We start from the raw sequence: 57,671 nt of genomic DNA on the forward strand, positions 1-57,671 counted from the left end.
CGCCGCGCCGCGAGGAGACGTGGCTCGCGCGCACGCTGAAGGCGCTGGGGCTCGACCACGAGCACGTGGCGCTTAAGCCGCTCGCGCTGCAGGAGCCGCACGCGGGGCAGCTTGTCCGCCAAGCGGCGGCCGATCTAACGCAGCCTGCACTGGCGGCGGCACAGCCGGAAGCGTCGGCGGACGGCGCCAAATCGGCGGCATCACAGCAGCAGGACTCGCTCAAGGGACTGCTGCTTACGATCGCGCAATCGGACGATATCCCTCCGGCGATCAAAGAAAGCGCGGGACAGCTCGTCCAGCAGATTACGGGGCAGCAGCTGCTGTTGACGCCCGATCGGGGCTCCATGTTTACGCACGTTACGATGTTCATTCCGCTGCTGAACAAGGACGGCGAGCAGACGGCGGCGATTCATATCCAGTCGCGCAAAGGGAAACGCGGCGAATTGGATGCGGACAACTGCCGCCTCTTGTTCGACCTGCGGATGAGCTCGCTCGGCGATACGATCGTCGACGTGCAGGTCGTGAGCAAAATCGTGAGCCTGAAGGTGCATAACGACCATCCGGCCATTGCGGCGCTGCTCGAGCAAGGCAGGGAGCAAGTGACGGCGGCACTCGAGACGTTAGGCTATCAGTTCCTATCGATGAAGGCCGTTCCGCTGCCGGACAGGCTGTCGTCGATCGACGATTCGGCATCCTCCTCCGCTCTAACCGGCGTTCAGTCCAGCGCGTCGTCCCTGTATGCCGCAAAGCCCTACAAAGGGGTGGATTTGCGGGTATGAAAGAGGCCAAAACATCAACGATCAAAAAAGCGGTTGCGCTCCGTTATTCAGCGGAAAGCGAAGAAGCGCCTACCGTCGTCGCCAAAGGCAAAGGGCTTGTCGCCGACTCGATTATGCGCAAGGCCCAGGAGCACGGCGTTCCGGTCCAAGAGGACGCATCGCTTGTCGAGGTGTTGTCCAAGCTCGATCTGAACCAAGAAATTCCGCCGGAGCTGTATCAGCTTGTCGCCGAAGTATTGACGTTCGTCTATCAAACCGACAAGCGGGTAAATGTGGGGGGATCTACGTAATGCGGGCCTCCGGCAAAAGCAACCGCAAAGCGACAGGGCGCGAAGCGGAGCAGCTGGCCCAGTCCTATTTGCGAGAGCTGGGGATGCGGATCGTGAGCTTGAACTGGCGCTGCCGCTCCGGCGAAATCGATATTGTCGCCGAACAAGACGGCATCCTGCGATTTGTCGAGGTGCGCAGCCGTTCGACGGAAGGTCGTTACGGCACGGCCGCGCAATCGGTTGATGCCCGCAAGCAGCGGCAAGTACGCGAAACGGCGCAGGTGTATTTGTATCAGACGAAGCAATTCGAGCGCAAAGTGCAGTTTGACGTCATCGCGATTCGACTGGATCGCGAAGGACAGCTGCTGGAGCTTCAACATATTGAACATGCGTTTTAATCCATGGAATTGATCAAGGCGGCATGCCGGGAGTCCCGGTTTGCCGCCTTTTTGGAATGCGTACGATGCAGTGCCGGCGGTACCGTTCGACTATAGCAAGAACATCGCAACAATCGTCGTAACGATGAGACCGAATACGACCGGCTTCAAATTGCGCCTTGCCAATTCAAACGGATCAACGCCGCAGATGGCCGCGGCCGGAATGAGCGCCCATGGAACAAGCGTGCCTCCGCCGACCCAGATGGCGGCGATTTGACCAAGTGCAGTCAACGTCGCAATTCCGGCGCCGATGGCGGTCGCGAACAGCTTCGCGATCGAACCGGCCAGCGAAATGCCGGAGAAGCCGGAGCCGTCGAGACCGGTGATGGCTCCGACCGTGGTCAGGGTGACGGCGCCGACGCCTTTATTCAGCGGTACGCTGTTCGCCAGCGCAACGCCGAGGTCGTTGACGATGCCGTGGGAGCCTTCCGGCAGCACTTTGCCGAACAAATCGACGAACGCGGAGTCGCCCAGATAGAAGAAAGCAGCAATCGGGATGACGGGGCCGAATACTTTGAATCCGAACTGGAAGCCGTCCAGCAAGTAAGACGTGATTTTCGACAACCCTTCTTTTTTGTGAGACAACATCGTCACTAGACACATGATGAAAATACACGTGCCGCCGACAAGGGCAGTGGCGTCTCCTCCTTGCAGCTTGAACGCGACCATCGCCGCGACGTCCAGGGCGAGCAGGATCGGAACGAGTACGGCGAAGAAAGATTTCATCCCGGAGCTTAAGCCGGCATAATCCGGTCCGGCATTCGTCATTTCATTGAATACGGAAGATATTTTCACTTCGCCGCCGGCTGCTTGGGGCACACCCTTCTTCATATCTTTGCGCAGCAGCCAAAATGCAGTCGCCGTCGTGACGGCACCCATGACGATGACAAGCGGAACGGAAGCCGAGATGACGTCGCCGATCGGAATTCCCGCCGCCTCGGAGGTCAATTTGGGCGCGCCTTGGATAATATAATCTCCCGATAACGCGATGCCGTGGCCGAATAGATTCATCGCCATCGCGACGCCGAGTGCGGGAAGTCCGACCCGAACGGCGACCGGCAAAAGTACGGCGCCGATCAAGGCGACCGCCGGCGATGGCCAGAAAAACCATGAAATGATCATCATCACGATCCCGATAATCCAGAACGCCCATCCGGGCGACCGAATCAACCGCGTGACCGGCGCAATCATCCTTTCATTCACGCCCATGATCGTCAATACCCGGCTCATTGCGACGATCAGGGAGATGACAAGGATGGTGCCAAGCAATTCCTTAATGGCATAAATAAATGAATTGAACACGCCGCTGACCGATGAAGTTAGAGATTCCGTCGCCATCAGTCCAAGCGCAAAAATCCCGGCCACGCAAACAAGCGTCGTATCCTTGCGCATGACCATAAATCCGATGATGAGCAGGATGAACAGCAGGTACACCCAATGCAAACCCATGAGCTCAATCCCCATACGTACCCCTCCGTGAAAAGGCTTTCGCCTGTTGTGATACAGGTTATGCACCCAGCGGCAAAAGGTGCCGGAGCTCATTTTTGGTCTACAAAGGCACGGAGCGGAACCGAAGGAACGGCGAAGATCGAGTATACGCTCAATCGCACGAAGTGGACGCTGCGACCCGATTATTTGAACGATTTCATCGATGTAACGATCATCAAAGGTATTATATAGACAAAAAATCGAAGCTGAACGCGGCTTTAAGTTTGCTGTTTAAAGAGGTTAGTGCTGGGAAGCAATAAGCGGACGGGATTGCAAAAAAAACGAAATAATCCGGGCAGGAAACTTCTGAGTGGCGGCGAATACTTACTAGGCCATAAGAAGTAGTCAACGACGTCCATTCTGAAATAAAGGATAGGCAGTACCTTCGCCGTTGCCGTAGGACAGCGGTCTGCGTCTACGGGGGGCTGCCGGGTGCTCAAATGCCTGTCATCGTGTTTAAAACGGTCGTCGACGCGCCGATCGAACGCTGCTTTGATGTATCGCGCGATATCGGTATCCATACCCAAACCGTCTGGAAGCATACGCGGGAGAAGGCGGTATCAGGTGTAACAACCGGTTTGATCGTAGCGGGCCAAACCGTGACCTTCGAGGCGACTCATTTTGGTGTCAGACAGCGTTTGACCTCCAAAATCGTCGAATACGACCGCCCGTTTTATTTTGTCGACGAAATGCAGAAGGGAGCGTTTCACTCTTTGCGCCATGAGCATATATTCGTCGAGCAGCCTGACGGGACGCTAATAACCGATATTATGGACTACAAATCCCCGCTTGGCTTCCTTGGCCGGATCTTCGATTATTTCGTGCTGGAGCGTTATATGTATCGTTTTATCCGTCACCGGAGCCTGGAATTGAAAAAATTGCTGGAGCAAGATCACCGATTAGGCAACGGATACACCGATCCGGTGATCAAGGCTCAAGATTGAAACGAAGTTGTCCCGAAAGTCGTCTATAAGTACGAAAGTATAGAGTATAAGGACCGCGAAGGAGGATACGGCATGGACAGCAAACAAAGATTTTCGAATCGGGTCGACAATTATACGAAATACCGGCCAAGCTACCCGAAGGAAGCGATCGATTATTTGTACGGCGAGCTCGGCTTCCGTGAAGCCTCGACGATTGCCGATATCGGGGCCGGCACGGGGATTTTTACGAAGCTGTTATTGGACCGGGGAAGCCGTGTGCTGGCCGTCGAACCGAACCCCGAGATGCGGGCGGCGGCGGAGCAGTCGCTTGGGGATTATGCGTCGTTTGTTCCGGTGGACGGATCGGCGGAGCGTACGCAGCTTGATGACCAATCCGTCGACTTTATCGTATCGGCGCAAGCGTTTCACTGGTTTGACTTGCCGCTCAGCAAGGAGGAATTCCATCGCATTTTGAAGCCCGGGGGCAAAGCGGTATTGATCTGGAATCGGCGGACGACATCGGGCAGTCCGTTTTATGCCGAATATGACGATTTGCTCCGTAAATATGGACGGGACTATGAGACAGTGAATCATATGAATTTGCAGGACGACGATTTCGCCCGATTTTTCGCAGAGAGCGGTTATGCCCGATTGACATTCGCCAATCAGCAAACGTTCGATTATGAAGGGTTGCGCGGCAGAGTGCTGTCCGCCTCCTACATTCCGCTGCCCGGCGAAGAAGGGCATGAACCGCTGATGGCGGAGCTCCGTGATTATTTTGACCGGTATGAGACCGAAGGGAAAATTGTCTTTCATTATACAACCGAGCTGTATGTCGGTGAGGTCTAGGAAGGTAACGAGTCGATGAAGGAGTACATGCGAGAGATGCGGGAGTTGGTCGGACGGAAGCCTTTGATTCAATGCGGAGCCAGTGTCATCGTGTACGATCCGGCAGGGCGCGTGCTCATGCTGAAACGGACGGATAACGGTAGCTGGTGTTTTCCCGGCGGCGCAATGGAGCTGGGCGAGCACCTTGAAGCAACGGCGAAGCGGGAGCTGCGGGAGGAAGCGGGTCTTACAGCGGTGAATCTGACGTTGTTCGGCGTGTTTTCCGGCGAGGAGCTTCATTACACCTATCCGAATGGGGATGAAGTGTATAACGTCGATACCGTGTTTACGGCGACGGAGTTTGAAGGCGAGCTAAGGCTGGATCAAGAAAGCCGGGAAGCCCGTTTTTTTGAAATCGGCGAAATTCCGGCGGAGATTAGTCCTCCGGTTGTTCCGGTTGTGGAAGAGCTGAAACGGCGGCATGTTGGGGGACGACTTTCCGGAGTGAAATGACGTATAACCTGTGTCAATAGGCAAAAGCGATTTTACTAGCGTCGATACAGCCCTTCACGGCTACATCAATAAAAAAGGCTTGTATATGGAAGCCTAGCCGTTAACGAAAAATGCTGGCGACGAAAGTCAAAGCGACCTTAAGAGGTCGCTTTTTTATTGCCTTTATCCATCAACATCTTATTAAAATATACTGAACGTACGAAAAGACCGTACTTTAGTACCGGGTCAAGATCAGGATAATTATTTTATAATAGATTAAATACATCATGTGACATAGTTTGACATTATCTCAGAATAGGTGACGAAAATCGATGTTTTCTCCTTTCCTTAAGAAGAAGAATGGAAATGAAAAAAAGCTGGATCAGGACCTTGGTGTTCGAGCAATCCCTGAAGTTCCGCAAGAGGATTTACCGGTGGATTCGGGTGATGCCGAGGCCGGGGACGAGCGTACAAGCTCCATGATTGAGAATAAGGTTCATATGGACAAAAAATCGCTTGATCTCGTATTCGCCGTCGAGCAGATCATTCAGGCGAAGCAGCAAGTCGAGATCAGCCATTATGAAGTGCAGGATCGATTAAATCATGCGAACGGGCACATCGAGCGATTGAGCAGGGACTTGAAAAACTTGAACAAGGTGATCGAGGAGCGCGAGAAGAGCATCCTTGAGCTGGAACACAAGATGACCGAGAAGAACCTTAAGGTTGACCAGATAATGGAAGACTACCGGGAGCTTCAGTCAGCCTTGTCGGGCGAAATTGAGGACTTGAAAGGCGTTATCGAGATCGAACGGCAGAAATATGCGAGCTTGCTTCAGAAGCATAATGAGACGCAGAACGAGAAGAACAAGCGAATCAGCGATCTGGAGGAGAAGATCGGCAAGCTCGAAATCGAAAATTCGCATACGAAGATGAAGTTCGAAGCGCTTCGCGAGGAGAAAACGTATCTCGTTAATATGGTCAATGACTTTACTACTCGCATGACGTCTCCTTTTGCATCGAATGGGAGCGGGCGCGACGGGGGTTCATCGGATTAAGGTCTAGAAGCAAGCAAATGGGAAGAGAAGGTCGAGGATTGGAATGGAAACGTACAGCACACAGGTGATGGAGCTGCTGTCGCTTGAGAAAGTGCCGGATGGTAGTTTCCAAATCAAGGTTGGCGTCACCCATCACGAAAGACAAGCTTCATATGTGATCGAAATCGATGAATTTACGTATATTCATCTCGATTCATTGCAGCCATTGAATGGGGACCGGGTTCGACTTTCGCCTTACCCCAAGTGGGATCCGTATCGCAACACCTATTATGGCGTCATGGTCAGAACAAGCGGCGTCTCTCGCGAAACGTTGTATTTTGCATGCAGCGAAGAGTTTGCAGGGCAGCTGCGGAAGATCAGGGAAATGGAGTATCCTTCCATTCCAAGTGACAAGGACGCCCGGCAGGATTCGGTAGAGAATGATTCGGAGGACGCAGTGCAACCTCGAACACGCCGGTTCAAGGCGGGCGCAGCGTGGATAGCCGTATGGCTTCTGATTGTCGGCGGCATGATTGCATTTTTGCCTATTCGTTTCGAAGACTTGTATTTGGCGGGGCGCGCCGAAAGCCTGGACGGGCCAATCCGCACGGCGAAGGCTGCGATGAACGATATTAAAGCTGAAGCGGAGGCAGTCGCGCCTGTCCAGACACGTCCCCTGCAGGGCTCGACTCATTCCGCGGTTAATCCAAAAGACTACGAAGTGGTTGAGATCGATGGGGAAAAAAGTTTCTTCGGGCTGCCGAAGGATTATGTTGCCTTAACGTTCGATGACGGTCCATCCCCGTTTACGAAGAAGATCGTGGATATTTTGACCGAACGGCATGTGGCGGCGACGTTTCTATTTGTGGGCAAAAATGTGGCTCGCCATTCGGATGCGGTCACCTATGCGAACAAGCATGGCATGTCGATCGGGAATCATTCCTGGGATCACAGCGTGCTGACGAAGGCAAATGCTGCGGATCAGGCCAAAAATTTAGCGAAGGCTTCCATTGTTCTGCAATCGCTGACTCACGCCCCTGTTACGTTGTTTCGCCCCCCATATGGCGCCATAAACGACGATCTCGCCGCCGGAGCGAAGAGCCAGCATATGAAGATTCTCATGTGGAATCGCGACCCGGAGGATTGGCACGCCAAAACGGCGGAGGATATTGTCCGGTATTTCCGGAATAAAGAAACGTCCGGAGGGGTCTATGTACTGCATGAAAACAAGAAGACGGTCGAAGCGCTTCCGGAGATTATCGAATATTTGAAAAAGGAAAAATTGAAATTCGCCACGTTCAAGTAATCATGTACATCAATCCTTGGCGATTCCATTGACCAAGAAAAGCCTGCAAGTCCGATAGCAATCAGACGGATTTTGCAGGCTTTCTCCGTTAAGATGCAGAGACTTAGACAGTAGGTTGAAGCGCGAAAGTCCTCGCTCATTACTTCAAGTCCAGGCTGCGCCATCCTTCGGATTTGGCGCTTTTTTGTTTGTTCAGCACGATCGTGATGACGCCCTCCTTAAGATCGACGGACGACGGCTTCGGCACAACATCGTACGGCAGAGCAACCGATTTGACGAATTGGCTTGAAGCAGCCTGCTTGACGGAAGATCCGGTATCGCTGCGGACCGTTTGTTCGAAATCCGTTATTCCGCGCAGATGCGCCGTTCGGCCGTTGACTTGGATCGCCCATTGCTTGAGCTGGCTTTTATTCATGCCGGGCGCTTCGACGACAAGCGCCACCGAATCGCCCTGATCCCGGACGGAGATCATGGGGCCTTTCGGCTCCCAATCTTCGAAGATGCGGGCTAATTCCCGGTTGACACGGGAAAATTTCCTCAATAAGTTTTCCATTTCCTCAAACATCCGCGACGTTCACCCCGCATATGCTAGTTCTGAACGATTTTTTTGTTCATTTACTGCTACTTTATGTCCCTGATATCGAAAATGTGTTCCGCCAAAAGCCGAAAATCCAATGAAAAAAATGGTTGCCAGATGGCAACGAACTGTTAAAATGAGAATAGAATAAATATTCGCAATATTCGATATAGTCTAATCTTTCGAAGGGAGCAGTGGAATGGTTACGTTACCCAAAGTGAACGAGCTCGGGTTCTTCGAAATTCGCCTGGAATCGATCGGCGGACTCGGGGCCAACCTGGCAGGCAAAATGATCGCGGAAGCAGGGGTTATGGGCGTTGGTTTGAATGGGGTCAGCTTTTCCTCATACGGATCGGAGAAAAAGGGATCGCCCGTCAAAGCGCATATTCGTTTTTGCGATATGGATACGAACATTCGCGCAACGTCGCCGGTCGAGCGGCCGCACGTTGTCGGCATATTCCACGAAGCGTTGTCCAAAACGGTGAACGTCATCAGCGGCATTTATGAAGACAGTACCGTGCTGGTCAACTCCACGAGATCACCCGAGCAGTTGAAGGAGAAGATGAAGCTGGTCGGCGGCACGATTGCCGTTATCGATGCGACCGGCATTGCGCTGGAGGAGAAGAACCGCGTCAATATGGCGATGCTGGGCGCATTGTTCCGGCTGTGCGATTTCCTCGATCCCGAAGCGATGAAAGTCGTTATTCGCAAGTCGCTCGAGAAAAAATATCCGCAAGCGGTTCAACCGGCACTCCGCACCTTTGAAAGGGGTTACGCGGAAGTATCCTTCCAGACGTTCGCTTTGCCCGAAGGACTGCAGATGCCGGATTACGTTCGGCAAGATACGCCGGTGCTCGGATATGCCACGCAGCCGATGGGCGGCGCCATTACGAACCCGGGCAACAGCATTTTGAAGGACTTAAGCATCTCCCGCGCCGGCATGATGCCGCATTTCGAAGACGAGAAGTGCATCCACTGCGCAGCGTGCGACAACGTTTGCCCCGACTTTTGCTTCGTATGGGACGAATTGCCGGACAAGAAGGGGCGCCCGCAAATGTTCCTCCAGGGGATTGACTATCAATATTGCAAAGGCTGTCTGAAATGCGTCCAAGCTTGCCCGACCGAAGCGTTGTCCAGCGAACGGGAAGCCGACGGCTATGCCGAGCAGCACCGTGTGCCTCATCGATTTAACCTCGCGGTTCACGCGTAATCGATAAAACAAATTTGACATGGAGAGGGTGGAATCCCAAGTGGCTGTCGATTTGCAGAAGGAACTCGGAAAGGCGAAAGTAGAGCAGCGGATCGTTTATGAATCGGGCAATGAAATGGCGGCATACGCCGCGCACCAAATCAATTATCATATTATGGGATATTTTCCGATTTCGCCGTCAACGGAGGTCGCGCAATTCCTCGATCTCATGAAGGCGAACGGTCAACACGACGTCGTGCTGATTCCGGCGGACGGAGAGCACGGATCCGCGGGGATTTGTTACGGAGCATCGACTGCGGGCGGCCGTGTCTTTAATGCGACAAGCGCCAACGGTTATTTATATATGATCGAACAAATGCCGGTGCAGTCCGGAACACGGTTCCCGATGGTGCTTAACCTCGTCTGCCGTTCCGTATCGGGACCTCTGAACATTCACGGCGACCATTCCGACCTTTATTATGCGCTAAACACCGGCTGGCCGATCTTGATGTGCCGCGATCCGCAAGCGGTGTACGACATGAACATCATGGCGATCAAGCTGGCCGAGGACGCCGAAGTGCGTCTGCCGGTCGTCGTTGCGTTCGACGGCTACTTCACCTCCCACCAGAAACGCCGGGTGCAGACGTTTGCCCATCGCGACGATGTACACAAGTTCATCGGCGAGCAGCCGCCGCGTGGTTACCCGGATACGCTGGACCGGAACAATCCGATTACGGTCGGCCCATACATGAACGAACCGGATTATATCAACAACTGCTACCAGCAATCGGTAGCGATGTACAACGCGGAGCATGTGTACGACCGCATTCGCAAGGAGTATGCGGATCTAACCGGCCGAGACTACCCGATTCTCGATCTATACCGGATGGAGGACGCGGAAGTTGCCGTCTTCCTGCTCAATTCCGCCGCGGAAATCATTAAGGATGTCGTCGACCAGCTGCGCTCGCAAGGGATCAAGGCGGGATCGATTTCGCCGAACATGATCCGCCCGTTCCCGCAGAAAGCGATCGCCGAAGCGCTCAAGAACGTCAAAGCGGTAACCGTGGGCGACCGTGCCGACTCGTACGGCGGGCACGGCGGCAATATGGTGAACGAGGTGAAGGCGGCGCTGTTTACGTACGGCAACCGCGATACGATGGTATTGAGCCGCATTTACGGTTTGGGCGGCAAAGACTTCTATGCCGAGGATGGGCTCAGCTTGTTCCAGTTCGCCATTGAAGCGGTGCAGAAAAATAAGGTCGAGGTTCCGTTCGACTATTACGGCCATACGCCGGGCGACCCGGCCAAAGCGCCGAAGCGCGTGCTGCTGCCGATGAAATACGAGGACTTAAAAACCGGGCTCATCACGGTGACGCCGGATGAGACGACAAAGAAGCTGAACGTGCGCATCCCGCCGCTTAGGTCGCTTACGAAGAAGCCGAAACGGATCGCGCCGGGACACGGCGCATGTCCGGGCTGCGGTATTTTCTCCGGTCTGGAGCTGTTCTTCAAGGGCATCGAAGGCGATATCGTCGCCTTGTTCCATACCGGCTGCGCGATGGTCGTAACGACCGGTTATCCGTATTCCGCGCACAAAGCGACGTATATCCACAACTTGTTCCAGAACGGAGCGGCGACGCTGTCCGGCGTCGTGGAAATGTTCTGGGAGCGCAAGCGCCGGGGAGAGCTCGATCATCTCAACCTGCCGGACGACTTCACGTTCGTCATGATCACGGGCGACGGCGGCATGGACATCGGCATGGGGCCGGCGATCGGAGCCGCATTGCGGAACCATCGGATGATTATTTTGGAATACGATAACGAAGGTTATATGAACACCGGTGCGCAGCTGTCGTATTCGACGCCGATCGGGCATCGGACGTCGACGTCCAACGTTGGATCGTATCAAGGCGGCAAGCTGTTCCATCACAAGGATACGGCGCAAATTATGGCCGCGACCCATATTCCGTACGTGTTTACCGGTTCGGAGGCGTTCCCGCAGGATTTGGTGAAGAAGGCGGCGAAGGCGCAATGGTATGCGCAAAACGTCGGCATGGTGTACGGCAAAATTCTCATTGCCTGCCCGCTTAACTGGTTGTCGGAGGATCAGGAGGGCTCGAATATCGTCGGCGCGGCGGTTGATTCTTGCTTCTTCCCGCTGTATGAAGTCGAACGCGGCGTGACGACGATTACGTACAACCCGGAGGAGAAGAATAAGAAGGTCACCGTCTCCGAATGGCTGAAGACGATGGGCAAGACGAAACATCTGACGAAGCCGGAGCATGCCGAAGCGCTGCAATCGTTCGCGGATGAAGTGGAACGCCGCTGGAATATTTTGAAGGCGAAGCACGACAGCCCTTATTTATAATATCAGAAAGTATAAATTTTCAGCGGAGCTGAACCTTTCTGATATTTCAAGAAAAGCTTCCTCTTACGCAGGGTCATTCATCGTGGAGAGGGCTTCGAATAGAAGCTTTTCTTAACAATATAGAAAGTTTAAGTTCGCTAAAGCATGAAAGCGAAAGAGAACTTTCTATACCAAGAATAAACTTCCGCTATAACGCGGTCGCTCATCCTTGAAGGACTTCGATAGAAGTTTTTCTTATCATCATCAAGTAGCTTCTGCTAATGATTATCTCAAAACGTTAAGATGAAGGAAGGCACTTTCTCGCCGAGACGGTGCCTTTCTTTTTGGAGGATAAGCGTTAGGATCGATGCCTAGGAGGACTAATGATGCCATTTGTATTGAAACATGCGGAAACGGGCCAAATTTATACGTGTATGCTCGTCAATCGTTATGAGCTGGCGTATTATGGGACGAAATTTTGGGATTCCAAGGAAGCTGCTGAAGAGCAGATGAGCTTGTTTCTGCAAGAGCAGTCCATGCAGCAAACGGAATCGTGGGAGGTAATGGAGGTTAGCGAGCAGCAGATGAAAGTGTATAACGTGAAGCTGCGGAATGATTCTCGTAATCGGTTGTTTGTTGGCGACGACGGTTCGATGAGAATCGAGAAGAGCGAGGCGCCCTAGGGTATTCGAGTGAGGCCATGTATTTTGATAAAAAATGACATAAAAATATTGCGAGGCGCTGTTATACTGATGTTAGAAAACCCGGCCAATCGAGAAGGAGTTGGTTCATCTGGAACAGCGTGTATTACATACGGAAAGCTATAGGCCCCACAAACTGCCGCACGCGCTTAAGCTTATTCATGGGAAACGGTATGGCACGGAATTAGGCGAGCAATCGGTTCAGACGGAGGGGACGGTTGCAACAATGGACGGTTTTAAGGCCGCGGGCATTCGATGCGTCGGTTTGCAGCAATTCGGCGAGCGGATTCCGGAAGCCGTGGAGCAGCTGCTAGGCAAGCTAGGGCAAATTCCGAACCGGATTCACCCGGAGCTTCATTTCGGTCTTGCGCCTTGTACGCAAGCTCAAGACAACGCGGATACCCATACGTACTTCATTGCCGTCGAAGTGAGCAGCTTCGACGATTTGCCGGAGGGCGTCGAGCCGATTACGGTATCGGACCAAGCTTGCGCAATCGTTCGGAAGAAAGAGCGGGACCAGGTCGGGGACATTTATGGAATCGTCTTTGGTTACATGGAAGAAAACGACTTGCGACGGGTAATGGATGAAGATGAAGTTCGCTACCAGGTGGAGGTCTTCTATGAAAGCTTGGAGACATATGGGCTGCGGATGACCGGACAAGCCGAGGATTCGTTTGTCATGGATTTATGCATTCCTGTGGCGAGTAAAACCTAAACGATCGAGCGCTTAAGTAGCTGGATTTCTTCGAAATCGGAGAGTCCGGCTTTTTTTTGTTTTAACAAAAATGGGAATTGCCGAACAGGAATTGACCGTTGTATGATTGTGTAATGGAAATAGGGAAATGTGGGGGACCGGATGAAAATTTTTCGAGATTTATTATGGTTTTTTAAGCTGGAGAAGCGAAGCTATTTGATCGGCGTTCTCTTCTTGATGCTTGTTTCGGCCGTAAATTTGCTGCCTCCTTGGGTAATCGGCAACGTCGTTGATGAAATCGAAACAAGCTCGCTTACGCGCGGTTCGCTGATGCAGTGGGGACTTCTGATTTTGGGCGTGGCGTTGTCTTCCTATGTGTTCCGCTATATATGGCGCCTTCTTATTTTCGGATCGTCGTACCGGCTAAGCAAGCTGCTGCGCAACCGGTTGTATGAGCATTTCACGCGGATGTCGCCGCAATTTTTCCATAAGCGGCGTATCGGGGACATGATGGCCCATGCGACGAACGACGTGCAGGCGGTGGAGGCGACGGCGGGCGAAGGCGTGCTGACGCTGGTCGACTCGCTGACGATGGGCGGACTTGTCGTCGTGACGATGATGTTCATCGATTGGAAGCTGACGATCATTACGCTGCTGCCGATGCCGATCATGGCTTGGGCGACGAGCCGGTACGGCAATTGGCTGCACGAACGGTTTCATGCGGCGCAGGCGGCGTTCTCCGACTTGAACGACAAGGTGCAAGAAAATGTAACCGGAGTGCGCGTCATCAAGGCGTTCGGCCAAGAGGAAGCGGAGAAAGAGCGGTTTCGCGATTTATCCGCCGATGTCGTACGGAAAAATATTGCCGTCGCCAAAATCGACGCCTTGTTCGATCCGACCATCTCGCTGATCGTCGGCATATCGTTCCTGCTTGCGGTTGGCTTCGGCGGTTGGTTCGTAGCCCGCGGCGACTTGACACTCGGCGGACTCACGGCATTTACGATGTATCTCGGCCATCTCATCTGGCCGATGCTGGCGTTCGGCTGGTTGTTCAACATCATGGAACGCGGCCGGGCGTCTTACGACCGGATTCAAACACTCCTCGGCGTAAAGCCGGACATTCAGGACCTGGAAGGCGCAGCAGACACGGTTCCAACAGGAGCAATTACGTATGACATTGCGGCGTACGCTTATCCGGAGACGAAAGAGACTGCTTTGCAGGAGGTTACGTTTACGGTTCGTGAAGGCGAGACGCTGGGCATCGTGGGCAAAACGGGCAGCGGCAAAACAACGATGCTTAAGCTGCTGTTGCGGGAGTTCGATTTGCAGTCGGGATCGCCCGTCGGTCACAACGACATCTGCATTGGCGAATCGTCGATTTACGATGTGAAGCTGGATGCACTGCGCCAGGCGATCGGTTACGTGCCGCAGGATCATTTCTTGTTCTCGACGACGATTGCGGAGAATATCGCGTTCGGCAATCCGAATGCCTCGATGGATGAAATACGCGCTGCGGCCAAAGCGGCCTGCATTCACGAGGATATTCTGCAGTTCCCTGACGGGTACGGCACGATCGTCGGCGAACGAGGCGTCACGTTGTCCGGCGGTCAGAAGCAGCGGATCTCCATCGCGCGTGCTTTTCTGATGGGGACGAACATTTTGATGCTCGACGATGCGTTGTCCGCGGTAGACGCCAAGACGGAAGCGGCGATTTTGCATGAGCTGCAGCAAAACCGCAAGAACAAAACAACGTTAATCACTGCGCATCGCTTAAGTGCGATCGAACACGCCGACTTGATCGTTGTTCTGGAGGATGGACGTATTGCCGAGCGCGGCAAGCACGACCAATTGATGGCCCAAGACGGCTGGTATGCGTCGATGTACCGCAGGCAGCAGCTGGAGTCGAGCGTAGAGGAAGCGGAGGTGAAGGACGATGAGCGAATCGAATACGCATAAAGAGACGGCATCTGCGGCGCCGATGGAGAAGCTGTCGCGGCAGCGGACGCTGCGCAGGCTTTTCGCTTATATGATGCCGCATAAAAAGGCGCTCACGCTTGCCTTCATCACGCTGGCGCTGGCGACGGCAGCCAATGTAGCCGGTCCGAAAATCGTCCAAATTTTCATCGACGATTATTTGAAACCGCGAAACTTCGATTGGCCGGTTTTGTGGACGCTCGGCGGCATTTATTTGTTCCTGCACATTGTTTCCGTTGTGCTGACCTATTATCAGCTTGTCAGCTTCAATAAGATTGCGTTATGGATTATTCAACAAATCCGGGTCGACGTATTCGGCATGGTGCAGCGGCTCGGACTGAGGTTTTTTGACCGGACACCTGCCGGAAGCCTCGTCTCCCGCATCACCAACGATACGGAATCGATCAAACAAATGTATGTAAGCGTACTGGCGACCTTCGTGCAAAATATCGTAATGCTGCTTGGCATCTTTGTCGGGATGTTTTTCCTCGATGCGCGGCTCGCGATGTATTGCCTCGTTTTCCTGCCGGTCATCATCGCATTGATGCAAGCGTATCGCAAGCTCAGCTCGAAAATTTTCCACATCTCTCGTGAAAAAATGAGCCAGCTTAACGCCAAGCTGAACGAATCGCTGCAAGGCATGCACATTATTCAGGCGATGCGCCAGGAGAAGCGGTTCCGGGAAAGCTTCGACAAAACGGCTCATGATTATTACACGGCGGGCATATCGCAGATTAAGCTGAACGGATTGCTCGTCCGGCCTGCGGTTGATCTTCTTTATATGATCGCGATTATGCTGGTGTTGTTCTTCTTCGGCTTCGAATCGTTCGACGGAATTGTGGAAGTGGGCGTACTGTACGCCTTCATTAATTACTTGGACCGATTCTTCGAGCCGATCAACATGATGATGTTCCGGCTGTCGGAATTTCAACAGGCGATCGTTGCGGCGGAGCGGGTATTCGGACTGATGGACGACGACGAATATGCGCCGATGAAGCAAGGCACAGAGGCGCCGAAGATTCAGGAAGGGCGGATCGAATTTCGCAATGTCAGCTTTTCGTACGACGGCAAAGTCGACGTATTAAAGAACATCTCGTTCACCGCATTGCCGGGGCAAACGGTTGCTTTAGTCGGGCATACGGGAAGCGGCAAAAGCTCGATCATCAACTTGCAAATGCGCTTTTATGCGGTGGAACGCGGTCAAATCTTGATCGACAACGTACCGCTTCAAGCTTACGACGACGAGGAGCTCCGCCGCGGCATCGGGCTAGTGCTTCAAGATCCGTTTCTGTTCGCGGGTGATGTGAAGCATAACATCAGGCTCCATACGCCGGGCATCTCGGACGAGGCGATCGAGGATGCGGCGAAGTTCGTGCAAGCCGACGGCTTTATTCGCAAGCTGCCGCACGGCTATGACGCGCCGGTCGGGGAGCGGGGGGCAACATTCTCCAGCGGCCAACGGCAGCTGCTGTCGTTCGCCCGGACGATCGCCCGCAATCCGAAAATATTAGTGCTGGACGAGGCGACGGCAAGCGTCGATACGGAGACGGAGGAAGCTATTCAAGAAGCGCTGGATAAAATGCGCAAAGGGCGGACGACGATTGCAATCGCTCACCGCCTGTCGACGATCCAGGATGCCGATCTGATCCTGGTACTGCATAAAGGCGAAATCGTCGAGCGCGGCACGCATCAAGAGCTGCTGTCGCAGCGCGGCTTATATTACAAGATGTACTTGCTCCAGCAAGGAGCCGTATCCTAGAAATTGTCGGTTTCTTCAAGATAAAATATACAAACATCCTCGTCTTAGTTAGACGAGGATGTTTACGTTTAAAGGGCATACCTTGGTTATTCCTTGTTCGCCGATTCCGATCGCCGGTAGCAGCGGATGATTTCATCGGCTGTTTGATCAATGACTTTAAATCCAAGCGATTCATACAGTGTGGCTGCAATCGTATTGTTAGGACGATGTCCCAATATAAGCTTATCGCAGCCGTGCTTCTCGATCATATGCCGCATCAGCTGCTGCATGGCGAGACGACCGTAGCCTTTGCCCTGATGCTGCTTATCGATCAATAAGGCCATAATCCAATAGCTTCCGTCATCCGGATCTTGCGCGTATACCGTAAAACCGACCAATTCGTCGCCTGCATAAACGGCAAGCGGATGGAAATCGCAATACGCCGATTCCGCCAACCAATAAACGACGGGAACGGGAAAAATCTCTTTTTGCTGTTCGCTGGCTTCCAGCTGGGTGCAGTCGTACCAATTGTGTTTGTCCACGGGCTTTAATTGTATCATCGCACAGCTCCTAACTCTCGTTTCAATAAGATCAGCCTATCGGTTTATGTGCCGCGGCTCAAGGGGAAAATCGTTTAAAATCGATCATTCCAGCCGATTTTGAACGTTTAACGAAAAATTAGTTAGCATGTACCTGCTTTTTCGCAATACATATAGTACTGGGTACGGAGACTCAGTCTGCCTGCGGAGGTGATGATCATGACGGAAACGATCCTCGGCATTATTTTAATTGTCGTAACCTGTCTCGTTGCCATTGGCATCGGTGCGGTAGCGAACAAAAACGTGAAGCAGTACGATGAAAAAAATCACGAAAGCTTCTTGGGCTAATCGATTGACGAAAACTGCAAAGGAGGAGAAAAGATGGCTAAAGTAACCGACAAGCAGCTGATGCTCGACAAAAAAGATTTGAACCGCTTCGGCTATGCGCAGGAGCTGATGCGCAGCATGGGCGGATTTTCGAACTTTGCGATTTCGTTTTCGATTATTTCCATTTTGACAGGCGCCGTGTCGCTATACGGTCACGGCTTGACCTACGGCGGGCCGGGGATGATGGGCTTCGGCTGGCCGATCGTCGCTTTGTTCGTTATTCTGATCGCGGCAGCGATGGCTGAGCTGGCTTCGGCGATTCCGACTGCGGGAGCGTTATACCACTGGGCGGCTATCTTGGGCAGCAAGCGGTGGGGATGGTATACGGCGTGGATCAACCTGATCGGTCAAATCGGGATCGTCGCCGGCATCGATTATTCGGTGGCCACGTTCGCCGACCCGCTGCTCGCCAACTTGTTCGGCTATACGACGAGCGATACGACTACGCTGATCGTTTTTGCCGTCGTGCTGCTGACGCACGGCATTATGAACCATATCGGAATCAAGGTCGTTGCGCGGCTGAACGATTTTTCGGCGTGGTATCATATCGCGATCGTGCTTGTGCTTGTCGTCAGCATCGCCTTCTTCAGCAAAAACGGGCTGCAGCCGGCTGAATATTTGTTCCAAGTGGGCACGACGTTTTCCGATAAACCCTATTTCTTCGCTTTCTTGATCGGTTTGCTGCAATCGCAATGGACGTTCACAGGCTACGACGCATCGGCGCATACGATCGAAGAAACGGTCAATCCGCGCATACGCGCGCCTTGGGGGATATTTACATCGGTAGCGTATTCGTTCGTGTTCGGCTTCATCATGCTGGCGATTGTGACGTTGTCGATCACCGACGCCGGGGAAGCTGTAAAGGCTGACAACGCTTTTATACATATTATTGAGGTTGCGCTTGGCGGTACGTTCGGAACGGTTGTGCTGTGGCTGATTACGTTCGCGATGTGGTTCTGCGGGTTATCGTCCGTCACTTCGTTTTCCCGGATGATGTACGCGTTCTCGCGCGACAAAGGGATGCCGTTTAGCAAGCATTGGGCCGAAATATCCGCGAAATTCCGCACGCCGGCCAAAGCGATTTGGCTTACCGTCATTTTATCGTTTGTTCTGGCATTGATCGACTACATCATCAAATTGATCAACCCCGATGCGTCTTATGGCACGATTGTCTTCTTGACCGCGGTGAGCGTCGTTGGGCTGTATGTGGCGTACGGCATTCCGATTTTGCTGAAGCTGATTGCCAAGGCGCAGGGCAAATTCCAGGACAAACATCTCGGGCCATGGAACTTAGGCAAATGGAGCAACCTGATTGCCGTACTGTCGCTGCTCTGGATCGTGTTCATCAGCGTGATCATGGTCATTCCGCCGAATGAAAATGCGGGTTACGCATTGATCGGGATGTTCGTGCTGCTGATCCTGATGGATTTGTTGTACTACCGGAAGCATTTTGAAGGTCCGCAAGCCGCGCTGCGTACTTCGGTGGAGGATATTTTGAAGAAGGAACGGGCATTAGAGAAAAAATAACGGAGTGGTTTCGAATACGAGGAATGTCGGAGAGCACGATCATGGCGAACATGGTCGTGCTTTTTGCTTGGATGAAAGGGGAAATAGCTTATCGCAGCATGCGGATACAGTTTTTTCTTAGGAAGAGAAATGCTACGAACCGGTGGATCAATTTGCCGCTATGTTATAATGTTTTGAGATGAGGTCAACGGTTTATCGAGTAGCGGTTCGAGAATCATGAAGGGTGAGAGACATCGTGAACAAATACATTTTATGGGACTTCGACGGCACGTTAGGCGGCCGTTACGACGGACTTCATGGACGAGCTTGGAGCATGTCCATGCTTGAGGCCGTTCAGCAGCTTGCGCCTACGCGACATTTGACATTGGATATGATCGCTCCTCACTTGCGGGAAGGATTCCCGTGGCATGAGCCGGAAAAGCCGCATCTTCAATTGCATACCGCCGAGTTGTGGTGGGCGCATATTCGCGGCGTTTTTGCTTCGATCTTTCGGAAGCTGCATCTTCCGGATGACGAGGCGCAGGCATTGGCGGAGCTGTCGCAGCAGCGGTTTCTCGATTTGGACCGATGGGTGCTGTACGACGATTCCATCCCGGTATTGGATCAATTGATGCAGCAAGGATGGCAGCATATCATCGTGTCGAACCATGTGCCGGAGCTGCCGGAGATTGTCCGCCACTTGGGATTGATGCCTTATGTCAACGACATCGTCAACTCTGCCAATATCGGGTACGAAAAGCCGAACCCTAAAATATTCGATGCAGCCTTAGCTAAAACGAAGCAGGCAAGCGAAATCTGGATGATCGGGGATAATCCGTTTGCCGACGTATGGGGGGCGGAACAAGCGGGAATTCAAGCGATTCTCGTACGGAATTCGGATGCCGATGCGGCGGCGGAGACGAAGGGCAAGGCAAAGGCTGATGCTGAGGAGAAGGAAAAGACCAAGGCCGTGGTGAAGGAGAAGATCAGCTTCGCAGATTTGTACGGCGTGGGGCGATTTTTGGCGAGGTAAGTTCTAGGATTCAAATCGAGCGCGAATAAATGGAGAAGATGTATTTAATTCTGGATATGAGACGAGGTTCGGAGTTAATAACTGGATTTTACGTATCTAATTTGAGTCGATATCGATCTAAGATCCAAAATTAACATGATAAATACATGAAATCCAGTTATTTTCTCTAAAAATCGGATAGTAGATGAGAATAAATGCATATTTTCCAGTTGTTCTACGATGTAGAAGGGGGGCTTATATGGCAATCAAACGACAGTTTCAAGCGGAGCTATTAAGGCCGGATGCGGCAGGAACGTGGACCTATCTTATCGTCCCGTTTAATGTGGAAGAAGCTTACGGCAGCAAGGCGCAGGTCAAGGTGAAGGGTACGGTGAACGGAGTGCCGTACCGGAGTTCGGTCATGCCGAACGGCGACGGGACGCACAGCATGGTCGTCAACGGCACGATACGCGAAGCGGCCGGCGTAACGGCGGGCGATACGGTGATTGTAACGATGGAGCCGGATACGGCGCCTCGCGAGGTAGAGGTCCCGGGCGATTTGGCGGAGGTGCTGGAACAGCATCAAGCGGCGAAGGAAGCGTTCGATTCGATGTCGTATTCGCATAAAAAGGAATACGTCGACTGGATCGTCAGCGCCAAAAAAGCGGAGACGCGCGCCGGTCGAATCGATAAAGCGATGGGCATGCTGATGGAGAAAAAGAAGTTGAAGTAGTATGCTGCCTGATAGGTGAGATGTGTAAAAGCGGAGAATTAGTGCAGGAGCTAGAGTGAGTAGGAGCAAGGGCAGGAGAAAAAGCAGGAGCAAAAGCGGCGTAAACGAAAGCAAAGGCAGTTATGCCGAGAGCAAGCGCAGCGGAGAGTAAGGGCGGCATTGACGAGTGCAAGTGCAGGGTGAACAAAAGAAAAAACACGAACAAAACAAAGGGAACTGATATGTATCAGCTCCCTTTGTTTTGCATTCCGCGCAGTTCCGCCGTCAGCAGCGGAACGATCTCGAACAAATCGCCGACGATGCCGTAATCGGCAACTTTGAAAATCGGCGCCTCCGGATCCTTGTTGATCGCGACGATGACTCGCGACTGGCTCATCCCGGCGAGATGCTGGATCGCGCCGCTGATGCCGCAGGCGATGTACAACTCCGGCGTCACGACTTTGCCGGTTTGCCCGATTTGCAGCGCATAATCGCAATAGCCGGCATCGCAGGCGCCCCGTGAAGCGCCGACCGCTCCCCCGAGCGCCTCGGCGAGTTCTTCGAGCGGTTTGAACCCTTCCGCGCTGCGTACGCCTCGTCCGCCGGAAACGACGATTTTGGCTTCGGTTAGGTCGATTTTCCCGGATAGATTACGAACGACCTGTTGAATTACAGTTCGCAGATTGGAGGCTTGAAACGGCATCTCGACGATGGTAAACGATGCGGAAATCGCGATGGCAGGGTCTCCGGATGCTTCGTCCTCAATCGCAGCGCCGAGTTGATAACCCGGTTCGGCAGGTTTCAGGTTGTTTGGACGTACGGTGAGCACCCATGGCGTTTCGGTGAACCGCTTTTCTTCGAACGCTTTGCCGGCATACAACGGGCGGATGAACCGAATATATTCGCCACTTCCGATGATCGCCGTGACGTCGGAAATTTGTCCGCAGTCAAGCGAGGCGGCGACTAACGGAGCAAGATCGCGGCCCATCGCAGTATGGCCAAAAATAACGGCCCCCGGGGAGCAAGCATCGACGATGCTGCGCAAAGCGCCAAACCAGCCGTCCGGCGTATAGTTCGCGAGCTCGGCGTCATCCGCGACATAAACGGATCCGACGCCGTAGCTCGCAAGCCCGTCGGCCAATGGCCGAACGTTCGTGCCGATCAGGGCAACGGCTATTCGGTCATTCGGACCGGCTATCGTTTTGGCTGCGCCGATCAGTTCGTAAGTTAACCGGCGAAAGATGCCGTCTTTATGCTCGGCAACGATTAAAAAGGTTTTGCTCAACTGGAGCAGCCTCCTTCAGAATGGAATAAAGCCGTGCAACGTGCTACAGCTGAAGTTTCGCTTCGTCTTGCAGCAAGCGGATCAGCTCGGTCGTTTGCTGCAACGGATCACCTTTGATCAGCTTGCCTGCATTGCGCGCCGGCGGCAGAAAAAGGCGGATAGTCTCCGTTTTTGCCGCGACATCGTCTTCCGATAAGCCGAGATCGTCCATCGTCAACTGCCGATACGGCTTTTTCTTCGCTTTCATAATGCCTTGCAGCGTCGGGTAACGAGGCTCGTTCAGCCCTTGCTGCGCAGTGATCAAGGCAGGCAGCGGCAGCGCGATCACTTCGACGTCTCCTTCGGCATCGCGGCGGACGAGCGCTTGGCCTTGGTCGATTTCAAGCTGCGTCACCGCCGCGGCATGAGGCAAATCGAGCAGCTTCGCAAGACGAATCGCAACTTGCCCCGCACCCTGATCGACCGAAAAAAATCCGCCAAGGATAAGGTCGTATGATTCCTCCACAAGCCAAGCGGCTAAAGCACGCGATACGGACCAAGCATCTTGTGGCAGCCGTTCGTCGCATAGGTGCACGGCTTCGTCCGCTCCTATAGCAAGCGCGGTCCGCAGCGCTTCGGCACTCCGGGCAGGACCTGCTGTGACGACGGTCACTTTGCCGCCGAATTGCTCGCGCAGCTGTATCGCCTGTTCAACGGCATATTCGTCGTAAGGGTTGATGACGAACTTCGCCCCATCCTCCGAAACTTCCCCGTTTAAGAGCGTTATTTTTTCCTCGGTATCGAACGTTTGCTTCATCAATACAATTGTATTCAATCGGTTCACGACTCCTTTCCGATTCCATGAATCATAAAATCGACCGTGCCCTCGGCCTGATGGACGAGCGAATATTTACGGCCTGAAATCAGCCATGACGTAACGGCTTCATCCATCGCGCCGAACAGCAGCTGCCGGACCAGCTTGACGTTCAGATCCGGACGAAACACTTGCTGTTTAATGCCTTGCTGCAGAAGATGCTCGATCAACTCGATGTAGGGCTTGAACGCGCTGCCGATCTCTTTGCGCAGCTCCAGCGAATGCTGCCTAAGCTCGATTTGCGTCACGTAAGCAAGATCCACATTGCGCTCCAGCTCGGTGTAATGAAGCTCGCACAGTCTTCGCAAGGCGTCGCGGGCGTCGGTCGTCGCCTCCAGACTCGCTTGAAACTTACAGACAAGCTCGCCCAGCTTTTCCCGGAACAAACAAATCAGGATGTCTTCCTTGCGTTTGAAGTACAAATAGATCGTCCCGCTTGCAACGCCTGCAGCCTTGGCGATTTTCGAAACTTGCGCGCGATGGAAGCCGTGCTCGGCGAACGTTTTGAGCGCCCCGTCGAGGATCAGCCGGTATTTATCGTTTTTGCCGCCGGACGCATAGGTTTGCACGGTGATTCCCTCCGAAGGGAAGCGGATTTTAAAAAATAAAAAGCTCTCAATAAACGAATACGCCGATTAGGACAACGCTGGACGTTATCTTGAACTGAATGAGTATTCATTCATGTTCTAATGCCAGCATATGATAGCAGGGAAGGGATCAGAACCGCTTTCCTTCCGCTTGCGAAAGCGTTTCCGGTTATCGGGCGGCGGCAGGATAACCTTATGTCAGCACAGGAAGAAGCGGGATCAATCCGTGGGGGAGGTAGAGAGGATGGCGGGAGCGCTCGCGCAAATCATCTGTTTTCTCGCGGCAGTCGGCTGTGCCATATCGATGTTTGCGCTCGCGGTGTATCGCAGGTACCGTTACGTCAGGCTGGGTCAGCCGCATGATTGGCCGAAATGGAACGAGCGGTTGAGAGAGTTTGCCGTCCAGACATTCGGGCAAACGAAACTGCTGAAGGACGTTCGAAGTGGCATGATGCACATTGTTCTATTTTACGGCTTCATCGTGCTTCAATTCGGTGCGCTCGATTTGATTGTGAAGGGACTGTTCGGCAAAGGACTGCCGCTGCCCGGCTATGAGGCGTTCGGTTTCGTACAGGAGGCAACCGTCGCTCTCGTCATATTGGCGATCCTATACGCGGCGTTTCGCAGGTATGTGGAGAAGCTCGTCCGGTTGAAAAAAGGATGGAAGCCAAGTGCCGTCGTGTTCTTTATTTCCGGGCTGATGGCTTCGGTGCTGTTCACGCTTGCATTTGATCGCCTGCGGGAAGGAGTGCAACGTTCTGCCTACGCACCGATATCTTCCTGGCTCGCCGAGCTGCTTCGAGGGGTGTCGGATCAAGGTGCGGACATCGGCTACCACATCGCGTGGTGGGTGCATTTGCTCATATTGCTCGCGTTTCTTGTGTACGTGCCGCAATCCAAACATTTTCACATCATTGTTGCCCCGATCAATTTGCTGCTCGGCCGGACATCTCCGCCGGGAAAGCTCGGCAAGCTGGATCTGGAGGATGAAAACGCCGAATCGTTCGGAGTCGGCGCCGTGGAACAATTGTCGCAGAAGCAGCTAATCGATCTGTATGCCTGCGTCGAATGCGGCCGCTGCACGAACGTGTGCCCTGCATCGAATACGGGCAAGCTGCTGTCTCCGATGCACCTGATCACGAAGCTGAGAGACCATCTGACGGAGAAAGGCGCCGCGGTAACGTCGAAGTCGCCTTGGGTGCCGGCGTTTATCGTTTCCGGCCAAGTTGGCGCGCATGCGATGTCCTCGGATGCTGCTCTGATGGAAAGCCCTGCCGGTTACGGCATCCAATCGACGATGGTTGCGCAAAAAGCATCATGGTCGAAGGTCGACAAAGGTGCGGATGAAATCGAGCTGATCGGCGACGTCCTCACGGAGGAAGAGTTATGGGCTTGCACAACGTGCCGCAACTGCGAGGACCAATGCCCGGTAGGCAACGAGCATGTAGACAAAATTATCGACATGCGGCGGTATCTTGTATTGACGCGAGGGGAACTGCCGACGGACGGGCAGCGGGCGATGCAAAATATCGAGCGCCAAGGCAACCCGTGGGGCATCAGCCGCGCCGACCGAGCGAAATGGCTGAAGGAAATCGATCCGGATCGGACGTTGAACGTGTCGACGGTGAAAGAAAATCCGAATTTCGACTACTTGCTGTTCGTCGGTTCGATGGGCTCGTACGATAACCGCAGCAAAAAAATAACCCGTGCTCTCGTGCGGCTCTTGATCGAAGCTGACGTCAACTTCGCCGTGCTTGGCAACGAGGAGAAAAATTCCGGCGACACGCCGCGCCGTATGGGCAACGAGTTTCTGTTCCAGCAGCTGTGCGAGGAAAATATTCGGACCTTCCATAAGTATAACGTGAAAAAGATCATAACCGCCTGCCCGCACACGTACAATACGTTGAAAAATGAATACCCCGACTTCGGCCTGGAAGCAGAGATCGTGCATCATACCGAGCTATTGGCCGAACTCGTCCGTACAGGCAAGCTGTCGCCGAAGCAAGCGCTCGAGGAAACGGTCGTGTACCATGATTCGTGTTATCTCGGCCGTTACAACGGCGTATACGAGCCGCCGCGCGATCTTGTCCGTTCGATTCCCGGTGTGCGGCTCGTCGAGATGAGCAGGTCCCGCGAAAACGGAATGTGCTGCGGCGCAGGCGGAGGACGCATGTGGATGGAAGAAACGGCGGGACAGCGAGTAAACGTCGCCCGCACCGAGCAAGCGCTTGCCGTCAGTCCGACGACGATCGCTTCCGCATGTCCTTATTGCTTGACGATGATGGAGGACGGCGTCAAACAGGAGGAAGTGGAAGATTCGGTCAAAGCAAGGGATGTCGCGGAGCTGCTCGCCGCATCGGTGTTTGGCGAGCCGTTATAACAGGTGTAGAGGCGTATTGCGGTCATGAATTCGATAAAGGAGGGACACGAATGGATCGAACGATACGAAGCGCAGCAGTCATCGGCTCGGGCGTGATGGGCGCCGGCATTGCGGCGCACCTTGCGAATGCGGGCATCTCCTGTCTGCTGCTCGATGTCGTGCCGGAGGCGCCGCTGCCGCAGGAATCGACTGCAGGGCTTGGGCTCGAGCATCCGAAGGTGCGCAACCGGCTTGCGTCAGCCGCAGTTGAGCGGCTGAAGACGTCGAATCCGGCGCCGTTGTACAGCGAGTCATTTGCCGCTCGGATCAAGCCGGGTAATGTTATCGACCATTGGCATGAACTTACGAAGGTCGATTGGATCATCGAAGCGGTGACCGAAAGGCTGGACGTGAAAAAGCAAATATTCGCGAACATCGAACGCGTATGGAAACCGGGAACGATCGTGAGCTCGAATACGTCGGGCATTTCGATTGCAGCTATGACGGAAGACTGCGGCTTAGAGCTGCAGCGGCATACGCTTGGGACGCATTTTTTCAATCCGCCGCGATATATGAAGCTGCTCGAGCTCATACCCGGACCTAACACTTCGCCGGAAATCGTAAACTACATGGCGCGTTTCTGCGACAAGAGGCTCGGCAAAGGCGTCGTGGTTGCCAAGGATACGCCCAACTTTATCGCGAACCGGATCGGTACGTACGGCTTGCTGGTCACACTGCGCGAGATGGCGGAGAAAGGCTACACGGTCGACGAGATCGACGCGGTAACCGGACCCGCGATGGGCAGGCCCAAAAGCGCGACGTTCCGTACGCTCGATCTTGTTGGATTGGATACGTTCGTCCATGTCACGCACAATGTGCACGACAATATCCGGGATGAGAAGGAGAAAGCGGTGTTCACCGTACCGGCCTTGATGCAGGAGCTTGTCGCGCGAGGGTGGATCGGGGAGAAGCAAGGCCAAGGATTCTACAAAAAAGTGAAAAGCGGCGATTCAAAACAAATTTTGGCGCTGAACGCCGCGACGATGGAATACGAACCTACCCGGAAAGTCACTTCGTCGTCGCTCGAGGCGGCAAAGGCAGCCAAAGGAGGAGCGCGCGCGAAGCTGCAAGCTCTGCTGGGTACGCCGGATCGTTACTCCGGGATCGCTTGGGATACGCTCAAGCACACGCTTGTATATGCCGCGGAAATGGTCGGCGAAATCGCCGATTCCATCGCCGATATCGACAATGCGATGAAATGGGGCTTCAATTGGGAGCTCGGCCCGTTCGAGACATGGGATGCGCTAGGCTTGCAAGCAACGGTCGAGCGCCTCGAGCGGGATGAGCTGACGGTCCCGGCTTGGGTAAAAGAATGGATTGCGGCAGGCCATGACCGTTTTTACCGGCAGGAGGACGGCCATACGTTTCATTATTGGCGCAATGCGTTCAAGGCAATGGAGGCTCCGCCGGAATGGATATCGCTTGCGGCGTTGAAGGAGCGGAACCGGACGATCCGCTCCAACTCGGGTGCAAGCCTGATCGATATCGGCGACGGAGTGGCGTGTCTGGAGTTTCATTCGCCGAACAACGCGATCGGCGCTGACATTCTGACGATGATCCAGCAGAGCGTCGAGGAGGTTCGCCGCAATTGGAGGGGCCTTGTCATCGCGAATGACGGCAAAAACTTCTGCGTCGGCGCCAATCTGATGCTGCTGCTCATGGAGGCGCAAGACGAGTCGTGGGATGAGGTCGACAGCATTATCCGGTTGTTCCAGAACACCATGATGCAGCTTCGCAGACTGGATAAACCGGTCGTTGCGGCTCCGCATCGCATGACGCTTGGCGGAGGCGTCGAAGTCTGCTTGCCTGCCGACCGCATCTGCTTCTCGGCTGAAACTTATTTCGGCCTTGTCGAGACGGGTGTGGGTCTCATCCCGGCCGGCGGGGGCTGCAAAGCGGTTGCGGAGCGTTTGAGCCTTTCCGCGCCTGACGCGGAAACGGATTTGCAGCCGAAGCTGAACAAAATGTTCGAAACGATCGCAATGGGCAAAGTGTCGACGAGCGGCCACGATACGAGGACGCTTGGGTATATGCGGGACGCCGATTCCGTCGCCATGAATCACGACCATCGGATCTTTGAAGCAAAGCAGGCGGTGCTGGGCATGGATGCGGCAGGTTATACGCCCGAACCGGAGTCGCCGATCCGCGTCGCAGGTCGCGACGGCAAAGCGGTAATGCAGCTCGGCGTGTATACGATGCGGCAGGGCGGCTACATCAGCGATCACGACGCCTTGATCGCAAACAAGCTGGCGCACGTGCTGGCGGGCGGCGATGTCCCTGCGGGAACCTACGTAACCGGACAATATTTGCTCGATTTGGAGCGTGAAGCGTTTCTAAGCTTGTGCGGCGAGCGGAAAACGCAGGAACGGATGCAATATATGCTGTTCAAAGGGAAGCCGCTCAGAAATTGACGGAATAAGGAAGAGGAAAGAGGAAAGAGGAAAGAGGAAAGAGGAAAGAGGAAAGAGGTGAGGACGATGCAAGAAGCTGTCATCGTTTCGGCGGTGCGAACGGCAGTCGGGCGCGGGAAAAAAGGCGCGCTGACGCAAACCCGCGCCGAGGATCTGGGACGCGCGGTACTTCAAGCGGCTGTCGAACGCGTACCCGGGATAACCGCCGCCGACGTGGAGGATTGCATCATCGGCTGTGCAATGCCGGAGGGCGAGCAGGGGTTAAACGTCGCCCGAATCCTATCGCTGTATGCCGGATTTCCCGCATCCGTGCCCGCGCTGACGGTCAATCGATTCTGCGCCTCCGGGCTGCAGGCGATCGCCTTCGCCGCTGAGCGCGTTATGCTCGGCCATGCGGACGTCGTCATCGCCGGCGGCGTCGAGAGCATGAGCCATGTGCCGATGGGCGGCTTCAAACCGGCGCCGCACCCCGGCATTATCGCGGAGACGCCGCAGGTATACATGAGCATGGGGCATACGGCGGAAACGGTCGCTGCCCGATATGGCGTTAGCCGGGAGGATCAGGACCGGTTTGCGTTGGAAAGCCACCGCAAAGCCGCCGCGGCTATTCAAGCCGGGAAGTTCAAAGACGAAATCGTAGCCGTCGCAGGGAACACAATCGGCGTAGACGAAACCGGCAAGCACTGGAGCAAGCCGTTCGTATTCGACACGGACGAATGCGTCCGTCCCGATACGACGATGGAAGCGCTGGCGAAGTTGAAGCCTTCCTTCTCGAGGGGCGGCACCGTCACTGCGGGCAACTCGTCCCCGATCAGCGACGGAGCGGCGGCCGTCGTCGTCATGAGCCGCGCGAAAGCCGACTCGCTGGGGCTGAAGCCGCTTGCCGCTTTCCGCGCTTTTGCCGTGGCTGGCATCGAGCCTGAGGTGATGGGCCTCGGCCCAATCGAGGCAATTCCGAAAGCGCTGAATCAGGCCGGTTTGACGAAGGAGCAAATTGATTTGTTCGAGATCAATGAAGCGTTCGCGGCGCAATGCGTGCAGGTCATTCGTCATTTGGAACTGGACGAAAGCAAAGTGAACGTAAACGGCGGCGCGATTGCGCTAGGGCATCCGCTTGGAGCGACCGGCGCCAAGCTGACGACAAGCCTGATTCATGAACTGAAGCGCCGCGGCGGCGGGATGGGCATCGTATCGATGTGCATCGGCGGAGGCATGGGCGCAGCCGGGGTCATCGAAGTATTCGCGTAACGCTTAGGCTCGAAAGCTAGCATAAAATTAACCGCATCTTTTCCCGTTATTTTCGGAAGAGTCGGGGTTTTGAAATTTATCTGCTGCGTGAGTTCCATAATGTTGGGAATGTGCGCGGTTATAGTTTGTCTTTTTAGGAGGGTACCTAATGTCGAACCAAAATATCGTCGGCGGCAGCTTCATCCTTGACGAGGCGGACTTCCGCGACGTGATGACACCTGAGGATTTTACCGAGGAGCAGCGAATGATCGCGGACACGACCCGCGAATATGTCGAGAAAGAAGTTTTGCCCCATGACGAGGAAGTGGAGGCGCTGAATTACGAGCTGACCGTTAAGCTGATGCGCAAAGCCGGCGAGCTCGGCTTGCTCGGTCCGGACGTGCCGGAGGATTTCGGCGGGCTCGGCCTCGACAAGATCAGCTCCACGCTGATCGGCGAGACGCTCGCGAAAGCTTCGTCGCTCGCCCTTTCCATCGGAGCGCACGTTGGCATCGGGACGCTGCCGATCGTGTTTTTCGGCACGCCGGAGCAGAAGCGCAAATATTTGCCCGAGCTTGCGACCGGGGAGAAAATCGCCGCGTATTGCTTGACCGAGCCGACGTCAGGATCGGACGCGCTCGGCGCAAGGACGACGGCGCGGCTGTCGGACGACGGCAGCCGGTATATCCTGAACGGCTCCAAGCAGTTTATTACGAACGCGGGCTTTGCGGACGTGTTCATCGTGTACGCGAAGGTGGACGGCCAGCATTTCAGCGCGTTTATCGTGGATCGGGAAACGCCGGGCTTCACGATTGGTCCGGAAGAGAAGAAGATGGGCATTAAAGGTTCGTCGACTTGCCCGATTTTCTTCGAAGATGCCTCCATACCGGCAGATAACTTGCTGGGCGAAGTCGGCAAGGGCCATTTGATCGCTTTTAATATTTTGAATATCGGGCGGTTTAAGCTTGGAGCGGGTTGCGTCGGCGGCGCGAAGGAATCGATCGAGCTGGCAGCCGCATACGCTAATGCACGGACCCAATTCGGGCAGCGTATCTCAACATTCCCGCTCATCGGCAAAAAGCTGGCCGAGATGAACATCGTAACTTATGCGCTGGAAAGCATGGTATACCGGACGGCAGGGTTGATCGACCGTATCTTAAGCGGCCTTGATCACTCCAGTCCCGATGCGGGCAAAGTTTCCGCCAAAGGCATTGCCGAATATGCGATCGAGTGCTCGATCAACAAGGTGTTCGGGACAGAGGCGCTTGATTTCGTGGCTGACGAGGGTGTGCAAATCCATGGCGGTTACGGCTTCATTCGCGAATACAAGATTGAGCGGATTTATCGCGATAACCGGATCAACCGTATTTTTGAAGGGACGAATGAGATCAACCGCTTGCTTATCCCGGGTACGTTGCTCAAAAAAGCGCTGAAGGGCGACCTTGCTCTTTTCCAAAAAGCGCAGGCACTTCAAAACGAGCTGCTCTCGCTTGTGCCGGGGCAAACGTTCGATGGCGTGCTGGAACAAGAAGCCCATCTGCTGAAGATGGCCAAAACGATCTTTTTGTTCGCGGGAGGACTAGCGGTTCAGAAGTATGGAACGAATATTGAGAAAGAGCAGGAAGTGCTTGCGGATATGGCCGATTTGATGATTTCCGTTTATGCGATGGAAAGCACGCTCCTTCGTACGCACAAGCTGTTGGCCTCGCAAGGCGAAGACAAGTCGCGCCATGCCGTCGGCATGACCCAGGTGTTCGTGCATGAATCGTTCGATAAGGTGGAGGCGAAAGCGAAGTCCGTTCTTTCCGCGATGGAAACCGGCGACGTGCTTCGCACTCAGCTGTCTATTCTGAAGAAGCTGACCCGAGTTCAACCAGTGGATATCGTATCGATCAAACGACAAATTGCCGCACGCGTCATAGCCGCCGAAAAATATTGCGTATAGTCAGCGTCTTCCTGAAAAGGAGATTCGAATATGCGTACCGAAAAGCCATGGCTTGCGCATTACCCGCCGGAAGTGGCCCCGACGAGCGAATATCCGAAACAAAATGTCGCCCAGTTTTTTCTTGACGCTGCACAACGTTTCCCGGAACGGCCGGCGATTTATTTTATGGGCAAAACGACAACCTATGGCAGGCTGCTCTCTTCGGTATACCGATTTTCCAATGCGCTTCGTACGTTAGGGGTCAAAAAAGGCGACCGCGTCGCCATCATGCTTCCCAACTGCCCGCAGCTCGTGATCGCTTATTTGGGCACGTTGCTGCTCGGCGGGGTTGTGGTGATGACGAATCCGCTGTATATGGAAGGCGAGTTAAAGCATCAGCTCATCGACAGCGGCGCGGTAGCCATTGTCGGACTGGATTTGCTCAGCACCCGGATCGCCAAAGTGAAGCGGGATACGCATCTTCAACATGTCATCATCACTTCGATTAAGGATGCGCTTCCATTTCCGAAAAATATTTTGTATCCGATCAAAGCGAAAAAAGACGGATTAAATTTGAACGTCGTATATGGTCCCGGGGTACATTCGTTCACCGGCCTGCTTAGCATCGCTTCCGACGAACCGGTTCATGTCGAGTTGAATCCGGAAAAAGACTTGGCTGTCCTACAGTATACGGGCGGTACGACCGGCGTTGCCAAAGGCGTTATGCTGACGCATTCCAATCTTGTCGCCAATACGCTGCAGACGGTGCACTGGTTTTACCGGGCGGAGATGGGCAAGGAACGGCTGCTCGCGGCATTGCCGTGTTTCCATGTGTTCGGCTTGACAGTATTGCTTAACCAAGCGATGGTTATGGCCGGCATGCTGCTGCTCATTCCGAAATTTGACGTCGGTTTGATTTTGAAGACGATCGACCGGATGAAACCGACGATTTTTCCCGGCGCCCCAACGATGTATATCGGTTTGATTCATCATCCCGATCTTAAACGGTACGACTTGTCTTCGATCAAAGCGTGCATTAGCGGCTCGGCGGCGCTCCCGGTGGATGTACAGGACCGTTTCGAGGAGTTGTCCGGCGGAAGGCTCGTGGAAGGATACGGCTTGACGGAAGCATCTCCGGTCACGCACGCAAACAACGTATGGGGCAAACGAAAAATCGGCACGATCGGCATCCCGTTTCCGGATACGGATGCCAAAATCGTAGACTCCGAGACGGGAGAGGAGCTGCCGATCGGCGAAATCGGCGAACTTGTCGTGAAAGGGCCGCAGGTGATGCAGGGCTATTGGAACCGGCCTGACGATACGGCGGCTGCGCTGAAAAATGGATGGCTCTATACCGGCGATATGGGCTCGATGGATGAAGACGGTTATTTTACGATTGTCGATCGGAAAAAAGATCTGATCAATGCCAGCGGCTTCAAAGTGTATCCGCGCGAGGTGGAGGAAGTGCTGTTCGAGCATCCCGGCGTAAAGGAAGCGACCGTCGCCGGCGTACCCGACGAATATCGCGGGGAAACGGTGAAGGCGTTCATTGTCCTGAAGGAAGACACGCAATTGTCCGAACAGCAGCTTGACGTCTGGTGCCGGGAACGTCTTGCGGCGTTCAAAGTGCCGCGTTTGTATGAATTCCGCGATACGCTGCCCAAAACGATCGTCGGGAAGGTGCTCCGCCGGAAGCTGATGGAGGAAGAGCTGGCCAAGTGGCAGGATCCGAAATGACTATAACCAGGTACAGGAGCATGACGTATGAGCGAGCGGGAAACGAATGAATTGTTGCAGAGGCAAGCGGTTGGCAAGCATGGAGACCTGGAACAGCATGGTCAGAGGCAATGGCAGAAGGAAGATTTGGATGATGCCGAAGCGATGGAGCTCATTATGCGAAGAGCCGAGATGGCGGAGAGCACTTTTTGGGGTTATCTCGGCTGCAAGCTGGAGAAGCTGGAACAGGGCAAAGTGGAGATTAGTTTGGATGCAGGGAAACGACATTTGAATCCGATCGGCCTCGTGCACGGAGGTGTGTTGGCCTCCCTGCTGGACAATGCGATGGGCATAGCCGTAATGCTGGTTCGGCCTAATGACAAAACGGTAACGACGAATCTTAATATTCATTATGTGTCGACGTTATACGAAGGCAAGCTTCGCGTGACGGCGGAGGTCTTGCACCAGTCGCGCAAAATGCTGACCACGACGGGCACAGTGTGGGATGCGGAAGGGAAAATCGCGACAATCGGGACAGGGACGTTTCGCGTGACGAGTTGAAGGTTGATCTACCAGGATCCGAAGCATCTAGCGGCGGTTGGGGTTGTTGTGGGCATTAACGAGAGTTGATAGGAAACGAAAGGCAACCGCCGATGCTGATCGCTTGGTTGCCTTTTTGTTTTGTTTGACTCTGCGTATGTGGACATCGTTTTTAGCGTTCCGCGCCTGTCGGCACAAGACGAATGATCTGATCGTCATGCAGACGAGGCTTGCCGCGTCCATCGCGGTTATTGGTCATCACGTAGATCGAACCGTCCGGTCCCTCATAGACATCGCGGATGCGACCGAACTGTCCTGCAAACATCGGAATGACTTTGGAAACGCGAGGTTGTCCGTTTTGCTCGCCGATAACGAACCGAAGTACTTGGGAGCCGCGCAAGTTCGCCATGAGTAAATTGCCTTTCCATGGCCCTTGCGTGACGAAAGCGATGCCTGAAGGCGCCCATGTCGTTTCGCCGCTCTGAGCTAACGGCGGCTTCATGCCGTCCGCCGTCTCGTCTCCCTCGATAGCCGGCCAGCCATAGTTAGCCCCCGCTTCGATGACGTTGAACTCATCATGCGCCGATTGGCCGTGCTCGGAGGAAAACAGCTTGCCCGATCCGGGCTGCCAAGCAAGACCTTGCGGGTTGCGGTGTCCGAGGCTATATATAGGCGAGCCGGGAAACGGGTTATCATCCGGAATGGAGCCGTCGGTTCGGATTCGCAATATTTTGCCGCCGATACTATCCTTCGATTGAGCGAGCGGAGGCTCGTATTTGTCGCCGGCCGTAATGTACAGATACCCGTCGGGACCAAACTTGATTCTTCCTCCATTGTGGTTCGTGCTTCCTGGAATGTTGTCAATCAACACCTTATCGATCTTCGCTTTATTATTGTGCTCGACGAGGCGGAGGACGCGGTTTTTCATTTCGCCGTTCTCTTCATAAGTATGATATACGTAGATGTAATGATTGCCTGCGAAGTGCGGATCCAGCGCCAGTCCAAGCAATCCTCCCTCGCCCTGGCCGGCGAAGGGAGCTTCTAATGACAGTACGGGTTCTTTCAACAATTGGCCCTTGATCATGACGCGGATCGTGCCCGGACGTTCCGTCAGAAATGCGCGCCCGTCCTTGGCGAAATCGATAGCCCAAGGCACATTGAGATCCTTCGCGAAGATTTCCTGCCGGTAAGGCATGTCGGTACTCTCGTTAACGGGTCCCGTTGAAGCTTTGGGCTTCTCGAACACATCGCAGCCGACGAGCGCCATACATGCGATGATGAAATGCAGCGCCAGCTTTTTTCCCATATCTTGGATCACCTCTTTCGTCTATTATAGCACGAACTTTCGATCCAAATTTCGGTATTGGATAGCTTCAGCCAAATGTTCGGTCAAGATGCGCTCGCTCGTTTCCAGATCGGCAATCGTCCGTGCGAGCTTCAATATACGGTCATGTGCGCGAAAGCTGAGTCCGAGCGCTTCATAGGACATTTTCAGCAATTGGTCCGCCTCCGGCTCCAAGATGCAATATTTGCGCAGCAGCTTGCCGGACAGCTCATGATTGTAGCGTATTCCGTCTTTCCTGTAACGCTCCGCTTGAAGACGCTGAGCAGCACCAACGGCGGCGCGCATATCGGAGGAGGACAAGCCGGCTTGCCCTTCCGTATATTGATTGGCTCGGGGCACTTCCACGTGGAGGTCGATCCGATCGAGCAGCGGGCCCGATATTTTCCCTCGGTAATGCGAGATTCTCGACGAGCTGCAAGTGCAGCGATTCGCTTCCGTTTCGCCTCCGAAATATCCGCAAGGACAGGGGTTCATCGAACAAGCCAGCATCACGTCAGAAGGAAAACGAAGAACCGCCCTGGCCCGGCCGATCGTTACGCTGCGCTCCTCGAGCGGCTGACGCAGCACCTCCAGCACCGTCCGGGAAAATTCGGGCAGCTCGTCGAGAAATAATATGCCTTTGTGAGCAAGGCTGATTTCACCTGGCTTCGGAATTGTGCCCCCGCCGATAAGTCCGCCTGCCGAGATCGTATGATGCGGACTGCGAAACGGGCGGTTGCGAATCAGAGCGGTTTTTCCGTCCAGCTTGCCTGACACGCTGTAAATTTTGGTCACTTCGAGCGCTTCGCTGTCGGTGAGCGGCGGAAGAATGGTAGGAAGGCGGCGGATCAGCATCGTTTTGCCGGTGCCGGGAGGACCGATCAGCATAATATTGTGCATCCCGGCCGCAGCAATCAGTAGAGCTCGTTTGGCTTGATGCTGTCCGACGACATCGGCGTAATCCTCGATTGGCTGTGAAGGAGGTCGTTCCGTTTCCGGTTTGTCGTCTATTTTATGGGGTAGAAAATTTATGCCATTAATAATCGTGCCGGTGTCTTTGTATGATGGTTCCTTCATGCAAATTTCATTGAGATGCGCAGCTGCATATACGTCGATCCCATCGATTAAAGCCGCTTCAGCTCCATTTTCTTTTGGCAGCAGTACTCTCTTGAAGCCTAGCTGAAGCGCATGATGTACCATGGAGAGTACGCCCGGAACGGGTCGCAGCTGTCCGTTTAAAGCCAGTTCCCCAATGACGAGCGTATCCTCCAATCCGGGGATCGCCGCTTGTCCGCTTGTCGTCAATATTCCGACCGCGATCGCGAGATCGAAGGATGAGCCTTCCTTGCGCAGGTCTGCTGGCGCCAGGTTGACGGTGATCCGTTCCATCGGAAACGCGAATCCGCAATTTTTAATGGCGGCCCGTACCCGTTCCATCGATTCGCGAATGGCCGAATCCGGCAAGCCGACGATGGCCATCTGCGGCAGGCCGTTTACGATATCGATTTCGACTTCGATCAATTGTCCGTCAACGCCGTGGACGCACGCGCTGTATAATTTTCCGTACATAACAAATAAGCACCTCGTTCCGGGAATGTGATGCAGTTCAGCCGACAGGGCAGAAACAACAGCAAATTCGGATAAAGGTGCTTCCTTATGATCCGTTTATCGTGGATTTTGAAATAAGTTGTTTTCATTGTAGTCCGATATTAAATCAGTGTCAATTGGGGATAATACAGGCAGAGGTGATAACATGGAGGAAAAACCGTATTTTTGCCCAAACTGCCGTTCCAACCGGGTCAAATTCAGCGTCATCACTGCCGCTTCCCAGCGATTCATCAAAGACGCGATGACGGGAGCGATCTCGGAAGTCGCTGATATGCAGCCAATCAACGAAGGCGAGCCGAACATTCAATGCATGGTTTGTTATTTCACGGGCAACGAGCAAAGGTTTATCAAACAAGCGGAACGCGAGCCTCGCGTCATGACGCCGACGCATTCGGCATATTAGCCCATAGGCGTTGAAAACAGGCGCATTTCTTTCAAGGGAAGAAGTGCGCCGTTATTTGTTTCGCTTATATTGAATCCCATGATTTTATGCGGCAGCTCCTTTTATTTGGATCAGATCCGGCCTTTAAACGCTTTCTTATCGCAAAAAGAGATGATACTTATGCGCGAAAAGTATCGAAAAACAATGGATATTTTATGAAAATGATAAGGAAACGGCTCAAAAAAAGTGATACAATAGAAAAGGTTTGTACAAAAACAGCGTTTTTCAAATGCGCATACCCCATCTGTTCGGGTGGTGTCCGAGCGGTTACGTTCAATAGTAAGACTTTGCGTCTTATGCTTGGAACCGCCGATTTGCGCGCGCTGTCATGAACGGGAACGCTTGTCCTGCGGCGTTTCTTCAAAACTAGGCATTGTTCTCGAAAAACTTTAAGGAGGATTCAGGGATGAATATCCATGAGTATCAAGGGAAAGAAGTCCTGCGGCAATATGGTGTCGCCGTTCCGCAAGGAAAAGTTGCTTTTACACCGGAAGAAGCGGTTGAAGCGGCGAAGGAGCTCGGCACATCGGTTGTCGTTGTCAAAGCGCAAATTCATGCTGGCGGACGCGGTAAAGCCGGCGGCGTTAAAGTGGCGAAAAACTTGGACGAAGTCCGCGCTTATGCGACGGAAATTCTCGGCAAAGTGCTCGTCACGCATCAAACGGGTCCTGAAGGCAAAGAAGTTAAGCGCCTGCTGATCGAGCAAGGCTGCGATATTAAAAAAGAATATTATGTAGGCGTCGTATTGGATCGCGCTACGGGCCGCGTTACGATGATGGCTTCCGAAGAAGGGGGCACCGAAATCGAAGAAGTTGCCGAGCATTCTCCTGAGAAAATCATCAAAGAAACGATTGATCCAGCTGTAGGCATGCAAGCATACCAAGCTCGCAAGCTTGCTTATGCGATCAACATTCCGGCTGAGCTTGTTGGCAAAGCGGTACAATTCATGCTTGCGCTGTACACGGCGTTCGTTGAAAAAGACTGCTCCATCGCCGAAATTAATCCGCTTGTCGTTACCGGCGACGGACAAGTTATGGCGCTTGACGCCAAATTGAACTTCGATTCCAACGCGCTGTTCCGCCACAAAGACATTCAAGCGCTGCGCGATCTGGATGAAGAAGATGCCAAAGAAATCGAAGCGTCCAAATTCGACCTCAGCTACATCGCGCTTGACGGCAACATCGGTTGCATGGTTAACGGCGCGGGTCTTGCGATGGCGACGATGGACATTATCAAATATTATGGCGGCGATCCTGCGAACTTCCTCGACGTAGGGGGCGGCGCAACGAAAGAGAAAGTAACCGAAGCGTTCAAAATCATTTTGTCCGACAAGCAGGTTAAAGGCATTTTCGTCAACATCTTCGGCGGCATTATGCGTTGCGACATTATCGCTGACGGCGTAATCGCGGCAGCCAAAGAACTGGGTCTGGATCGTCCGCTCGTTGTTCGTCTGGAAGGCACGAACGTAGACCTCGGCAAAAAAATGTTGAACGAATCCGGCTTAAACATCGTTGCGGCCGACTCGATGGCCGACGGCGCGCAAAAAATCGTATCGCTTGTCAAATAATGACCGTTTAAAACTATGTTTTGATTTCATACAAAGGGTGTGAGTGTTCGATGAGTATTTTAGTAAACAAAAATACACGCGTCATTACGCAAAATATGACCGGCAAAACAGGGATGTTCCACACAAAAGGCGGTCTCGACTACGGCACGCAAATGGTAGCAGGCGCAACGCCGGGCAAAGGCGGCACGACGGTTGACTTCGCGCTGGAAAACGGCAGCACGGTCACGCTTCCTGTGTACAACACCGTTCTTGAGGCAAAAGAAGCTACGGATGCGAACGCATCGGTTATCTACGTTCCGCCTGCAGCTGCAGCGGATGCGATCATGGAAGCCGTTGACGCAGGTCTTGAGCTTGTTATTTGTATCACGGAAGGCATTCCGGTTCTTGACATGGTCAAAGTAAAACGGTACATGGAAGGCAAAAACACGCGCCTGATCGGACCGAACTGCCCTGGCGTCATTACGCCGGGCGAATGCAAAATCGGCATCATGCCGGGATACATCCATACGCCGGGCCATGTCGGCGTCGTTTCCCGCAGCGGAACGCTGACATATGAAGCGGTTCACCAACTGACGACTCGCGGCATCGGCCAATCGTCCGCGGTAGGCATCGGCGGCGACCCGGTGAAAGGCTCGGAGTTTATCGACATTCTTCACCTGTTCAACGAAGATCCGGACACGTATGCCGTCATCATGATCGGCGAAATCGGCGGTACGGCGGAAGAAGAAGCGGCTGAGTGGATCAAAGCGAACATGAAAAAGCCGGTTATCGGCTTCATCGGCGGCGCAACTGCTCCTCCAGGGAAGCGTATGGGTCACGCGGGCGCGATCATTTCCGGCGGCAAAGGTACGGCGGCTGAAAAAATCGCTAAGCTCGAAGAGTGCGGCGTACGCGTTGCACCAACGCCTTCCGAAATGGGCTCCACGCTGGTCAGCGTGCTTGAAGAAAAAGGTCTGCTCGAGAAGTGCATCACAAAGAAATAAGGTCGAAGGTAAGCAACCTTCCAACTCCCGACAGGGGGCTGGAAGGTTTTTTTTTGAAATTATACATCGTAAAGGGGCGTTGGACAGTCGATGAATGACCGCACGATTCTGTTTGCATTGCATGAAATGGAAGGGATCGGGTGGAATAGTATTTCGCGTTTGGTCAGTCAGCCAATTCCGCTATCCGAATGGATGAACGCAAGTATCGAAGATTTGGAGCGCATCGGAATCGTTACGAGCAAAGCGGTTTTGATTCGGCAGATGCTATCGGAGTCTTATATTGAAAATCGGTTAGCGCTGTATGCAAAGGAGGGAATTGATTATATAACGCGGCTTGATCCGGCATATCCGCAGCTGCTCGCGGAAACGGGACGCCCTCCTTGGGTGTTGTATTATCGCGGCCATCTGGACATGCTGAACAAACCGTTAATCGGCATAGTCGGAACGAGAGTACCTACCGCATATGGCAAAAGAGCCGCAGAGAAGCTCTCCGACCAGCTGTCGCAAGTCGGTTGGGGCGTCGTAAGCGGCATGGCCAAAGGCATTGACAGCGTATCGCACGAAGCGGCATTACGCAGCTCGGGGAGCACGATTGCCGTTTTAGGTACTGCGATTAACGTCATTTATCCGCCGGAAAACCGCTCGCTTCACGCAGAAATTGTCGAAAAAGGTCTAATCCTTTCGGAGTATCCGATAGGCACGAAGTCTCATCCGGGACTTTTTCCCCAAAGAAATCGTGTTATCGCAGGACTAAGTTTAGGCGTTCTTGTCGTTGAAGCAGCCGAACGAAGCGGCTCGCTCATCACCGCGGACCATGCGCTCGAAGCATCTCGGGACGTGTTTGCCGTGCCGGGTCCGATTTCATCGCCGAAGAGCGAAGGGGCGAACCGGTTAATCAAGCAAGGGGCTAAGCTCGTATCCTCCGCGCAAGATATATTGGAGGAATATCGACATATGATAGCAGTAGAACCGGTTTCAGCACGTCTGGATGCTCCGTCACCGTCCAAACTCACCGAGCATGAACGGCTTGTTTATCGAATTTTATCGCACGAGCCTACGACGATCGACCAATTATTGGAGAAAAGCAAGTATACATTTGGACATTTGCATTCAGTTCTGTTATCCTTGCTTATGAAAAAACTCATTGATCAACTACCAGGTTCTGCATATATCATTCGTTAAGAACAATTAGGGGAGGACGAACCATTGGCGGATTCACTAGTCATCGTCGAATCACCGGCTAAAGCGAAAACGATCGGCAAATATTTGGGCAGCAAATTTATTGTCAAAGCTTCCATGGGTCATATTCGTGATTTGCCAAAAAGCCAAATCGGGGTAGAAGTCGAAAACAGCTTTAACCCGAAGTATATTACGATTCGCGGCAAAGGGTCGGTATTGAAAGAACTGAAGGACGCGAGCAAACGCGTCAAAAAAGTATATCTCGCGGCCGACCCCGACCGCGAAGGAGAAGCGATCGCTTGGCATTTGGCGCATTATTTGGATTTGAACGATACGGAAGAATGCCGCGTCGTCTTCAACGAAATTACGAAGCAAGCGGTCAAGGAAGCGTTTAAGACGCCCCGCAAAATCAACTTGGATCTCGTAAACGCGCAGCAGGCACGCCGAATCTTGGACCGGCTCGTCGGCTACAAAATTAGCCCCCTATTATGGAAGAAAGTCAAAAAAGGGCTTTCCGCAGGCAGGGTCCAATCCGTTGCCGTCAAAATCGTCATCGACCGCGAAAACGAAATCGACGCATTCGTTCCGGAAGAATATTGGTCGATTACGGCTCGCCTAGCGACCGGCAAATCGGAGTTCGAAGCGAAATTTTACGGAATGAACGGCGAGAAAAAGGAGCTCGGCAGCGAGCAAGAAGTACAGGAGATACTGAAAGCGATCGGCAAATCGGATTATAAGGTGGGCGAGGTCAAGGAACGCGAACGTTTGCGGAACCCGTCTCCTCCTTTTATCACAAGTTCGCTTCAGCAAGAGGCTGCACGCAAGCTGAACTTCCGCGCCGCCAAAACGATGTCCGTCGCCCAGCAGCTCTACGAGGGCGTCGATCTCGGCAAAGAAGGAACGGTCGGTTTGATCACGTATATGCGTACGGACTCCACCCGGATTTCACCCGTTGCGCAGGAAGAAGCAAAGCAGTTTATAATGGAGAAATACGGCGCCGCCTACGTGCCGGAAACGCCGCGTGTCTATACGAAGAAAAACGCGAACGCGCAAGATGCGCATGAAGCGATCCGCCCTACATCCGTTATGCGAGAGCCGGATGAAATCAAAGAATTCATGAGCCGCGACCAGCTTCGGTTATATAAGCTCATCTGGGAGCGATTTATCGCAAGCCAAATGGCGTCCGCGGTATTGGATACGATGACTGTCGATATTCATACAGGTCCTGCGATTTTCCGGGCGGTTGGATCGAAGGTTCGTTTTCCGGGCTTCATGAAGGTTTATGTGGAAGGTAACGACGACGGAACGACGGAAGACGACAAGTTTTTGCCTCCATTAAAAGAAGGCGATCAAGTAAAACAGCAGTCGATCGAACCGAAGCAGCACTTTACGCAGCCGCCGCCGCGTTATACGGAGGCACGCCTCGTTCGTACGCTGGAGGAGCTTGGCATCGGGCGTCCAAGTACGTACGCGCCGACGCTGGAAACGATTCAGAAGCGAGGATATGTCGCGCTCGAGGAGAAAAAATTCGTTCCGACCGAGCTTGGTACCTTGATCATTCAGCTGATGGAGGAGTTTTTCCCGGAAATTCTCGATGCCGAATTTACGGCGAGAATGGAAGGCGATCTCGACCATGTCGAGGAAGGCAGCGAGGATTGGGTGAAGGTGCTTCAATCTTTCTATGAATCGTTCGAAAAGCGTCTTGAAGTGGCCGAAGAGGAAATGAAGGAAATCGAAATTCAGGACGAGGTATCCGATGAGATTTGCGAGAAGTGCGGCAAGCATTTTGTTTACAAAATGGGCCGCTTCGGCAAGTTTCTCGCCTGCTCGGGCTTCCCGGACTGCCGCAATACGAAGCCGATCGTCAAGGACATCGGCGTCACCTGCCCGAAGTGCAAAACCGGCAAAATGATCGAACGCCGCAGCAAAAAAGGCCGGATTTTTTACGGGTGCGACCAATATCCTACTTGCGATCACGTTTCATGGGATAAGCCGGTCAGCAAGCCGTGCCCGAAATGCGAATCCATGCTGGTAGAGAAGCGGAATAAAAGCGGCGGGAAAATCCAGTGCGTGCAGTGCGATTATAATGAAGAAATCGTTGATTAAAGTTCAGATTATGCTTACGAAGTAGCTTTCCTTCGGAAAGCTTTTAGGAGGGTCAACACCATTGTCACAACCAACGAGGGTTAACGTCATCGGAGCGGGGCTGGCCGGCAGCGAAGCGGCTTGGCAAATCGCGAGCCAAGGCGTGCCCGTTACTTTATACGAAATGCGTCCGGTCAAACGGACGCCGGCTCACCATACGGACAAATTCGCCGAGCTCGTATGCAGCAACTCGCTGCGTGCGAATGGGCTGACGAACGCCGTAGGCGTGCTGAAAGAAGAAATGCGCATCTTGGATTCGCTGATCATGAGCAGCGCCGACAATAACGCGGTACCGGCAGGCGGAGCGCTAGCGGTCGACCGTGACGGCTTTTCCGGCGAAATTACGTGGAGACTGCGCGAGCACCCGCTGATCGAGGTGCGGAATGAAGAGATGAGCGAAATCCCAAGCGGCATTACGGTTATCGCGACAGGTCCCCTTACTTCTCCGGAATTGTCGGCCAATATCCAGAAGCTGATGGGCGAAGAATATTTTTATTTCTACGACGCCGCAGCGCCGATCATTGAAAAAGACTCCATCGATATGAACAAAGTATACTTGGCGTCGCGCTACGATAAAGGAGAAGCCGCATACTTGAACTGCCCGATGGACGAAGAGCAGTTCCGCGCTTTCCATGAGGCGCTTATTACGGCGGAAACCGCTCAACTGAAAGATTTTGAGAAAGAAGTTTATTTTGAAGGCTGCATGCCGATCGAAATAATGGCACGTCGCGGCATCCAGACCGTGTTGTTCGGACCGATGAAGCCGGTTGGGCTTATCAATCCGCATACAGGCAAGCTGCCATATGCCGTCGTGCAGCTGCGTCAGGACAACGCGGCCGGTACATTGTATAACATGGTAGGCTTCCAGACCCATCTTAAGTGGGGAGAGCAAAAACGAGTGTTTTCCATGATTCCGGGCCTGGAAAATGCCGAAATCGTTCGTTATGGCGTTATGCACCGGAATACGTTCATCAATTCGCCGAAGCTGCTCAAACCGACTTACCAATTCAAGGAACGGGACGACTTGTTTTTTGCCGGTCAGATGACGGGCGTGGAAGGATACGTCGAATCGGCTGCTTCCGGCCTCATCGCCGGGATCAATGCCGGCAGGCTCGCCAAGGGCGAGGAGTGCCTCGTGCTGCCGAAGGAAACGACGCTTGGCAGCATGGCGCACTATATTACGACTGCGGATTTTAAACATTTTCAACCGATGAACGCGAATTTCGGCTTGTTCCCGCCGCTTGCGGAAAAAATCCGCAACAAGAAGGATAAAAACGATTCACTTGCGAACCGCGCGTTGGACGGAATTCGTGCTTTTGCGCAGCAGATCCGTTAACAGAATAATGAAGTTCGGGGATTACATTTTTGGAAGGAGGATCTCTCAATGAGCGGACAATTTCATGCGACGACGATTTTTGCGGTGCGTCACAACGGCAAAGGAGCGATTGCCGGCGACGGCCAAGTGACCTTCGGCAACAGCATGGTGATGAAGAATACGGCCAAGAAGGTTCGTCGCTTGTACCGTGGCAAAGTCGTAGCGGGCTTCGCCGGTTCGGTCGCGGATGCGATTACTTTGTTCGAGAAGTTCGAGGGCAAGCTGGAGGAGCATCACGGCAATCTGCAAAGGGCTGCGGTGGAGCTTGCGAAGGATTGGCGCAGCGACCGCGTGCTTAGACGATTGGAAGCGATGATGATCGTCATGGACGGAAGCGGCTTGCTGCTTATTTCCGGTAACGGTGAAATTATCGAGCCGGATGACGGTATTCTTGCAATCGGCTCCGGAGGCAGCTTCGCACTAGCCGCGGGAAGAGCGCTCAAACGCCATGCGCCGCACATGGAAGCGAAGAATATTGCACGCGCGGCATTGCAAACGGCCTCGGAAATTTGCGTTTTTACAAACGAGAACATTATCGTCGAGGAAATCGAATAAACGTGGTATAAAGATTTAGCTTATTTGCTAAGAAGTATTGCCGTGCAAAACTAGGAGGAGGGCTGTACGATGAAAAACACGTCTCTTACTCCCCGGCAGATCGTCGCGGAGCTGGATAAATATATTGTCGGTCAGAAAAATGCCAAAAAATCGGTTGCCGTCGCCTTAAGGAACCGGTATCGCCGCAGCTTGCTGGACGAATCGGTGCGGGACGAAATCGTGCCGAAAAATATTTTGATGATCGGGCCAACCGGCGTAGGCAAAACGGAAATTGCGAGAAGACTCGCAAAGCTCGTCGGCGCTCCGTTCGTCAAATTGGAAGCGACCAAGTTCACCGAGGTCGGTTATGTCGGCCGTGACGTCGAGTCGATGGTCCGCGACCTGGTCGAGACGTCGATTCGTATGGTGAAGGCGGAGAAAACGGAGCAAGTCAAGGATAAAGCGGAGAAAATGGCGAATGATCGCATCGTTGCCATTCTTGCGCCATCCCCCTCCAAGCCGAGAAACCAGCGGAACCCGCTGGAGATGATTTTTGGCGGCAATGCTTCGGCGCCATCGACGGATGAAGTGGAAGTCGATTCGAGCCTGCAGGAAAAGCGTGATCAAATCAAGCAGCGTCTGCTCGCCGGCGGCATGGAAAACGAAATCATCGAGATCGAGGTGGAGGATAATACCCCTTCGATGCTGGATATGCTTGCAGGCCAAGGCAATAACGAGCAGATGGGCATGAACATGCAGGAGCTGTTCGGCAATATGCTGCCGAAGCGCTCCAAGAAACGGAAGCTGCCGATCAAAGAGGCGCGCAAGGTGCTCATTCAGGAAGAAGCGAACAAGCTGATCGACATGGACGATGCCATACAGGAATCGATCCGCCGCGCGGAGCAATCCGGCATTATTTTTATCGACGAGATCGATAAAATCGCCAGCTCCGGCCGCGGAGGCGGCCCGGACGTATCCCGTGAAGGCGTACAGCGGGACATTCTGCCGATTGTCGAAGGCTCGACCGTCATGACCAAATACGGGCCGGTGAAAACGGACTACGTCTTGTTTATCGCCGCGGGCGCCTTCCATATCGCCAAACCGTCGGATTTGATCCCCGAGCTGCAGGGGCGGTTCCCGATTCGCGTAGAGCTGTCGAATTTGTCCGAGGACGATTTCGTCTCCATTCTGACCGAACCGAAGAACGCCCTCACGAAGCAATATGTCGCTTTGCTCGAGACCGAGGGAATCCGGGTCGAATTTTCGGACGCGGCCATTCGGGAATTGGCTCGCATCGCCGCCCAGGTGAATCAGAACACGGAAAATATCGGCGCGCGCCGTTTGCATACGATTTTGGAGAAACTGCTGGAGGACTTAAGCTTCGAGGCTCCGGAAATAACGCTCGAACATATGGTGATTACTCCGGAGTACGTTCGTGATAAAATTAGCGACATCGCCAAAAATCGCGATTTGAGTCAATATATATTGTAATCGATCAAGTGTGATCAGGAAGGCTGGGAGGCAGTACGGCATGACTTTATTGGCAAAGACAAGAACATTGAACAAGCTTTTGCAGAAAGCGGCAGGCAAGGCCGTTAATTTTACAGAGATGGCGGAGGTACTCCGCGACACGATTCACGCCAACGTGTACGTCGTCAGTCGCAAAGGCAAAATATTAGGTTTCGCCACAGCGGGAAGCGTGGATGTTATCGATTCCCAGCCGTCGAAGAGCGAGCTGCGATTTCCCGCGGATGCGAACAACATTTTGCTAAAGATTGACGAGACGACATCGAATCTCGATACGGAGAGTCCGTATTTAAGGTTCTCGGAGCAAATTACGGCGGTGTTTACCGATAAACTTGTCACTGTCGTCCCCATTAACGGGGGAGGCGACCGTTTAGGCACGCTTGTCATTTCTCGCAATGCGGATGATTTCATCGAAGACGATCTGATTTTGGCGGAATACGGCTCAACCATCATCGGCATGGAAATTTTGCGCGGACGGGCTGACGAAATCGAGCTGGAGATGCGCAGCAAAACGGCCGTGTCGATTGCGATAGGTTCGTTGTCGTTTAGCGAGCTTGAAGCGGTCGAACACATTTTCGAGGAGTTAAACGGCAAGGAAGGTTTGCTCGTTGCCAGCAAAATCGCCGATCGTGTCGGCATTACCCGGTCGGTAATCGTAAATGCGCTGCGCAAGCTCGAAAGCGCGGGCGTTATCGAAACCCGTTCCCTCGGCATGAAGGGGACTTATATCAAAATATTGAACGATCAGCTCGTGAACGAGTTGGAGAACATCAAAATTTAGCGAAATATAGCGCAATATATTGTGATCCTGTTCTAGAAAAAGCACTGTCTTTAGCAAATTAAAGATAGTGCTTTTTGCGTATTGTTTTATTCTGGAAAGTCATAGAATATTATTGATGTCGCGTGATCGGCATTCTTTGACAAACACTTCACACAAATAAAAGAAAACTTTGTCGAAGAAAGAAGGAAAAGCGAAGCGAGATGTTGAATATATTATGTCAATCAGAGCTGGAAGGTGGGAAATTGCGTGTTTAACTTCATTGGCGCGTCCATGAACGGGTTGGAGCGCGCTTTAGATGCGGCGACGCTGCGGCAGAAAGTGGTCGCAAGCAACATTGCGAATGCCGAAGTGCCTTATTTCAAGCGTTCCGAGGTTCGGTTCGAAGAGTATTTGAACAACTCGCTAGATTCTGGAAATTTATCGCCTTTTGTCGGCAATAGGACGGATTCCAGACATTTTTTTATCGGGAGGGCGTCTTCATTTCCTCAGCCCGAAATCGTAACGGATGAGTCAACGGTCATGAACAACAATCTGAACAATGTGGATATCGATCGGGAAATGACGTTCCAAGCCGAAAACCAGCTGCGCTACAACGTGTTCGTTCAGCAGGTCAACCATGAGATGCGGCAACTCCGCACGGCGATTGAAGGGAGAAGGTAACGATGAAGCTGTCGAACGGATTTGATATTAGCGCTTCCGCGCTGACGGCCCAGAGATTGCGGATGGATGTCATTTCGTCCAACGTGGCGAATGCGGAGACGACGCGGGGCAAATACGTAAACGGCAAGTTTGAGCCATACCGACGCAAATTGGTCGTTATGGAACCGATGAAGCAGCGCTCTTTTGCCGATACGCTGGAACAGCAAATGAACGGAACTTCCGCTAGCCAAGGCGTTAAAGTGACGAAAATCATTGAGGATCAGAGCCAATTCAAGCAAGTGTATAATCCGACGCATCCCGACGCAGACGAGAACGGATTTGTTTACTTGCCGAACGTCGACGTTTTGAAGGAAATGGTCGATATGATATCCGCTACGCGGATGTACGAAGCAAACGTAACCGCCTTGAACGCATCGAAAGCGATGGTCATGAAAGCACTCGAAATCGGCAAATAATTATTCATCGTTAAGGAGCGACGATTGTGGTTGATAACATATTGTTGAACTCGATACATAAAACGAACGCCGCAAGCGCGGCAAAAACGGCTTCCTCTACGACGCCATCCGAGCTGACGAAGCAATTCGGCGATTTTCTGAAGGATGCCATGAATGAAATTAATAACGAAGACCAGGCGGTACAAGCGCTGAACGATCAATTCATTCGCGGTGAAGTTGATGCGCATACGGTAACGATCGCTTCCGAAAAAGCGGCGATTACCCTTCAGTTGACGGCTCAAATCCGCAACAAAGTCATCGAAGCTTATCAAGACGTAATGAGAATGCAAATGTAGTCGTACTATACTTCCTAGCATAGCTTGGGTGAGGTGACACCGTGAACGAAAAACTCGTCCAGTATCGGGAGAAGGCGGCTCGGTATTGGAATCAATACAATAAGACACAAAAAATTATGCTCGTTTCGTCTTTTCTTTTCATCATCCTGGTGATCGCCTTATTGTCCTATCAGTTTTCGAAAACGGAATACGAATTGGCTTTCCAGGATTTGAATGCAACGGACGCTGCGGCCATTACGAATTATTTGGAGACCAACGGCATTTCGTATGAGCTTAGCCAAGACGGCAAGAGCATCGGGGTTCCGAGCACGGTTGCCGCCAAAGTTAAAGTCGAAGCGGGCTCCCAAGGACTTGTGCAAAACGGTTCGCTCGGCTTCGGTGTTTTCAGCAAAGAGTCCTCGACCTTCGGCACGACGGATAACGAATTCAAGGTCAAATACAATGACGCATTAAACGGCGAAATCCGGAGATTGCTGCAAGGCATGACCGGCGTTAGCAGCGCGGATGTGCTCGTAACGCTCCCGCAAGAAAATGTGTTCGTCACGACGGATGACGAAGACCAAGCTTCCGCATCGATCGTCCTGCAATTTAAATCGGGTTACCGCCCGAATCAAGAAGCGATCGACGGATATTTCAATCTTGTGAAGACGGCTGTTCCGAAGCTTGCGATCGACAATATTACGATTTCCGGTCCGGACGGCGAATTGGTTCCAACAACCAAAGGCGGCACGGGCGGCATGGCGGGCAACGTCATTGACCAACAATTCCAAGTCCAGAAAAAGTTCGAAGACGACATTCGCAAAAAAGTGTACGGATTCCTGAGCACGATCATGGGGAAAGACAAAGTTGTCGTGAATGTTGCCTCCAGCTTGAACTTCGATAAGAAGAACACGCAAGAGCAGCTGGTCACGCCTGTTGATCCCGTCGATAAAAAAGGAATTGAAATCAGTGTCGAGCGTATCCAAGAATCGTATACGGGCGAGCCTGCGCAAAGCGGCGGCGTTACCGGTACGGGACAATCGGATGTACCTGGTTACCTGGGAGCGGACAGCTCCGGTAAAACAAGCTCGGAGAAAAACAGCGAACGGCTTAACTACGAAGTCAACCGAATTACGAACCAAATCGTATCCAGTCCATACAATGTCAAGGACTTAACGATCAACGTTGGCGTCGAACCGCCGAATGCGGATCCGAATTCGCTGACGCCGGAAATTCGCAATTCGATTCAAACGATCTTGACCAATATTGTACGCGCAACGCTGGCCGATTCCGGTCAGACATTGACGGATGAAGAATTGAACAAAAAGGTTTCCGTATTTGCACAGCCTTTCGATGGCAAAGCGTCTACCCAAGCTTCTAGTTCGATTCCGAACTGGGTATGGTACGGAGCAGGAATTTTGGCTCTAGCTCTGATTGGCGGAACGGTTCTTGTGATGTCCCGGAGAAGAAAACCGGAAATCGTCGAAGAAGAAGAACTGCCGGCCAAAGTGGAATTCCCGACGATCGATATCGACAACGTAAACGAAAGTCAAGTGCGCAAGCAGCTTGAAACGTTGGCGAAGAAGAAGCCGGAAGAGTTTGTCAATTTATTACGCACATGGCTAGTCGATGAATAGAGGTGTTGACCTTCAATGGCTAAATTCCAACAACCGCAAGTGTTGTCCGGACGACAAAAAGCGGCGATTCTTCTTATTACTTTAGGCCCGGAAGTATCTGCACAAATATTCAAGCATTTACGAGAGGACGAAATCGAACAGCTTACGCTGGAAATCGCCAATGTACGTAAAGTGGACAGCGGCGAAAAAGATACGATTTTGAACGAATTTCATCAAATTTGCATGGCGCAGGAATATATTTCGCAAGGCGGCATTACGTACGCCAAGGAAATATTGGAAAAAGCGCTGGGCCAGCAAAAAGCGTTTGATATTATTAACCGCTTGACGGCTACGCTGCAGGTTAGACCGTTTGATTTTGCGCGCAAAGCCGATGCGGGTCAAATTTTGAACTTTATCCAGAACGAAAATTCGCAAACGATCGCGCTCGTATTATCTTATTTACAGTACGATCAAGCGGCGGCGATCATGTCGTCACTGCCGCAAGAGAAGCAAGCCGACGTTGCGAAACGCATCGCCCTGATGGACAGTACTTCACCGGAAGTCATCGCTCAGGTCGAACGTGTATTGGAGCAGAAGTTATCCTCTGCTGTAACGCAAGATTATACTTCGGCCGGCGGTATCGAAGCGATCGTGCAAATTTTGAACGGCGTCGACCGCGGTACCGAAAGAACGATTCTCGACTCGCTCGAAATTCAGGATCCTGAGCTTGCCGAAGAAATCAAAAAACGGATGTTCGTCTTCGAAGATATCGTCAACATCGACAACCGCTCGATTCAACGCATTATTCGCGATATCGAGAATGCCGATTTGCAGCTTGCGCTGAAGGTTGCCAGCGAAGAAGTTCGCGAAGCGATTTTCCGCAACATGTCCAAACGGATGTCCGATACATTCAAGGAAGAAATGGAATATATGGGACCTGTCCGGCTGCGCGACGTGGAAGAAGCGCAAACGCGTATCGTAGCGACCATCCGACGATTGGAAGAATCCGGCGAAATCATTATTGCTCGCGGCGGAGGCGACGATATCATTGTCTAACGTGATTAAATCAACTCTGTATATTTCTGTAGACGACATTAAAAGGGTAGAAGTTGCGCCAATCGTAAACATTTTGCCAAAAAAAGTTTCCGAAGATGCCGACGACCCGATGAAACGCGCTTTGGCCGATGCCGAATACATTGCTGCCAAAGAGCAGTTGATGCGCGATGCCGAAGCGTTTGCGGAAGAACATATTCGCCAAGCTGCCGAAGAAGCGGAACGTTTGCGTGAACAAGCTCACGCCGAAATCGAAGACTGGTGGCAGATGCGCCGTCTGGATGACGAACTTCATCTGGAACAAACCAAGGAACAAGGATTTCAACAAGGCTATGATGAAGGTCTTGTTCAGGCCGAAGCTGCGGTTCAAGCGCAGTATAACGAAATGCTCGCCCAGGCAAAGTCGATTCTCGAGCAGTCTTTTCAAAGCAAAGAATTGATCATACAGGAAGCGGAGCCGTTTCTGCTCGAGCTCAGTTGCGCGATTGCCGAAAAAATCATACATAAACAGTTGTTATTGGAACCGGAATGGATCATTCAGCAAGTGAAGCAAGTGCTGTCCCGGCGTCGTGACCAGGGCGTCATCACATTGTGCGTGGCACCGTCTCAGTTCGCTTTTATTCAAAATGCAAGAGAAGAACTTGTTCTCGCCATCGATTCGCAGGCGGAGCTGCAAATATTGCCCGACGCATCGGTGAAAGACGAGGGCTGCGTCATCCGATCTTCCTTCGGCAGCATCGATGCACGTATCGATACGCAGCTGACCGAGATCAAAAAAGAGCTATACCAGCTGGCGATTCGGAACGAGGAGCGATTCGAGCATGAGTAGATTGCCGAATGCAGAGCGGTATATCGAGCATATGAAGGGCATGGATCCGGTTCGCGTCAACGGCAAAGTTACGCAGGTTATCGGCCTGACCGTCGAATCGGAAGGACCCGACGCCAATATCGGCGACGTATGCTACATTTATCCCGCAAAATCGTCCCAGCCGCTCAAGGCGGAAGTGGTCGGTTTTCGCAATAATAAAGTCATTCTGATGCCGCTTGGCGACCTGCATTCGATCGGACCCGGCTGCGACGTTGTCGGAACGGGTAAACCGCTCACCGTACAGGTTGGCTCCGAGCTGCTTGGCAAAGTGCTTGACGGACTAGGCCAGCCACTTGACGGCAGCTTGATTCCGGCTCGGATGCCGCATTATTCGACGAATAATGTGCCGAGTAACCCGCTGAAACGGCAGCGCGTCTTGAATCCGATCAGCATCGGCGTTCGCGCAATCGACGGCTTGCTGACGATCGGCAATGGCCAGCGGGTCGGCATTTTCGCAGGCTCCGGCGTCGGCAAGAGCACGCTGCTCGGCATGATCGCCCGCAACACGTCCGCTGACGTTAACGTTATTGCATTAATCGGCGAGCGCGGACGCGAGGTGCTTGATTTTATCGAGCGCGATCTTGGGCCGGAAGGCTTGCAGCGTTCGGTCGTCATCGTAGCGACGTCTGATCAGCCCGCATTGATTCGCATGAAAGGCGCTCTGATCGCAACGACGATCGCTGAATATTTCCGCGACCGCGGCTTGAACGTCATGCTGATGATGGACTCGGTAACGCGTTATGCAATGGCGCTGCGCGAGGTCGGACTTGCCATCGGCGAGCCGCCGGCTACGCGGGGCTATACGCCTTCCGTATTCGCCAACCTGCCGAAGCTGCTGGAACGTGCCGGAACTGGCCCTAAAGGCTCGATTACGGCGTTCTACACCGTTCTCGTCGACGGCGATGACATGAACGAACCGATCGCCGACGCAGTCCGCGGGATTCTGGACGGACACATTGTCCTGAATCGGAATTTGGCCCACAAAGGGCACTTCCCCGCGATCGACGTTCTGGCCAGCGTCAGCCGGGTCATGAAAGAAATTGTGTCGCAGGAGCACACAGAAGCGGCCGAAAATTTGAAGCGGATGCTAGCTATTTATAAAGATTCGGAAGACCTGATCAATATTGGGGCGTACCAGCGGGGATCAAATCAAGAAATTGATCATGCTTTGCAAAATATCCAGTCCATATGGGATTTTACGCGCCAAAAAGAAATGGAGAAAGTAACTTATTCGGAAGCAAGAGAGCGTTTATTGAATGAATTTCTTGGGAGATGACGTTCAGCGCGATGAAAAAGTTCCAATATGGCTTTCAGAAAATCGTCGATTTGAAATCAAACGAAAAAATGCAAGCCGAATGGCTTCTATCGACCGCAATCGGCAAGCTGCAGCTGGAGGAACAAACGCTCGAAGAGCTGCAATCGGAGAAGAGGCGGTTGCAGGATGATCTGCATGCTTCCTCGACGGAATGTGCGCCCGTAGCGGAGCTGCTTGTATTGCAGCAATATATCGAACATCTGGAGCGGCTTATCGGATTAAAGCTCAAAGACGTTCAGGCGGCGCAAAAGGATGTATTCGTGAACCGGCAAAATGTAGCGACAAAAATGCTGGACGAAAAAGTGTGGCTTAACGCCCGTGATAAAGCGAAGCAAAATTATGTCGCCGAATTTTTGCGTGTGGAGCAGCAAGAGCTGGACGAAATGGCCACGATGCGTTTTGCCCGGCGCGGGGCACAGGTTGCATTCTAGACAGGGGAATGCAGGAAGATTGAAGGCAATGTGATTTTTGTCAATGCATAGCTAGATTTACGCACTTATGCTTACGAAGTGAGTTTTCCCCCCGGGAAAACTTAAGCTTATGCTTACGAAGTGGCTTTCTCTCCGAGAAAGCCTAGTCAACGCTTACGAAGTGAGTTTTCCCTCCGGGAAAACTTTTAGGAGGAATCGTTTTGGCCAACCAGGATGTCGAGAAAAGTTCATACGGCGGCTTTGAACGTTTTCTATTTTTCGTCACGCCGATTTTGTTTACGGTCATCCTGCTCGGAGTATTGTTAGCGCTGTTCAATTACGATATTCGCAACAGCTTGCTCGAATTCGGCAACAAGATTCCGATTGTCAGCAGTTTTCTTCCTGAGCCGGCACCAAAGCCTGAAGAAAGCGAAGTTGCCGATCCTGAGGCCGTGGCTAAGGCATCCGCCGATAAAGTGAATGAGCTGAATCAAATTATCGCGGCCAAAGATGCCGAACTGAAAAAAGTGGTCGACAAAAACGCAAAAAGCGAGCAAACGATCAAATCGCTGCAAGATCAAATGAATTCGCTGGAAGAAAAGCTACAGCAAAAAACGGTCGATGACGCAGCTTATGATCAGCAGGTTCAAGGACTTGCTTCGGTTTACGCGAAGATAGCACCGAGCAAAGCGGCACCGATCATTGAAAACTTAACGATTGAAGAGCAAGTGCTTGTCCTCAGTGCGATGAAAACGGATGAACGCGTCAAAATCCTTGAAAAAATGAATCCGAAAAAAGCGGCTGACGCCTCGATTTTGCTCAAGGATGTAACAACTTCCAAAGATCGCGAAATCGCTGCGCTGCAATCCCGCTTGAACTTAAAAGAGGCTACAACGCCACCTGCCAAATCGACAGTGGATAAGAAGGATCTTGGCGAAACGTTCGGCAATATGGCACCCAAAAACGCGGCTTCGCTGCTCTTGGAGATGAACAAAATCAGCCAAGACAAAGTTCTTGCCATTTTAAGCACGATGAGCAATCAGAACCGCTCAGCGGTGTTAGGCGCAATGGCTGACCAGGATAAAAGCACGGCTGCTAAATTGACCACCAAGCTCGCTGCAAAATAGTGCACGAAAGGAGGTGAACACAAATGGATTTGCCTATTCAAAAATTGGTTTCCAATTCGGCGCCATCGACTTCGGGTACTTCAGCCGGCAAAACAGCCGGAAACGGCGGTAATTTCGCGAATGCGCTCGTGCAAGTCATCAACGGAAATGCGGATTCTTCGGCGAATTCAGTCAATGCTACCGCTACGAATGTTCCGCTTCTAGGACTTAATGCAATCGTAACTTCCTTATTCGAAGAGGATGCTGAGGTTGATTCCGATTCATTGATCGCGCAGCTTTCGGAGTTGATCGGACAACTTCAAGTATCCGACGATCAGACCCTTGATACGGAGGATGGGCTTAACGACTGGATTGCACAGGCTAGCGAACTGCTCGCAGCTCTGATGAGCAATATCGGAGCGAACCAGCAAACAGAACCTGCACAATCAACCGAATCGGTTGCAATTGATGCGGACGGAGCTAAAGCTGCATTGCCGATCGTCAATGTTCAACAATTGCTGTCTCAACTTATGAAAGCAGCGAATCAGCAACCGGCTAACGATCAGGCGTCTCACAATTTGGAACAGCTTCAAGTGTTGCTTCAAAAACTGCCTACTGCCTTGCAAACGGCAGCTCAGGATCTTGCAGCAGTATCGGACACGCCGGATTCAAGCAAAAATGCGCAAATTATCGCTCAAATTACCGAGCAGCTCCAACCGCTGCAAAAGCATGTTACGCAGCAGCAGAAAGCAAACTTGCTACAGCAGCTTGATTCGGCAACGGACAGCCTTGAGGATACGTTCGGAGTCTTCCAGCAAAACACCGGCAGCTTAAACGTGAAGACGCATTTTGCGCATTTGATGCGCCATCCGCTGCAACAGCTGGCGATGCTGGCGGCTGATTCCGGTCAAGATCAAGCTGCCGATGGGGCAGGAAACGCAACAGAGGCAGATTTGAACACATTAACGATGCTTGGCGTCGGACAAGATGCAGTTAGGGCTTTAACGGCGGACAACCAAGCGAAGCCGATTACGATGGCCGCAAATGCTTTTGCCCAAGACATGAGCCAATTTATCGTAAAAAACTTGGGAATCACGAAGCTGGGCGGCGTGACGGAAGCTACGATTTCGTTATTTCCGGAACAGCTCGGCCAAGTTGATGTGCGGATTACGTTGCATAACGGCGTCGTGACGGCGATGTTCGTCGCGGACAACGCAGCAGGCAAAGAGGTTCTTGAGAATCAACTGGCACAGCTTCGCACGGCATTGCAGAACCAAGGTTTACAGGTGGACAAGCTGCAAGTATCGCAAAGCGGACTGCAGTCCGGAATGTTCCAGGACCATCGTCAGCAGTCGCAGCAGCAGCAGCAAAACTTCACCCGCCAGAATCGCTCCAGATCGGCGGAATACGATGAAGTCTCCGGAGTATTCACGAACGAACTGGATCAACATTCAGCCCATAAGGAACTGGGTTACGGTACATCGATCAACGTAACGGCATAGTCGGATGGAGGTGATTGAATGGCCGATGCGATCTCAACCAAAAATGTTTGGCCTTATTACGCTCAAGGCAATACGGCAGCAACCAAAAAAACCGGCGAGCAGACGCTGGGCAAGGATGATTTTTTAAAAATCCTCGTGACGCAGCTGAAAAACCAGGATCCGATGCAGCCGCTCCAAGACCGTGAATTTATTGCCCAAATGGCGCAGTTCAGTTCAGTCGAGCAGCTCATGAATATGGCGACGGAAATGAAAACGCTCCGTCAATCGCTTGGATTTGCTTCCAATTTGATCGGGCATGAAATCAGCTGGAAAGGAACGGATGCGGAAGCTACGGATAAATCGGGTATCGTTGATTCGATCGTGTTCAAAAACGGAGTTCAGCTCGCGAAAGTAGGCGGGGATGAAGTTCCTTTGGATCAGATTTTGACGATCAAGTTTCCGCAGCTAGAGGAAGAGCCAAAATGAGCAACAGGATAACCGTCGGGCAGATGTTCCCGAATAAGGTTACGCACGTTCCGGCCCATCGAATTAACTCGAATCCGCAAACTATTGCCGGGAATCAACCTTTTCAACAAATATTCGAAAATAACTTTTTAAAGTTCAGTCAACATGCGGAGATGCGGCTGCAGCAGCGGGGAATTCGATTCCAGCCGGAGCAGCTGTCGAAAATTGAATCCGCGGTTGACAAAGCGGCGGCGAAAGGCGCCAAAGATTCGCTGATTCTCGTGCAGGATACCGCGCTGATCGTGAATGTCAAAAACCGAACGGTCATCACGGCTTTGGACGGCGCATCTATGAAAGACAACGTATTTACGCAAATCGATAGCGCAGTCATCATTTCTTGATTATCGCTTAAAGGGCTGGCCCGCAAGGAAGCCTTAGGCCGCCGAACGACGGAAGCGGCCTTGCGACCGACATTAACCAAGACCAGGGAGGAACAAATTGCATGTTGAGATCGATGTATTCGGGCATTTCCGGTATGCGTGGTTTCCAAACGAAACTCGACGTTATCG

At 52.8% G+C, this 57,671-nt stretch carries 53 protein-coding genes and 1 pseudogene (1 of these 54 running past the window's edge); 46 read left to right on the forward strand and 8 right to left on the reverse strand.

Annotated elements, in window-relative coordinates:
- From AC0LWM_RS21295 to AC0LWM_RS21305, 3 genes and pseudogenes are all read left to right on the forward strand, one after another.
- A pseudogene (locus AC0LWM_RS21295) lies at positions 1-779 on the forward strand (DNA ligase); the annotation flags it as partial.
- Complete coding sequence (locus tag AC0LWM_RS21300) at positions 776-1,069, forward strand: EscU/YscU/HrcU family type III secretion system export apparatus switch protein (RefSeq protein WP_474677006.1); 294 nt, start codon at positions 776-778, stop codon at positions 1,067-1,069. The pseudogene AC0LWM_RS21295 and the gene AC0LWM_RS21300, both read left to right, overlap by 4 nt.
- On the forward strand, positions 1,069-1,446 hold the full coding sequence (locus tag AC0LWM_RS21305; protein WP_474677007.1) for a YraN family protein: 378 nt from the start codon (positions 1,069-1,071) through the stop codon (positions 1,444-1,446). Before AC0LWM_RS21300 ends, AC0LWM_RS21305 begins: the two co-directional genes overlap by 1 nt.
- Before the next feature lie 90 nt (positions 1,447-1,536).
- Here AC0LWM_RS21305 and AC0LWM_RS21310 read toward each other — a convergent pair whose 3' ends face one another.
- On the reverse strand, positions 1,537-2,949 hold the full coding sequence (locus AC0LWM_RS21310; RefSeq protein ID WP_474677008.1) for a hypothetical protein: 1,413 nt from the start codon (positions 2,947-2,949) through the stop codon (positions 1,537-1,539).
- A 464-nt stretch (positions 2,950-3,413) separates the two neighbouring features.
- On the opposite strand from AC0LWM_RS21310, the gene AC0LWM_RS21315 reads away from it, so the two are divergent.
- From AC0LWM_RS21315 to AC0LWM_RS21335, 5 genes are all read left to right on the forward strand, one after another.
- Positions 3,414-3,917: an SRPBCC family protein gene (locus AC0LWM_RS21315; protein ID WP_474677009.1), complete on the forward strand. Its 504-nt coding sequence runs from the start codon at positions 3,414-3,416 to the stop codon at positions 3,915-3,917.
- Between the two features lie 72 nt (positions 3,918-3,989).
- Positions 3,990-4,745 (forward strand): class I SAM-dependent methyltransferase, encoded by a 756-nt coding sequence (locus AC0LWM_RS21320; RefSeq protein ID WP_474677010.1) that lies wholly within the window; start codon positions 3,990-3,992, stop codon positions 4,743-4,745.
- Positions 4,746-4,760: 15 nt separating this feature from the next.
- Positions 4,761-5,237, forward strand: a complete 477-nt coding sequence (locus AC0LWM_RS21325) for an NUDIX hydrolase (protein WP_474677011.1) — start codon at positions 4,761-4,763, stop codon at positions 5,235-5,237.
- Positions 5,238-5,650: 413 nt separating this feature from the next.
- Positions 5,651-6,271, forward strand: coding sequence for a hypothetical protein (locus AC0LWM_RS21330; RefSeq protein ID WP_474677012.1), 621 nt, complete (start codon positions 5,651-5,653; stop codon positions 6,269-6,271).
- 43 nt (positions 6,272-6,314) lie between these two features.
- Positions 6,315-7,556, forward strand: a complete 1,242-nt coding sequence (locus AC0LWM_RS21335) for a polysaccharide deacetylase family protein (RefSeq protein WP_474677013.1) — start codon at positions 6,315-6,317, stop codon at positions 7,554-7,556.
- A 139-nt stretch (positions 7,557-7,695) separates the two neighbouring features.
- Here AC0LWM_RS21335 and AC0LWM_RS21340 read toward each other — a convergent pair whose 3' ends face one another.
- The gene (locus AC0LWM_RS21340; protein WP_474677014.1) at positions 7,696-8,109 is read right to left on the reverse strand and encodes an Hsp20/alpha crystallin family protein; all 414 of its coding nucleotides are present in this window, start codon (positions 8,107-8,109) and stop codon (positions 7,696-7,698) included.
- A gap of 223 nt (positions 8,110-8,332) precedes the next feature.
- Between AC0LWM_RS21340 and AC0LWM_RS21345 the strand changes: the two genes are divergently transcribed.
- The 6 genes from AC0LWM_RS21345 to AC0LWM_RS21370 all read left to right on the forward strand — a co-directional run bounded on the left by AC0LWM_RS21345 (position 8,333) and on the right by AC0LWM_RS21370 (position 16,797).
- Positions 8,333-9,343: a 2-oxoacid:acceptor oxidoreductase family protein gene (locus AC0LWM_RS21345; RefSeq protein WP_474677015.1), complete on the forward strand. Its 1,011-nt coding sequence runs from the start codon at positions 8,333-8,335 to the stop codon at positions 9,341-9,343.
- 19 nt (positions 9,344-9,362) lie between these two features.
- Positions 9,363-11,690 (forward strand): thiamine pyrophosphate-dependent enzyme, encoded by a 2,328-nt coding sequence (locus AC0LWM_RS21350; RefSeq protein ID WP_474677016.1) that lies wholly within the window; start codon positions 9,363-9,365, stop codon positions 11,688-11,690.
- Between the two features lie 365 nt (positions 11,691-12,055).
- Positions 12,056-12,352, forward strand: a complete 297-nt coding sequence (locus AC0LWM_RS21355) for a hypothetical protein (protein WP_474677017.1) — start codon at positions 12,056-12,058, stop codon at positions 12,350-12,352.
- Between the two features lie 244 nt (positions 12,353-12,596).
- Complete coding sequence (locus AC0LWM_RS21360) at positions 12,597-13,085, forward strand: GyrI-like domain-containing protein (protein WP_474677018.1); 489 nt, start codon at positions 12,597-12,599, stop codon at positions 13,083-13,085.
- A gap of 141 nt (positions 13,086-13,226) precedes the next feature.
- Positions 13,227-15,020: an ABC transporter transmembrane domain-containing protein gene (locus tag AC0LWM_RS21365; RefSeq protein WP_474677019.1), complete on the forward strand. Its 1,794-nt coding sequence runs from the start codon at positions 13,227-13,229 to the stop codon at positions 15,018-15,020.
- Positions 14,998-16,797 carry an ABC transporter ATP-binding protein gene (locus AC0LWM_RS21370; protein WP_474677020.1) on the forward strand — a complete coding sequence of 600 codons (1,800 nt, stop codon included), beginning with the start codon at positions 14,998-15,000 and terminating at the stop codon, positions 16,795-16,797. Before AC0LWM_RS21365 ends, AC0LWM_RS21370 begins: the two co-directional genes overlap by 23 nt.
- An 86-nt stretch (positions 16,798-16,883) precedes the next feature.
- Here AC0LWM_RS21370 and AC0LWM_RS21375 read toward each other — a convergent pair whose 3' ends face one another.
- A complete protein-coding gene (locus AC0LWM_RS21375; protein ID WP_474677021.1) occupies positions 16,884-17,336 on the reverse strand; it encodes a GNAT family N-acetyltransferase in 453 nt (150 codons plus the stop codon).
- Positions 17,337-17,534: 198 nt separating this feature from the next.
- Between AC0LWM_RS21375 and AC0LWM_RS21380 the strand changes: the two genes are divergently transcribed.
- The 4 genes from AC0LWM_RS21380 to AC0LWM_RS21395 all read left to right on the forward strand — a co-directional run bounded on the left by AC0LWM_RS21380 (position 17,535) and on the right by AC0LWM_RS21395 (position 20,953).
- A complete protein-coding gene (locus tag AC0LWM_RS21380) occupies positions 17,535-17,663 on the forward strand; it encodes a hypothetical protein (protein ID WP_474677022.1) in 129 nt (42 codons plus the stop codon).
- Positions 17,664-17,696: 33 nt separating this feature from the next.
- Positions 17,697-19,229 carry an amino acid permease gene (locus AC0LWM_RS21385; RefSeq protein ID WP_474677023.1) on the forward strand — a complete coding sequence of 511 codons (1,533 nt, stop codon included), beginning with the start codon at positions 17,697-17,699 and terminating at the stop codon, positions 19,227-19,229.
- A 235-nt stretch (positions 19,230-19,464) separates the two neighbouring features.
- Entirely contained in the window at positions 19,465-20,241 is a 777-nt protein-coding gene (locus AC0LWM_RS21390) for an HAD family hydrolase (protein ID WP_474677024.1), read from the forward strand.
- A gap of 238 nt (positions 20,242-20,479) precedes the next feature.
- Complete coding sequence (locus AC0LWM_RS21395; protein WP_474677025.1) at positions 20,480-20,953, forward strand: DUF1905 domain-containing protein; 474 nt, start codon at positions 20,480-20,482, stop codon at positions 20,951-20,953.
- Positions 20,954-21,179: 226 nt separating this feature from the next.
- On the opposite strand, the gene AC0LWM_RS21400 is transcribed toward AC0LWM_RS21395, so the two are convergent.
- The 3 genes from AC0LWM_RS21400 to fadR are packed head-to-tail and all read right to left on the reverse strand — an operon-like array spanning position 21,180 to position 23,639.
- Positions 21,180-22,217, reverse strand: coding sequence for an electron transfer flavoprotein subunit alpha/FixB family protein (locus AC0LWM_RS21400; protein WP_474677026.1), 1,038 nt, complete (start codon positions 22,215-22,217; stop codon positions 21,180-21,182).
- 43 nt (positions 22,218-22,260) lie between these two features.
- Positions 22,261-23,031, reverse strand: a complete 771-nt coding sequence (locus AC0LWM_RS21405; protein ID WP_474677027.1) for an electron transfer flavoprotein subunit beta/FixA family protein — start codon at positions 23,029-23,031, stop codon at positions 22,261-22,263.
- A 5-nt stretch (positions 23,032-23,036) separates the two neighbouring features.
- Positions 23,037-23,639 (reverse strand): fatty acid metabolism transcriptional regulator FadR, encoded by a 603-nt coding sequence (gene fadR / locus AC0LWM_RS21410; RefSeq protein WP_474677028.1) that lies wholly within the window; start codon positions 23,637-23,639, stop codon positions 23,037-23,039.
- 262 nt (positions 23,640-23,901) lie between these two features.
- Here fadR and AC0LWM_RS21415 point away from each other — a divergent pair, with 262 nt between their 5' ends.
- The 6 genes from AC0LWM_RS21415 (at position 23,902) to AC0LWM_RS21440 (ending at position 33,915) form a co-directional block, all read left to right on the forward strand.
- The gene (locus AC0LWM_RS21415; protein WP_474677029.1) at positions 23,902-26,037 is read left to right on the forward strand and encodes a heterodisulfide reductase-related iron-sulfur binding cluster; all 2,136 of its coding nucleotides are present in this window, start codon (positions 23,902-23,904) and stop codon (positions 26,035-26,037) included.
- Positions 26,038-26,087: 50 nt separating this feature from the next.
- Positions 26,088-28,487, forward strand: a complete 2,400-nt coding sequence (locus tag AC0LWM_RS21420; RefSeq protein ID WP_474677030.1) for a 3-hydroxyacyl-CoA dehydrogenase/enoyl-CoA hydratase family protein — start codon at positions 26,088-26,090, stop codon at positions 28,485-28,487.
- 66 nt (positions 28,488-28,553) lie between these two features.
- A complete protein-coding gene (locus AC0LWM_RS21425; protein ID WP_474677031.1) occupies positions 28,554-29,735 on the forward strand; it encodes a thiolase family protein in 1,182 nt (393 codons plus the stop codon).
- 148 nt (positions 29,736-29,883) lie between these two features.
- A complete protein-coding gene (locus AC0LWM_RS21430; RefSeq protein WP_474677032.1) occupies positions 29,884-31,659 on the forward strand; it encodes an acyl-CoA dehydrogenase family protein in 1,776 nt (591 codons plus the stop codon).
- Positions 31,660-31,689: 30 nt separating this feature from the next.
- Positions 31,690-33,375 carry an AMP-binding protein gene (locus AC0LWM_RS21435; protein WP_474677033.1) on the forward strand — a complete coding sequence of 562 codons (1,686 nt, stop codon included), beginning with the start codon at positions 31,690-31,692 and terminating at the stop codon, positions 33,373-33,375.
- Between the two features lie 27 nt (positions 33,376-33,402).
- On the forward strand, positions 33,403-33,915 hold the full coding sequence (locus AC0LWM_RS21440) for a PaaI family thioesterase (RefSeq protein WP_474677034.1): 513 nt from the start codon (positions 33,403-33,405) through the stop codon (positions 33,913-33,915).
- Between the two features lie 151 nt (positions 33,916-34,066).
- On the opposite strand, the gene AC0LWM_RS21445 is transcribed toward AC0LWM_RS21440, so the two are convergent.
- Complete coding sequence (locus AC0LWM_RS21445; protein WP_474677035.1) at positions 34,067-35,200, reverse strand: PQQ-dependent sugar dehydrogenase; 1,134 nt, start codon at positions 35,198-35,200, stop codon at positions 34,067-34,069.
- Between the two features lie 24 nt (positions 35,201-35,224).
- Positions 35,225-36,787, reverse strand: coding sequence for a YifB family Mg chelatase-like AAA ATPase (locus AC0LWM_RS21450; RefSeq protein ID WP_474677036.1), 1,563 nt, complete (start codon positions 36,785-36,787; stop codon positions 35,225-35,227).
- Between the two features lie 184 nt (positions 36,788-36,971).
- Between AC0LWM_RS21450 and AC0LWM_RS21455 the strand changes: the two genes are divergently transcribed.
- The 22 genes from AC0LWM_RS21455 to flgG form a co-directional block, all read left to right on the forward strand.
- A complete protein-coding gene (locus AC0LWM_RS21455; RefSeq protein ID WP_474677037.1) occupies positions 36,972-37,229 on the forward strand; it encodes a hypothetical protein in 258 nt (85 codons plus the stop codon).
- 445 nt (positions 37,230-37,674) lie between these two features.
- Positions 37,675-38,835: an ADP-forming succinate--CoA ligase subunit beta gene (sucC, locus tag AC0LWM_RS21460; protein ID WP_474677038.1), complete on the forward strand. Its 1,161-nt coding sequence runs from the start codon at positions 37,675-37,677 to the stop codon at positions 38,833-38,835.
- A 50-nt stretch (positions 38,836-38,885) separates the two neighbouring features.
- Positions 38,886-39,818: a succinate--CoA ligase subunit alpha gene (gene sucD, locus AC0LWM_RS21465; RefSeq protein ID WP_474677039.1), complete on the forward strand. Its 933-nt coding sequence runs from the start codon at positions 38,886-38,888 to the stop codon at positions 39,816-39,818.
- Positions 39,819-39,908: 90 nt separating this feature from the next.
- Positions 39,909-41,000, forward strand: coding sequence for a DNA-processing protein DprA (gene dprA, locus AC0LWM_RS21470; RefSeq protein WP_474677040.1), 1,092 nt, complete (start codon positions 39,909-39,911; stop codon positions 40,998-41,000).
- Between the two features lie 24 nt (positions 41,001-41,024).
- The gene (gene topA, locus AC0LWM_RS21475) at positions 41,025-43,103 is read left to right on the forward strand and encodes a type I DNA topoisomerase (RefSeq protein ID WP_474677041.1); all 2,079 of its coding nucleotides are present in this window, start codon (positions 41,025-41,027) and stop codon (positions 43,101-43,103) included.
- Between the two features lie 61 nt (positions 43,104-43,164).
- Positions 43,165-44,478: an FADH(2)-oxidizing methylenetetrahydrofolate--tRNA-(uracil(54)-C(5))-methyltransferase TrmFO gene (trmFO, locus tag AC0LWM_RS21480; RefSeq protein WP_474677042.1), complete on the forward strand. Its 1,314-nt coding sequence runs from the start codon at positions 43,165-43,167 to the stop codon at positions 44,476-44,478.
- Positions 44,479-44,526: 48 nt separating this feature from the next.
- The gene (hslV, locus tag AC0LWM_RS21485) at positions 44,527-45,072 is read left to right on the forward strand and encodes an ATP-dependent protease subunit HslV (protein ID WP_474677043.1); all 546 of its coding nucleotides are present in this window, start codon (positions 44,527-44,529) and stop codon (positions 45,070-45,072) included.
- A gap of 69 nt (positions 45,073-45,141) precedes the next feature.
- Positions 45,142-46,542 carry an ATP-dependent protease ATPase subunit HslU gene (gene hslU, locus AC0LWM_RS21490; RefSeq protein ID WP_474677044.1) on the forward strand — a complete coding sequence of 467 codons (1,401 nt, stop codon included), beginning with the start codon at positions 45,142-45,144 and terminating at the stop codon, positions 46,540-46,542.
- Between the two features lie 40 nt (positions 46,543-46,582).
- Positions 46,583-47,359 (forward strand): GTP-sensing pleiotropic transcriptional regulator CodY, encoded by a 777-nt coding sequence (gene codY, locus AC0LWM_RS21495; protein WP_474677045.1) that lies wholly within the window; start codon positions 46,583-46,585, stop codon positions 47,357-47,359.
- A 270-nt stretch (positions 47,360-47,629) separates the two neighbouring features.
- Entirely contained in the window at positions 47,630-48,019 is a 390-nt protein-coding gene (gene flgB, locus AC0LWM_RS21500) for a flagellar basal body rod protein FlgB (RefSeq protein WP_474677174.1), read from the forward strand.
- 2 nt (positions 48,020-48,021) lie between these two features.
- The gene (flgC, locus tag AC0LWM_RS21505) at positions 48,022-48,474 is read left to right on the forward strand and encodes a flagellar basal body rod protein FlgC (protein WP_474677046.1); all 453 of its coding nucleotides are present in this window, start codon (positions 48,022-48,024) and stop codon (positions 48,472-48,474) included.
- A 26-nt stretch (positions 48,475-48,500) separates the two neighbouring features.
- A complete protein-coding gene (gene fliE / locus AC0LWM_RS21510) occupies positions 48,501-48,809 on the forward strand; it encodes a flagellar hook-basal body complex protein FliE (protein ID WP_474677047.1) in 309 nt (102 codons plus the stop codon).
- Positions 48,810-48,850: 41 nt separating this feature from the next.
- On the forward strand, positions 48,851-50,425 hold the full coding sequence (gene fliF, locus AC0LWM_RS21515; RefSeq protein ID WP_474677048.1) for a flagellar basal-body MS-ring/collar protein FliF: 1,575 nt from the start codon (positions 48,851-48,853) through the stop codon (positions 50,423-50,425).
- Positions 50,426-50,440: 15 nt separating this feature from the next.
- Entirely contained in the window at positions 50,441-51,460 is a 1,020-nt protein-coding gene (gene fliG / locus AC0LWM_RS21520) for a flagellar motor switch protein FliG (protein ID WP_474677049.1), read from the forward strand.
- Entirely contained in the window at positions 51,453-52,286 is an 834-nt protein-coding gene (locus tag AC0LWM_RS21525; protein WP_474677050.1) for a FliH/SctL family protein, read from the forward strand. The genes fliG and AC0LWM_RS21525 overlap by 8 nt, the downstream gene beginning before the upstream one ends.
- A complete protein-coding gene (gene fliI / locus AC0LWM_RS21530) occupies positions 52,279-53,601 on the forward strand; it encodes a flagellar protein export ATPase FliI (protein ID WP_474677051.1) in 1,323 nt (440 codons plus the stop codon). Before AC0LWM_RS21525 ends, fliI begins: the two co-directional genes overlap by 8 nt.
- Positions 53,602-53,612: 11 nt before the next feature.
- A complete protein-coding gene (gene fliJ / locus AC0LWM_RS21535; protein ID WP_474677052.1) occupies positions 53,613-54,071 on the forward strand; it encodes a flagellar export protein FliJ in 459 nt (152 codons plus the stop codon).
- A gap of 200 nt (positions 54,072-54,271) precedes the next feature.
- Positions 54,272-55,177: a MotE family protein gene (locus tag AC0LWM_RS21540; protein WP_474677053.1), complete on the forward strand. Its 906-nt coding sequence runs from the start codon at positions 54,272-54,274 to the stop codon at positions 55,175-55,177.
- Positions 55,178-55,200: 23 nt separating this feature from the next.
- Positions 55,201-56,658 carry a flagellar hook-length control protein FliK gene (locus tag AC0LWM_RS21545; RefSeq protein WP_474677054.1) on the forward strand — a complete coding sequence of 486 codons (1,458 nt, stop codon included), beginning with the start codon at positions 55,201-55,203 and terminating at the stop codon, positions 56,656-56,658.
- An 18-nt stretch (positions 56,659-56,676) separates the two neighbouring features.
- Complete coding sequence (gene flgD / locus AC0LWM_RS21550; RefSeq protein WP_474677055.1) at positions 56,677-57,123, forward strand: flagellar hook assembly protein FlgD; 447 nt, start codon at positions 56,677-56,679, stop codon at positions 57,121-57,123.
- Entirely contained in the window at positions 57,120-57,503 is a 384-nt protein-coding gene (locus tag AC0LWM_RS21555) for a TIGR02530 family flagellar biosynthesis protein (RefSeq protein ID WP_474677056.1), read from the forward strand. Before flgD ends, AC0LWM_RS21555 begins: the two co-directional genes overlap by 4 nt.
- Before the next feature lie 101 nt (positions 57,504-57,604).
- Positions 57,605-57,671: the beginning of a flagellar basal body rod protein FlgG gene (gene flgG / locus AC0LWM_RS21560; RefSeq protein WP_474677057.1), read on the forward strand. Its footprint extends 749 nt past the window's final position; 67 of the gene's 816 nt are visible here — the first part of the coding sequence; it begins with the start codon at positions 57,605-57,607; its stop codon lies off the right edge, out of view.

Source organism: Paenibacillus sp. sgz302148 (assembly GCF_056120465.1).

Bases quoted from the DNA above. Each gene is read 5' to 3' on its own strand.
- AC0LWM_RS21385 (WP_474677023.1), top strand. From the start codon at position 17,697: ATGGCTAAAGTAACCGACAAGCAGCTGATGCTCGACAAAAAAGATTTG.
- AC0LWM_RS21445 (WP_474677035.1), bottom strand. From the start codon at position 35,200: ATGGGAAAAAAGCTGGCGCTGCATTTCATCATCGCATGTATGGCGCTC.
- AC0LWM_RS21320 (WP_474677010.1), top strand. From the start codon at position 3,990: ATGGACAGCAAACAAAGATTTTCGAATCGGGTCGACAATTATACGAAA.
- AC0LWM_RS21430 (WP_474677032.1), top strand. From the start codon at position 29,884: ATGTCGAACCAAAATATCGTCGGCGGCAGCTTCATCCTTGACGAGGCG.
- AC0LWM_RS21365 (WP_474677019.1), top strand. From the start codon at position 13,227: ATGAAAATTTTTCGAGATTTATTATGGTTTTTTAAGCTGGAGAAGCGA.
- flgD (WP_474677055.1), top strand. From the start codon at position 56,677: ATGGCCGATGCGATCTCAACCAAAAATGTTTGGCCTTATTACGCTCAA.
- sucD (WP_474677039.1), top strand. From the start codon at position 38,886: ATGAGTATTTTAGTAAACAAAAATACACGCGTCATTACGCAAAATATG.
- AC0LWM_RS21415 (WP_474677029.1), top strand. From the start codon at position 23,902: ATGGCGGGAGCGCTCGCGCAAATCATCTGTTTTCTCGCGGCAGTCGGC.
- fliI (WP_474677051.1), top strand. From the start codon at position 52,279: ATGAGTAGATTGCCGAATGCAGAGCGGTATATCGAGCATATGAAGGGC.
- AC0LWM_RS21335 (WP_474677013.1), top strand. From the start codon at position 6,315: ATGGAAACGTACAGCACACAGGTGATGGAGCTGCTGTCGCTTGAGAAA.
- AC0LWM_RS21455 (WP_474677037.1), top strand. From the start codon at position 36,972: ATGGAGGAAAAACCGTATTTTTGCCCAAACTGCCGTTCCAACCGGGTC.
- AC0LWM_RS21545 (WP_474677054.1), top strand. From the start codon at position 55,201: ATGGATTTGCCTATTCAAAAATTGGTTTCCAATTCGGCGCCATCGACT.
- AC0LWM_RS21380 (WP_474677022.1), top strand. From the start codon at position 17,535: ATGACGGAAACGATCCTCGGCATTATTTTAATTGTCGTAACCTGTCTC.
- AC0LWM_RS21310 (WP_474677008.1), bottom strand. From the start codon at position 2,949: ATGGGGATTGAGCTCATGGGTTTGCATTGGGTGTACCTGCTGTTCATC.
- AC0LWM_RS21370 (WP_474677020.1), top strand. From the start codon at position 14,998: ATGAGCGAATCGAATACGCATAAAGAGACGGCATCTGCGGCGCCGATG.
- AC0LWM_RS21360 (WP_474677018.1), top strand. From the start codon at position 12,597: ATGGACGGTTTTAAGGCCGCGGGCATTCGATGCGTCGGTTTGCAGCAA.
- flgB (WP_474677174.1), top strand. From the start codon at position 47,630: ATGAACGGGTTGGAGCGCGCTTTAGATGCGGCGACGCTGCGGCAGAAA.
- flgC (WP_474677046.1), top strand. From the start codon at position 48,022: ATGAAGCTGTCGAACGGATTTGATATTAGCGCTTCCGCGCTGACGGCC.
- AC0LWM_RS21340 (WP_474677014.1), bottom strand. From the start codon at position 8,109: ATGGAAAACTTATTGAGGAAATTTTCCCGTGTCAACCGGGAATTAGCC.
- AC0LWM_RS21355 (WP_474677017.1), top strand. From the start codon at position 12,056: ATGCCATTTGTATTGAAACATGCGGAAACGGGCCAAATTTATACGTGT.
- hslV (WP_474677043.1), top strand. From the start codon at position 44,527: ATGAGCGGACAATTTCATGCGACGACGATTTTTGCGGTGCGTCACAAC.
- sucC (WP_474677038.1), top strand. From the start codon at position 37,675: ATGAATATCCATGAGTATCAAGGGAAAGAAGTCCTGCGGCAATATGGT.
- hslU (WP_474677044.1), top strand. From the start codon at position 45,142: ATGAAAAACACGTCTCTTACTCCCCGGCAGATCGTCGCGGAGCTGGAT.
- AC0LWM_RS21425 (WP_474677031.1), top strand. From the start codon at position 28,554: ATGCAAGAAGCTGTCATCGTTTCGGCGGTGCGAACGGCAGTCGGGCGC.
- AC0LWM_RS21375 (WP_474677021.1), bottom strand. From the start codon at position 17,336: ATGATACAATTAAAGCCCGTGGACAAACACAATTGGTACGACTGCACC.
- AC0LWM_RS21325 (WP_474677011.1), top strand. From the start codon at position 4,761: ATGAAGGAGTACATGCGAGAGATGCGGGAGTTGGTCGGACGGAAGCCT.
- AC0LWM_RS21420 (WP_474677030.1), top strand. From the start codon at position 26,088: ATGGATCGAACGATACGAAGCGCAGCAGTCATCGGCTCGGGCGTGATG.
- AC0LWM_RS21345 (WP_474677015.1), top strand. From the start codon at position 8,333: ATGGTTACGTTACCCAAAGTGAACGAGCTCGGGTTCTTCGAAATTCGC.
- AC0LWM_RS21555 (WP_474677056.1), top strand. From the start codon at position 57,120: ATGAGCAACAGGATAACCGTCGGGCAGATGTTCCCGAATAAGGTTACG.
- AC0LWM_RS21435 (WP_474677033.1), top strand. From the start codon at position 31,690: ATGCGTACCGAAAAGCCATGGCTTGCGCATTACCCGCCGGAAGTGGCC.
- AC0LWM_RS21395 (WP_474677025.1), top strand. From the start codon at position 20,480: ATGGCAATCAAACGACAGTTTCAAGCGGAGCTATTAAGGCCGGATGCG.
- fliG (WP_474677049.1), top strand. From the start codon at position 50,441: ATGGCTAAATTCCAACAACCGCAAGTGTTGTCCGGACGACAAAAAGCG.
- AC0LWM_RS21450 (WP_474677036.1), bottom strand. From the start codon at position 36,787: ATGTACGGAAAATTATACAGCGCGTGCGTCCACGGCGTTGACGGACAA.
- AC0LWM_RS21350 (WP_474677016.1), top strand. From the start codon at position 9,363: ATGGAGAGGGTGGAATCCCAAGTGGCTGTCGATTTGCAGAAGGAACTC.
- codY (WP_474677045.1), top strand. From the start codon at position 46,583: ATGACTTTATTGGCAAAGACAAGAACATTGAACAAGCTTTTGCAGAAA.
- AC0LWM_RS21305 (WP_474677007.1), top strand. From the start codon at position 1,069: ATGCGGGCCTCCGGCAAAAGCAACCGCAAAGCGACAGGGCGCGAAGCG.
- fliJ (WP_474677052.1), top strand. From the start codon at position 53,613: ATGAAAAAGTTCCAATATGGCTTTCAGAAAATCGTCGATTTGAAATCA.
- AC0LWM_RS21440 (WP_474677034.1), top strand. From the start codon at position 33,403: ATGAGCGAGCGGGAAACGAATGAATTGTTGCAGAGGCAAGCGGTTGGC.
- AC0LWM_RS21300 (WP_474677006.1), top strand. From the start codon at position 776: ATGAAAGAGGCCAAAACATCAACGATCAAAAAAGCGGTTGCGCTCCGT.
- AC0LWM_RS21315 (WP_474677009.1), top strand. From the start codon at position 3,414: ATGCCTGTCATCGTGTTTAAAACGGTCGTCGACGCGCCGATCGAACGC.
- dprA (WP_474677040.1), top strand. From the start codon at position 39,909: ATGAATGACCGCACGATTCTGTTTGCATTGCATGAAATGGAAGGGATC.